This is a genomic window from Bacillus sp. LH1 (assembly GCF_057924895.1).
In genome coordinates, this window is sequence record NZ_CM175007.1 from 32501 (window position 1) to 80000 (window position 47500).

49 protein-coding genes, 2 tRNA genes and 2 rRNA genes (1 of these 53 only partly in view) are annotated in these 47500 nt (G+C 36.3%); 52 read left to right on the forward strand and 1 reads right to left on the reverse strand.

Annotation, left to right across the window (positions count from 1 at the left end; genetic code table 11):
* The 11 genes from ACX9TM_RS00165 to rsmI form a co-directional block, all read left to right on the forward strand.
* Window positions 1–993, forward strand: a 23S ribosomal RNA gene (locus tag ACX9TM_RS00165) (it extends 1929 nt beyond the left edge of the window).
* A gap of 49 nt (window positions 994–1042) precedes the next feature.
* Window positions 1043–1158: ribosomal RNA gene (gene rrf, locus ACX9TM_RS00170) — 5S ribosomal RNA — on the forward strand.
* A 189-nt stretch (window positions 1159–1347) separates the two neighbouring features.
* The gene (locus ACX9TM_RS00175) at window positions 1348–1527 is read left to right on the forward strand and encodes a sigma factor G inhibitor Gin (RefSeq protein WP_000776278.1); all 180 of its coding nucleotides are present in this window, start codon (window positions 1348–1350) and stop codon (window positions 1525–1527) included.
* A 71-nt stretch (window positions 1528–1598) separates the two neighbouring features.
* Window positions 1599–3020, forward strand: a complete 1422-nt coding sequence (locus ACX9TM_RS00180; protein WP_001075300.1) for an aminotransferase class I/II-fold pyridoxal phosphate-dependent enzyme — start codon at window positions 1599–1601, stop codon at window positions 3018–3020.
* A 1-nt stretch (window position 3021) separates the two neighbouring features.
* A complete protein-coding gene (gene tmk, locus ACX9TM_RS00185) occupies window positions 3022–3648 on the forward strand; it encodes a dTMP kinase (protein ID WP_000677221.1) in 627 nt (208 codons plus the stop codon).
* A 35-nt stretch (window positions 3649–3683) separates the two neighbouring features.
* Complete coding sequence (gene holB / locus ACX9TM_RS00190; RefSeq protein ID WP_000169561.1) at window positions 3684–4667, forward strand: DNA polymerase III subunit delta'; 984 nt, start codon at window positions 3684–3686, stop codon at window positions 4665–4667.
* A gap of 5 nt (window positions 4668–4672) precedes the next feature.
* Window positions 4673–5500, forward strand: a complete 828-nt coding sequence (locus tag ACX9TM_RS00195; protein ID WP_000272429.1) for a PSP1 domain-containing protein — start codon at window positions 4673–4675, stop codon at window positions 5498–5500.
* A 14-nt stretch (window positions 5501–5514) separates the two neighbouring features.
* On the forward strand, window positions 5515–5865 hold the full coding sequence (gene yabA / locus ACX9TM_RS00200; protein ID WP_000412063.1) for a DNA replication initiation control protein YabA: 351 nt from the start codon (window positions 5515–5517) through the stop codon (window positions 5863–5865).
* Between the two features lie 82 nt (window positions 5866–5947).
* A complete protein-coding gene (locus ACX9TM_RS00205) occupies window positions 5948–6688 on the forward strand; it encodes a tRNA1(Val) (adenine(37)-N6)-methyltransferase (RefSeq protein ID WP_001055366.1) in 741 nt (246 codons plus the stop codon).
* Window positions 6675–6965, forward strand: a complete 291-nt coding sequence (locus ACX9TM_RS00210; protein ID WP_000414350.1) for a GIY-YIG nuclease family protein — start codon at window positions 6675–6677, stop codon at window positions 6963–6965. The genes ACX9TM_RS00205 and ACX9TM_RS00210 overlap by 14 nt, the downstream gene beginning before the upstream one ends.
* The gene (gene rsmI / locus ACX9TM_RS00215; RefSeq protein WP_000267821.1) at window positions 6934–7809 is read left to right on the forward strand and encodes a 16S rRNA (cytidine(1402)-2'-O)-methyltransferase; all 876 of its coding nucleotides are present in this window, start codon (window positions 6934–6936) and stop codon (window positions 7807–7809) included. Before ACX9TM_RS00210 ends, rsmI begins: the two co-directional genes overlap by 32 nt.
* A 20-nt stretch (window positions 7810–7829) precedes the next feature.
* Here rsmI and abrB read toward each other — a convergent pair whose 3' ends face one another.
* Window positions 7830–8114: a transition state genes transcriptional regulator AbrB gene (gene abrB, locus ACX9TM_RS00220; RefSeq protein ID WP_000843036.1), complete on the reverse strand. Its 285-nt coding sequence runs from the start codon at window positions 8112–8114 to the stop codon at window positions 7830–7832.
* Window positions 8115–8599: 485 nt separating this feature from the next.
* Here abrB and metG point away from each other — a divergent pair, with 485 nt between their 5' ends.
* The 41 genes from metG to dusB all read left to right on the forward strand — a co-directional run bounded on the left by metG (window position 8600) and on the right by dusB (window position 47402).
* Window positions 8600–10582 carry a methionine--tRNA ligase gene (gene metG, locus ACX9TM_RS00225; protein ID WP_065381945.1) on the forward strand — a complete coding sequence of 661 codons (1983 nt, stop codon included), beginning with the start codon at window positions 8600–8602 and terminating at the stop codon, window positions 10580–10582.
* A gap of 166 nt (window positions 10583–10748) precedes the next feature.
* Window positions 10749–11516 (forward strand): TatD family hydrolase, encoded by a 768-nt coding sequence (locus tag ACX9TM_RS00230; RefSeq protein ID WP_000895851.1) that lies wholly within the window; start codon window positions 10749–10751, stop codon window positions 11514–11516.
* A gap of 214 nt (window positions 11517–11730) precedes the next feature.
* Window positions 11731–12288 (forward strand): ribonuclease M5, encoded by a 558-nt coding sequence (gene rnmV / locus ACX9TM_RS00235; protein WP_000692835.1) that lies wholly within the window; start codon window positions 11731–11733, stop codon window positions 12286–12288.
* Window positions 12285–13163, forward strand: a complete 879-nt coding sequence (gene rsmA, locus ACX9TM_RS00240) for a 16S rRNA (adenine(1518)-N(6)/adenine(1519)-N(6))-dimethyltransferase RsmA (RefSeq protein WP_000651548.1) — start codon at window positions 12285–12287, stop codon at window positions 13161–13163. The genes rnmV and rsmA overlap by 4 nt, the downstream gene beginning before the upstream one ends.
* 110 nt (window positions 13164–13273) lie before the next feature.
* Window positions 13274–14137 carry a sporulation peptidase YabG gene (gene yabG, locus ACX9TM_RS00245; RefSeq protein ID WP_000242868.1) on the forward strand — a complete coding sequence of 288 codons (864 nt, stop codon included), beginning with the start codon at window positions 13274–13276 and terminating at the stop codon, window positions 14135–14137.
* Window positions 14138–14363: 226 nt separating this feature from the next.
* Window positions 14364–14624, forward strand: coding sequence for a biofilm formation stimulator Veg (veg, locus tag ACX9TM_RS00250; protein ID WP_000044347.1), 261 nt, complete (start codon window positions 14364–14366; stop codon window positions 14622–14624).
* Window positions 14625–14715: 91 nt separating this feature from the next.
* Window positions 14716–14895, forward strand: coding sequence for an acid-soluble spore protein SspF (gene sspF / locus ACX9TM_RS00255; RefSeq protein WP_002094215.1), 180 nt, complete (start codon window positions 14716–14718; stop codon window positions 14893–14895).
* Between the two features lie 196 nt (window positions 14896–15091).
* The gene (gene ispE / locus ACX9TM_RS00260) at window positions 15092–15961 is read left to right on the forward strand and encodes a 4-(cytidine 5'-diphospho)-2-C-methyl-D-erythritol kinase (protein WP_000772104.1); all 870 of its coding nucleotides are present in this window, start codon (window positions 15092–15094) and stop codon (window positions 15959–15961) included.
* A gap of 54 nt (window positions 15962–16015) precedes the next feature.
* Window positions 16016–16864 (forward strand): pur operon repressor, encoded by an 849-nt coding sequence (gene purR / locus ACX9TM_RS00265; protein WP_000702466.1) that lies wholly within the window; start codon window positions 16016–16018, stop codon window positions 16862–16864.
* Between the two features lie 120 nt (window positions 16865–16984).
* Window positions 16985–17359: a RidA family protein gene (locus ACX9TM_RS00270; protein ID WP_000869815.1), complete on the forward strand. Its 375-nt coding sequence runs from the start codon at window positions 16985–16987 to the stop codon at window positions 17357–17359.
* 152 nt (window positions 17360–17511) lie between these two features.
* Window positions 17512–17805, forward strand: coding sequence for a septation regulator SpoVG (spoVG, locus tag ACX9TM_RS00275; protein ID WP_000454041.1), 294 nt, complete (start codon window positions 17512–17514; stop codon window positions 17803–17805).
* 313 nt (window positions 17806–18118) lie between these two features.
* Window positions 18119–19498 (forward strand): bifunctional UDP-N-acetylglucosamine diphosphorylase/glucosamine-1-phosphate N-acetyltransferase GlmU, encoded by a 1380-nt coding sequence (gene glmU / locus ACX9TM_RS00280; RefSeq protein ID WP_065381946.1) that lies wholly within the window; start codon window positions 18119–18121, stop codon window positions 19496–19498.
* Window positions 19499–19516: 18 nt separating this feature from the next.
* Entirely contained in the window at window positions 19517–20470 is a 954-nt protein-coding gene (locus ACX9TM_RS00285; protein WP_000107420.1) for a ribose-phosphate diphosphokinase, read from the forward strand.
* A 72-nt stretch (window positions 20471–20542) separates the two neighbouring features.
* The gene (pth, locus tag ACX9TM_RS00290) at window positions 20543–21103 is read left to right on the forward strand and encodes an aminoacyl-tRNA hydrolase (protein WP_000767702.1); all 561 of its coding nucleotides are present in this window, start codon (window positions 20543–20545) and stop codon (window positions 21101–21103) included.
* A 70-nt stretch (window positions 21104–21173) separates the two neighbouring features.
* Complete coding sequence (locus ACX9TM_RS00295) at window positions 21174–21398, forward strand: anti-sigma-F factor Fin family protein (RefSeq protein ID WP_000399438.1); 225 nt, start codon at window positions 21174–21176, stop codon at window positions 21396–21398.
* 105 nt (window positions 21399–21503) lie between these two features.
* On the forward strand, window positions 21504–25034 hold the full coding sequence (gene mfd / locus ACX9TM_RS00300) for a transcription-repair coupling factor (RefSeq protein ID WP_000579688.1): 3531 nt from the start codon (window positions 21504–21506) through the stop codon (window positions 25032–25034).
* 136 nt (window positions 25035–25170) lie between these two features.
* Window positions 25171–25707: a stage V sporulation protein T gene (gene spoVT / locus ACX9TM_RS00305; RefSeq protein ID WP_000648302.1), complete on the forward strand. Its 537-nt coding sequence runs from the start codon at window positions 25171–25173 to the stop codon at window positions 25705–25707.
* A 230-nt stretch (window positions 25708–25937) separates the two neighbouring features.
* The gene (locus ACX9TM_RS00310) at window positions 25938–27539 is read left to right on the forward strand and encodes a putative polysaccharide biosynthesis protein (protein WP_000387586.1); all 1602 of its coding nucleotides are present in this window, start codon (window positions 25938–25940) and stop codon (window positions 27537–27539) included.
* A gap of 12 nt (window positions 27540–27551) precedes the next feature.
* Window positions 27552–29012 (forward strand): bifunctional methyltransferase/pyrophosphohydrolase YabN, encoded by a 1461-nt coding sequence (gene yabN / locus ACX9TM_RS00315; RefSeq protein WP_000014239.1) that lies wholly within the window; start codon window positions 27552–27554, stop codon window positions 29010–29012.
* A gap of 14 nt (window positions 29013–29026) precedes the next feature.
* On the forward strand, window positions 29027–29302 hold the full coding sequence (locus ACX9TM_RS00320) for an RNA-binding S4 domain-containing protein (protein ID WP_001234876.1): 276 nt from the start codon (window positions 29027–29029) through the stop codon (window positions 29300–29302).
* Between the two features lie 58 nt (window positions 29303–29360).
* Complete coding sequence (yabP, locus tag ACX9TM_RS00325; protein ID WP_001059104.1) at window positions 29361–29669, forward strand: sporulation protein YabP; 309 nt, start codon at window positions 29361–29363, stop codon at window positions 29667–29669.
* The gene (gene yabQ / locus ACX9TM_RS00330) at window positions 29666–30319 is read left to right on the forward strand and encodes a spore cortex biosynthesis protein YabQ (protein WP_000059772.1); all 654 of its coding nucleotides are present in this window, start codon (window positions 29666–29668) and stop codon (window positions 30317–30319) included. Before yabP ends, yabQ begins: the two co-directional genes overlap by 4 nt.
* Window positions 30316–30675 carry a cell division protein DivIC gene (gene divIC / locus ACX9TM_RS00335; RefSeq protein ID WP_001208739.1) on the forward strand — a complete coding sequence of 120 codons (360 nt, stop codon included), beginning with the start codon at window positions 30316–30318 and terminating at the stop codon, window positions 30673–30675. Before yabQ ends, divIC begins: the two co-directional genes overlap by 4 nt.
* 87 nt (window positions 30676–30762) lie before the next feature.
* Window positions 30763–31248: a S1 domain-containing RNA-binding protein gene (locus tag ACX9TM_RS00340; RefSeq protein WP_000021451.1), complete on the forward strand. Its 486-nt coding sequence runs from the start codon at window positions 30763–30765 to the stop codon at window positions 31246–31248.
* 159 nt (window positions 31249–31407) lie between these two features.
* Window positions 31408–31481 (forward strand) — tRNA-Met (locus ACX9TM_RS00345).
* A 13-nt stretch (window positions 31482–31494) separates the two neighbouring features.
* Window positions 31495–31566: transfer RNA gene (locus ACX9TM_RS00350), tRNA-Glu, on the forward strand.
* A 259-nt stretch (window positions 31567–31825) separates the two neighbouring features.
* Window positions 31826–34297: a stage II sporulation protein E gene (spoIIE, locus tag ACX9TM_RS00355; RefSeq protein ID WP_001123541.1), complete on the forward strand. Its 2472-nt coding sequence runs from the start codon at window positions 31826–31828 to the stop codon at window positions 34295–34297.
* 230 nt (window positions 34298–34527) lie between these two features.
* Window positions 34528–35958, forward strand: a complete 1431-nt coding sequence (tilS, locus tag ACX9TM_RS00360; protein WP_000655463.1) for a tRNA lysidine(34) synthetase TilS — start codon at window positions 34528–34530, stop codon at window positions 35956–35958.
* Window positions 35955–36497, forward strand: coding sequence for a hypoxanthine phosphoribosyltransferase (gene hpt, locus ACX9TM_RS00365; RefSeq protein ID WP_000981842.1), 543 nt, complete (start codon window positions 35955–35957; stop codon window positions 36495–36497). The genes tilS and hpt overlap by 4 nt, the downstream gene beginning before the upstream one ends.
* Window positions 36498–36582: 85 nt before the next feature.
* Window positions 36583–38484: an ATP-dependent zinc metalloprotease FtsH gene (gene ftsH, locus ACX9TM_RS00370; RefSeq protein WP_001079674.1), complete on the forward strand. Its 1902-nt coding sequence runs from the start codon at window positions 36583–36585 to the stop codon at window positions 38482–38484.
* A gap of 244 nt (window positions 38485–38728) precedes the next feature.
* Window positions 38729–39517 carry a type III pantothenate kinase gene (locus ACX9TM_RS00375; protein ID WP_000578368.1) on the forward strand — a complete coding sequence of 263 codons (789 nt, stop codon included), beginning with the start codon at window positions 38729–38731 and terminating at the stop codon, window positions 39515–39517.
* A gap of 6 nt (window positions 39518–39523) precedes the next feature.
* Entirely contained in the window at window positions 39524–40399 is an 876-nt protein-coding gene (gene hslO / locus ACX9TM_RS00380) for a redox-regulated molecular chaperone HslO (protein WP_000656372.1), read from the forward strand.
* A 113-nt stretch (window positions 40400–40512) separates the two neighbouring features.
* A complete protein-coding gene (gene cysK, locus ACX9TM_RS00385) occupies window positions 40513–41436 on the forward strand; it encodes a cysteine synthase A (protein ID WP_001261712.1) in 924 nt (307 codons plus the stop codon).
* A gap of 222 nt (window positions 41437–41658) precedes the next feature.
* Window positions 41659–43056 carry an aminodeoxychorismate synthase component I gene (pabB, locus tag ACX9TM_RS00390; RefSeq protein WP_001189726.1) on the forward strand — a complete coding sequence of 466 codons (1398 nt, stop codon included), beginning with the start codon at window positions 41659–41661 and terminating at the stop codon, window positions 43054–43056.
* A 5-nt stretch (window positions 43057–43061) separates the two neighbouring features.
* Complete coding sequence (pabA, locus tag ACX9TM_RS00395; RefSeq protein ID WP_000602293.1) at window positions 43062–43649, forward strand: aminodeoxychorismate/anthranilate synthase component II; 588 nt, start codon at window positions 43062–43064, stop codon at window positions 43647–43649.
* Entirely contained in the window at window positions 43643–44515 is an 873-nt protein-coding gene (pabC, locus tag ACX9TM_RS00400; protein WP_000909884.1) for an aminodeoxychorismate lyase, read from the forward strand. Before pabA ends, pabC begins: the two co-directional genes overlap by 7 nt.
* Window positions 44490–45350: a dihydropteroate synthase gene (gene folP / locus ACX9TM_RS00405; RefSeq protein WP_065381947.1), complete on the forward strand. Its 861-nt coding sequence runs from the start codon at window positions 44490–44492 to the stop codon at window positions 45348–45350. The genes pabC and folP overlap by 26 nt, the downstream gene beginning before the upstream one ends.
* Window positions 45351–45713: a dihydroneopterin aldolase gene (folB, locus tag ACX9TM_RS00410; RefSeq protein WP_000358062.1), complete on the forward strand. Its 363-nt coding sequence runs from the start codon at window positions 45351–45353 to the stop codon at window positions 45711–45713. It abuts the gene before it with no gap.
* Window positions 45710–46225: a 2-amino-4-hydroxy-6-hydroxymethyldihydropteridine diphosphokinase gene (gene folK, locus ACX9TM_RS00415; protein WP_001059450.1), complete on the forward strand. Its 516-nt coding sequence runs from the start codon at window positions 45710–45712 to the stop codon at window positions 46223–46225. Before folB ends, folK begins: the two co-directional genes overlap by 4 nt.
* Window positions 46177–46380, forward strand: a complete 204-nt coding sequence (locus tag ACX9TM_RS00420; protein WP_000387031.1) for a helix-turn-helix domain-containing protein — start codon at window positions 46177–46179, stop codon at window positions 46378–46380. The genes folK and ACX9TM_RS00420 overlap by 49 nt, the downstream gene beginning before the upstream one ends.
* Before the next feature lie 23 nt (window positions 46381–46403).
* Window positions 46404–47402: a tRNA dihydrouridine synthase DusB gene (gene dusB / locus ACX9TM_RS00425; protein ID WP_000912251.1), complete on the forward strand. Its 999-nt coding sequence runs from the start codon at window positions 46404–46406 to the stop codon at window positions 47400–47402.
* Window positions 47403–47500: the final 98 nt, after the last annotated feature.

Below are 47500 nucleotides of genomic sequence, written 5' to 3' on the forward strand. Positions count from 1 at the left end.
GCCGTAACTATAACGGTCCTAAGGTAGCGAAATTCCTTGTCGGGTAAGTTCCGACCCGCACGAAAGGTGTAACGATTTGGGCACTGTCTCAACCAGAGACTCGGTGAAATTATAGTACCTGTGAAGATGCAGGTTACCCGCGACAGGACGGAAAGACCCCGTGGAGCTTTACTGTAGCCTGATATTGAATTTTGGTACAGTTTGTACAGGATAGGCGGGAGCCATTGAAACCGGAGCGCTAGCTTCGGTGGAGGCGCTGGTGGGATACCGCCCTGACTGTATTGAAATTCTAACCTACGGGTCTTATCGACCCGGGAGACAGTGTCAGGTGGGCAGTTTGACTGGGGCGGTCGCCTCCTAAAGTGTAACGGAGGCGCCCAAAGGTTCCCTCAGAATGGTTGGAAATCATTCGTAGAGTGCAAAGGCATAAGGGAGCTTGACTGCGAGACCTACAAGTCGAGCAGGGACGAAAGTCGGGCTTAGTGATCCGGTGGTTCCGCATGGAAGGGCCATCGCTCAACGGATAAAAGCTACCCCGGGGATAACAGGCTTATCTCCCCCAAGAGTCCACATCGACGGGGAGGTTTGGCACCTCGATGTCGGCTCATCGCATCCTGGGGCTGTAGTCGGTCCCAAGGGTTGGGCTGTTCGCCCATTAAAGCGGTACGCGAGCTGGGTTCAGAACGTCGTGAGACAGTTCGGTCCCTATCCGTCGTGGGCGTAGGAAATTTGAGAGGAGCTGTCCTTAGTACGAGAGGACCGGGATGGACGCACCGCTGGTGTACCAGTTGTTCTGCCAAGGGCATAGCTGGGTAGCTATGTGCGGAAGGGATAAGTGCTGAAAGCATCTAAGCATGAAGCCCCCCTCAAGATGAGATTTCCCATAGCGTAAGCTAGTAAGATCCCTGAAAGATGATCAGGTTGATAGGTTCGAGGTGGAAGCATGGTGACATGTGGAGCTGACGAATACTAATAGATCGAGGACTTAACCATATAATATGTAGCAAATGTTATCTAGTTTTGAAGGAATATGCCTTCATAGTTTGGTGATGATGGCAGAGAGGTCACACCCGTTCCCATACCGAACACGGAAGTTAAGCTCTCTAGCGCCGATGGTAGTTGGGACCTTGTCCCTGTGAGAGTAGGACGTCGCCAAGCAACTAAAAACACAAGTCATTTGACTTGTGTTTTTTTGTATTGTTAAAAAGAATGGGAAAGAAGTAATGGAAATACAAACACGTTGCCCAAGAGTTAATCATATTATATAAAAGATGGGTGTATATTTTTCTGTAAATTGTTAAGGATTAGAAGTATAAAATAGGTTCACTTAAATAGGGAGGGAAGATTATGAAATTACAAAGTGAAGTTTGTATTGTTTGTGAGACAAAAAGAAAAGAAGGTATATATGTTTATAATAATTTAATATGCCATGAATGTGAAAAGGATATGGTGAATACAGAGACAGATGATCCGAAATATATATATTATTTAAAGCAGCTTCGAAAATTAGAAGTATCATATTTTTAAATAGGCATATGCCTATTATTTTTTTTGTTCTGTATAATAGATAGAGAATGAATAATAAGGAAGAGATGTAGATGAATCAAAATCGTATGCCTTTATATGAGGCGTTAATAGAGTTTAAAGAAAGAGGGCCGTTATCCTTTCATGTTCCTGGTCATAAGAATGGTTTAAACTTCCCTCAGGAGGCAATAAGAGAGTTTAAAGGTATTCTATCTATTGATGTAACTGAATTAGCAGGACTAGATGATTTGCATAGTCCGTTTGAATGTATAGATGAGGCACAACAATTATTGGCTGAAGTTTATAATACAAAGAGAAGTTATTTTTTAATTAATGGTTCAACAGTCGGGAACTTAGCAATGATTTTGTCTTGTTGCGGGGAACATGATATTGTTCTTGTACAAAGAAATTGTCATAAATCAATTATTAATGGTTTAAAACTTGCAGGAGCAAATCCCATTTTTTTAGATCCATGGATTGATGAAGCTTATAACGTACCAGTGGGAGTTCGTAATGAAATTATTAAGAACGCAATTGGAAAGTATCCAAATGCGAAAGCACTTATTTTAACGCATCCTAATTATTATGGTATGGGGATGGATCTAGAGGCAAGCATTGCTTTTGCACATGCACATAAAATCCCTGTTTTGGTAGATGAGGCACATGGGGCACATCTATGTTTGGGAGAACCATTTCCGAAGTCAGCATTAACATATGGTGCAGATATTGTAGTTCATTCTGCACATAAAACATTACCCGCAATGACAATGGGTTCCTATTTACATATAAATAGTCATTTAGTAGACGAAGATAAGGTTACTACTTATTTAAGTATGCTACAATCTAGTAGTCCATCGTATCCAATTATGGCTTCCTTGGATATAGCACGCTTTACAATGGCGCGTATAAAAGAAGAAGGTCACAGTGAAATTGTTGAGTTTTTACGAAGATTTAAGGAACAATTACGTTCTATTCCCCAAATCGCCATTTTAGAATATCCGTTGCAAGATGAGTTAAAGGTCACCGTACAAACTCGTTGTCAGTTATCAGGGTACGAATTACAGTCTGTATTTGAAAAGGTCGGTATATATACAGAGATGGCTGATCCATACAATGTCCTATTTATTTTACCCTTACAAGTAAATGAGGGATATATGAAGGTTATAGAGATGATCCGAGTAGCATTGCAACATTATGAGGTGAAAGACAAGAGGGAATCTATTCGTTATACTTATAATGGTGAATTCTCTCTTTTACCGTATACGTATAAACAACTAGACGGATATGAAACAAAGATAGTATCTATAGAAGAGGCTGTTGGAATGATAGCGGCGGAAATGGTGATTCCGTATCCACCTGGAATTCCATTAATTATGTATGGAGAGAGAATTACTTCAGAGCATAAAGAGCAAATTATGTATTTAGAAAGAGCAGGAGCTCGTTTTCAAGGTAATACGAAATATATGAAAGTGTATGATATAGAAAGTAGGTTTTAGGATGAAGGGATTATTTGTAACAATTGAGGGCCCAGAAGGTTCAGGTAAAACAACGTTAATTAAAAGCTTATTGCCATATTTTGAACAAAAAGCACAGAAGGTAATGGCGACAAGGGAACCAGGCGGTATTGCAATTTCTGAGGACATTAGGACGATTTTACATAAACAAGAATATACGATGATGGAAGCACGTACAGAAGCGCTTCTTTATGCTGCTGCGCGCAGACAACATTTAGTAGAAAAAGTTATGCCAGCACTTAATGAGAACTACCTCGTGTTATGTGATCGTTTTATAGATAGCTCTTTAGCATACCAAGGCTATGCAAGAGGATTGGGTATGGATAAGGTATTTGAAATAAATCGTTTCGCAACAGAGGACTGTATGCCTAGTTTAACAATTTATCTAGACATTGAGCCTGAGGTTGGTTTGGCTCGGATTGAAAAAGATGCAGGACGTGAAGTAAATCGACTAGATATGGAAGATATCTCTTTCCATAAAAGTGTGCGCGAAGGGTATTTACAAGTTGTAGAACGTTTCTCGGATCGTATTGTATTGGTAAATGCTGATCAACCGATGGAAAAACTTATAGAAGAAGTTGTTCAGATTATAGAAGATAAATTGTTATAATAGAAGGAAAGAATGAAATAAGTGAGGTATGCATTATGACGAAGACGTGGGAGCAGCTTTCTGCTATACAACCCATCGGTGTAAAAATGTTGATGAATAGCATTGCAAAAGAGCGTATATCCCACGCTTACTTGTTAGAGGGAGGGAAAGGGACAGGAAAGTTTGCGACAGCAATTCAAATGGCAAAGAGTTTCCTCTGTTCTGAGCGGAATGGAGTAGAGCCCTGCCATGTATGTACAAACTGTAAGCGAATTGATTCAGGTAACCACCCTAACTTACATATTGTAAAACCAGACGGATTATCTATTAAGAAGCAGCAAATTCATGATTTACAAGAAGAGTTTTCCAAAACAGGATTAGAGGCAAATAAAAAAATATATATTATTGAGCACGCAGATCGTATGACAGCAAATGCGGCAAATACACTTTTGAAATTTTTAGAAGAACCAAGTAGTGATACAACTGCTATTTTACTTACTGAACAAAGTCATCAAATTTTAAATACGATTTTATCTCGCTGCCAAGTTGTTACGTTTAGACCGTTACCTACGGAATCTTTAATTAGAAGATTACAGGATGAAGGGATTACAGCATCTTTATCGACACTTGCTGCTCAACTTACAAATAGTTTTGATGAAGCTTTAGCTTTATGTAGTGATGAATGGTTTGCACAAGCACGAGCTTTAGTGATAAAATTATGTGAAGCGCTCGAAAAAGATAAAACCTCTATTTTTTTTGTACAAGAAAAATGGGGAAAACACTTTGGAGAGAAAGAACAATTACAGCAAGGTTTAGATATGTTACTCCTTATTTATAAGGATTTATTATATGTTCAACTTGGAGAAGAAGATCGTCTTGTTTTTCATGAGCAGAAAGAGATGTTTGAATCGTTTTCCTATGCTCAGAAGCGCATTGTATCAGCTCTCTTTAATATATTAGAGGCAAAAAATAGAATCAACGCTAATGTAAATGCGCAGCTTGTGTTCGAACAGTTAGTGTTGCGGTTGCAGGAGGGATGACCGTTTTGTATGATGTAGTAGGTGTTCGCTTTAAGAAGGCCGGAAAGGTATATTACTTTGATCCAAACCAGTTCGATATCTCTGAAAATGAGTTTGTCATTGTAGAAACGGTAAGAGGTATTGAATACGGAAAAGTAGTTATTACCAAAAAACAAGTTGATGAAAACGACGTTGTATTACCGCTAAAAAAGGTTATTCGTATTGCAAATGAAAATGATCGTACCATTGTTGAAGAGAACAAACATGCTGCCAAAGAAGCATATCAAGTCTGTCAACAAAAGGTAGTAGAGCATAATCTTGATATGAAACTTGTAGATGTAGAGTATACATTCGATCGTAATAAGATTATTTTCTATTTTACTGCGGATGGTCGGATCGATTTCCGCGAACTAGTGAAGGACTTAGCCGCAATTTTTAGAACAAGAATTGAACTAAGACAAATTGGTGTTCGTGATGAAGCGAAGATGCTAGGTGGTATTGGTCCATGTGGTCGTATGCTTTGTTGTTCTACTTTTTTAGGGGATTTTGAACCTGTATCCATTAAAATGGCAAAGGATCAAAATTTATCATTAAATCCTGCAAAAATCTCTGGTTTATGTGGTCGCTTAATGTGTTGCTTAAAATATGAGAATGATGAATATGAGGCAGCAAAGGAACAACTTCCTGATTTAGATCAACGTATACAAACCCCGCATGGTACTGGCCGTGTTATCGGATTAAATATTTTAGAAAGATTAATTCAAGTGGAACTAGTAGACAAGGAACGGATAGTAGAATATACGTTAGATGAGTTAGTGAATAAAGGGGTCGTTTCGAGTCAAACCACAGATTAATGAGGTGGGTGCTTGTGGAGAAAAAAGATATTTTTGAATCGGTTTCTAGTATGGAAGAGCAAATTGGACATTTATATAAACAGTTGGGAGAGTTAAAACAGCATCTTGCAGAGTTGTTGGAAGAAAACCAGCATATAAAAATGGAAAATAACAATTTGCGACACCGTTTTGAAGAAGTGCAGAATAAAGAAAAACAAAAAACTCAAAAACGTAAAGAAGTAAAGCCGAAAACAGATATTGGTGAAGGCTATGACAATTTAGCGAGACTATATCAAGAAGGTTTTCATATTTGCAATCTACATTATGGAAGTGTACGTAAAGAGGGAGATTGTTTGTTCTGTCTTTCATTCTTAAATAAAAAGTAAAATTACCTTTCCAATTATAATTGGAAAGGTAATTTTTTATACATGAAATAGGGTAGGTTAAGGGTAAGAAAAGGAGCAGTATATGAATTTATATGAAGATGAACGTTTAGATTACTTATTAGCACAAGACATGAAGATTATACAAAGCCCATCAGTATTTAATTTTTCTTTAGATGCCGTTTTACTCGCAGATTTTGCATGGGTACCAATTCAAAAGGGGAATTTACTTGATTTGTGTACAGGTAACGCGGTTGTTCCCCTTCTATTAAGTACAAGAACAAAAGGAAATATTACTGGTGTGGAAATTCAAGAACGCTTATATGATATGGGAGTAAGAAGTGTTCAATACAATGGGTTGGAAGAAAGAATTCACCTCATACATGGAGATTTGAAAGATATGCCAGAGAAACTTGGACGTCATCAATATGATGTTGTTACATGTAATCCACCATATTTTCAAACACCTCAAACTTCAGAGAAAAATATGAATGAACATTTAGCGATAGCTCGTCATGAAATTATGTGTACATTAGAAGATGTTGTATCTGCAAGTAGTCAGTTAGTAAAACAAGGTGGGAAAGTAGCGTTTGTACATCGTCCAGGGCGATTACTAGACATTGTCACATTAATGCGTAAATATAAAATTGAACCAAAGCGTGTGCAATTTGTTTATCCTAAGGTTGGAAAAGAAGCAAATACATTGTTAATTGAAGGAATTAAGGATGGAAATGCAGATTTGAAAATTTTACCGCCTCTCGTTGTATATGAGAACAATAACGAATATACAAAGGAGCTACGTTCAATTTTATATGGAGAAGAATAAGCACTTTTTTTATGTGGTAGAGTGCTCTGATGGAAGTTATTATGCTGGATATACAAACCATATAGAAAAGAGAATTCAGACTCATAATAGCGGCAAAGGGGCTAAGTATACACGCGTCAGGCTTCCTGTCGTTTTAAAATATGTAGAGACCCACGATGATAAGCGTACAGCTATGCAAGCGGAGTATTACTTTAAGCAATTAACGAGAAAACAAAAAGAGGCATATATGCAAAAAGGAGAACGCTATGTGGCAACAAAAAAGCTTTCAACAAAATGAAAAGGGAGTTTTATATTTAGTACCAACTCCTATTGGAAATCTAGAAGATATGACATTTCGTGCAATCCGAATTTTAAAAGAAGTTGATTTAATTGCTGCTGAAGATACGAGACAAACGAAAAAACTTTGTAATTATTTTGAAATTGAAACACCTGTCACGAGTTATCATGAGCACAATAAAGAAGTAAGTGGGAAGAAACTATTAGAGAAATTAGAGGATGGAAAGAATGTAGCACTTGTTAGTGACGCTGGTATGCCGTGTATTTCTGATCCAGGTTACGATATTGTCGTTGAGGCAGTAGCTGAGCAATATCATGTAATTCCGCTTCCTGGAGCAAATGCAGCCCTTACAGCATTAATTGCATCCGGTCTTGAAACAAAGCAGTTTTATTTCTATGGTTTCTTGCAGAGAAACAAAAAGGAACGGAAGATGGAGTTAGAAAAGCTTCGTTATGTACAAACTACAATGATGTTTTATGAAGCACCTCATCGTTTAGATGATACTTTAATTTCGATGCAGGAAGTGTTGGGAAATAGAGAGATTGTATTATGTCGAGAGTTAACGAAAAAATTTGAGGAATTTATTCGAGGAACAATCGAAGAAGCAATTGAGTGGACGAAGCAAAATGAAGTACGTGGTGAGTTTTGTATTTTAGTAGCTGGTTCAACAGAAGAACCTGCTCCAGAAGAACAATGGTGGGAATCTCTTTCGGTATATGATCATATTGAATATTATATAAATGAAAAAAGTATGAATTCAAAAGAAGCGATTAAAACAGTCGCTAAAGATCGAGATTTGTCGAAAAGAGATGTATATCAAATCTATCATGTCGATAAAAAATAAGCTTCTCATAATTGAGAAGCTTATTTTGCTGTTTCGATATAATCTTGAAGTTCGTTTAAGATTTGCTCAGCGCCTTCTTTGCTTAAGATGATTTTACCTTCAGCTAAAGAAAGGTTACCGTCAGATACTTCACCAGTTACTTGGCAAGTCATGTTTGGTTTATATTTCTTTAAGATGATTTTTTCGTCATCAACATAGATTTCAAGAGCGTCCTTTTCTGCAATACCTAAAGTACGGCGTAATTCGATTGGAATTACTACACGACCTAATTCATCAACTTTACGAACAATACCAGTAGATTTCATAATTTTTTTCCTCCTAAATAAATAGTTTATAAGTTTCGAGTCTATTTTTAGATTCTTCATTTTTCGACAAAATACCCTATGGACATATGATACCAATCATTTACATTTCCGTCAATTCTTAAATTCTATATTTTTTAAAAAGATTTATAGATTTCTTATTTCTTATATATAATAGATTGAGAGGAAATTCCACAATTATTTACATTATTTTCTGAAAAAATAATAAATTAAAAGTGGATATTGTATATTTTTTTGAAATATGAGCAATAGATGATAAAGATATTGAGCATTAAGATCTAAATTGAAAATTAGGTTGGCGTAAAGAAGATAAGTTAGATTTGGGCTGCTCGTAAAAGCCCAATTAACGTAGGCTAATAATTAGTGGGGAGGAACAAAAACCCTACTGATTAAAGTTTCACTTTATATATGAGTTTTTGATATACTGTTTATAAATACATATGAGGTTATTCGGGAGGTCCAAAACAATGACAGAGGAAAATAAGTCCTTTTATATTACTACCCCAATTTATTATCCAAGTGGAAAATTACACATTGGACATGCTTATACGACAGTAGCAGGAGATGCGATGGCACGATATAAGCGTATGCAAGGTTATAATGTGCATTATTTAACAGGAACTGATGAACATGGACAGAAGATCCAAAAGAAAGCAGAAGAGTTAAATATTACGCCACAGGCATATGTTGATAACATTGTTGCAGGAATTAAAGAGCTTTGGGAGAAGATGGATATTTCTTATGATGATTTTATTCGTACAACTGAAGATCGTCATAAAGATGTTGTCGAAAAAATCTTTAAACAATTAGTAGATCAAGGTGACATTTATCTTGATGAATATGAAGGTTGGTATTCTGTACAAGATGAGACGTTCTATACAGAGCATCAATTAGTAGAGCCAATTATGGAAGGCGACAAAGTAGTTGGAGGAAAAAGCCCAGATAGTGGTCATGATGTAGAACTTGTTCGTGAAGAATCTTATTTCTTTAGAATGGGTAAATATGTCGACAGACTATTAAAGTTCTATGAAGATAATCCACATTTCATTCAGCCGGAGTCTCGTAAAAATGAAATGATTAATAATTTTATTAAACCGGGATTAGAAGATTTAGCAGTTTCTCGTACTTCATTTGACTGGGGAGTTCGTGTTCCTGGTAACCCAAAACACGTTATTTACGTATGGGTTGACGCATTATCTAACTATATTACGGCGTTAGGTTATGGAACAGCAAATGAAGAGAAATATAAAAAATTCTGGCCTGCAGATGTGCATTTAGTTGGGAAAGAAATTGTTCGTTTCCATACAATTTATTGGCCGATAATTTTAATGGCATTAGATTTACCTCTTCCGAAGAAAGTCTTTGCTCATGGCTGGATTTTAATGAAGGATGGAAAGATGAGTAAGTCAAAAGGAAACGTAGTAGATCCAGTTACATTAATCGATCGTTACGGATTAGATGCATTACGTTATTACCTACTTCGTGAAGTTCCATTTGGATCTGATGGCGTATTTACACCAGAAGGATTTGTGGAGCGTATTAATTTCGACTTAGCAAATGACTTAGGTAATTTATTAAATCGTACAGTAGCTATGATTGATAAGTACTTTAACGGAGAAATCCCTGCATTTAAAGCAAATGTGACGGAATTTGATGAAACGTTAGTAGCGTTTGCACAAGATACTTTGAAAAAAGTAGAAGAAGCAATGGAGAATATGGAGTTCTCTGTAGCGTTAGGATCTATTTGGCAACTAGTTAGTCGTACGAATAAATATATTGATGAAACACAACCATGGGTATTAGCAAAAGATGAGAATGATCGTGAAAAGTTAGCCTCTGTAATGGCTCATTTAGCAGAAGTACTTCGTCAAACAGGTATTATGCTTATGCCATTCTTAACAGTAGCACCAAGCAAGATGTTTGCTCAGCTTGGCCTTACTGATGAAGCTCATAAATCTTGGGAAAGTCTATCTACAATTGGCTGCATTCCAGCTGGAACAAAAGTAGAAAAAGGAAACCCAATTTTCCCTCGTTTAGAAATGGAAGTGGAAGTAGAGTACATTAAAGAACAAATGAAAAGCTCTGCTCCTAAAGTAGAAGAGAAAAAAGAAGAAGAACCGAAGGTAGAAGAAATTACAATTGATGATTTCTTTAAAGTAGAATTACGCGTAGCTGAAGTACTATCTGCTGAACCTGTGAAAAAAGCAGACAAGCTGTTAAAAATTCAACTAGACTTAGGTACAGAAAAGCGTCAAGTTGTTTCTGGAATTGCAAAATTCTATTCGCCGGAAGACTTAAAAGGTAAAAAGGTTATTTGTGTAACAAACTTAAAACCTGTAAAATTACGCGGTGAATTATCGCAAGGTATGATTTTAGCGGGTGAAGAGAATGGCGTATTGTCATTAGCATCAATTGACCAAAATCTACCAAATGGTACAAAAATCAAGTAATTAAGACAAGAAAAGAGATGTTTCACGTGTAACATGTGTGAAGCGTCTTTTTTCTTTTTACACTCTCTATTTTTGCATTAAGATTGTAGTATTGTTATCGTTAAGTTATTAAAGAACTTATTTTTGTAGAATAAACTTGATTTCAATATAAAAGGAGTTATGTATTATGTTGTTTGATACACATTCACATTTGAATGCAGAGCAATTCGAAGGAGATTTGCAAGAGGTTATTGCCCGAATGAAAGAAGCGGGAGTTACTTATACAGTTGTTGTTGGTTTTGATGAAGTAACGATAAAAAAGGCGATGGAATTAGCTGAAGCCTATGATTTTATTTACGCTGCGGTTGGGTGGCACCCAGTTGATGCAATCGACATGACAGAAGAACATTTAGCTTGGTTAGAAGAACTTGCTTCTCATCCTAAAGTCGTTGCACTTGGAGAAATGGGCTTAGATTATCACTGGGATAAGTCTCCAAAAGAAATACAGAAAGAAGTATTCCGTAAACAAATTGCATTAGCGAAAAAAGTAAAATTGCCGATTATTATACATAACCGCGATGCGACTCAAGATATTGTTGATATTCTAGAAGAAGAGAATGCAGCTGAAGTAGGAGGCATTATGCATTGCTTTAGCGGCAGCGTAGAGGTAGCAGAGCGATGTGTTGATATGAACTTTTTAATTTCGTTAGGTGGACCAGTTACATTTAAAAACGCTAAGAAGCCGAAAGAGGTTGCTACGGAGATTCCATTAGAGAAATTGTTAATAGAGACGGATTGTCCGTATTTAACACCGCATCCATTTCGAGGGAAACGAAATGAACCGAGTTATGTAAAACTCGTGGCAGAAGAAATTGCGAATTTAAAAGGAATTTCTTATGAGGAAGTAGCAGAAATGACAACTAAAAATGCAAAAGTTTTATTTGGTGTTGAATAAAAAAGAATGGGGAAACCTGTTCTTTTTTATTTTGAGAAAAACTAGTAGAAGTGATGAAGAAAATAAATGTGAATGATGAAGTGTTACAATAAGGACAGAGAACAAAGATTTTTCTATTCTATTTTTTAAAATATAAGAATGGGGAAAATAATAATGGAAAAGTCGTCATTTTTTTGTTTTACTAAGTAGAGACGAAATGAGTGTGGAGGCAAGCATGAAAATAAAAGAGATTATCGTTGTAGAAGGTAAAGATGATACAGTTGCGATTAAGCGTGCTGTTGATGCGGATACAATTGAAACGAACGGTTCAGCAATCGGTGATCATGTTATTGAGCAAGTTAAATTAGCGCAGCAAAAAAGGGGCGTTATTATTTTCACAGATCCGGATTATCCTGGAGAGCGTATTCGAAAAATTATTTCTGACAAGGTTCCTGGCTGTAAGCATGCCTTTTTACCGAAGGAAGAAGCGCTTGCTAAAAGGAAAAAGGGTGTTGGGATCGAACACGCTTCTAATGAGTCGATTCGCCGCGCTCTAGAGAATATACATGAAGAAATGGAAGCTTACACAAGTGAAATTAGTTGGAGTGATTTAGTCGATGCAGGCTTAGTGGGCGGAGAAATGGCAAAGAGCCGCAGAGAAAGAATGGGTAAGCTATTAAAGATTGGTTATACAAATGCAAAACAGTTACATAAACGATTACAGATGTTTCAAGTTTCAAAGGAATCATTTGCAGAAGCTTATAAGCAAGTAATACAGGAGGAAAAAAAATGAAGGATATCGCAACGCCAAATCGTACAAAAGACATTGTTGAAAAGTATGGATTTTCATTCAAAAAAAGTTTAGGACAAAACTTTTTAATTGATACAAATGTATTAAATCGTATTGTCGATCATGCAGAAATTGGTTCAGAAAGTGGTGCAATTGAAATTGGACCAGGTATTGGTGCATTAACAGAGCAATTAGCAAAGCGTGCTAAAAAAGTAGTGGCTTTTGAAATTGATCAAAGACTATTACCAATTTTAGATGAGACGTTAGCGCCATATGGTAACGTTACAGTTATTAATAAAGACGTACTAAAAGCAGATGTACATGAAGTATTTAATGAGCAATTTGAAGAAGGGCAAGATGTAATGGTAGTAGCTAACTTACCATACTATATTACAACGCCAATTTTATTTAAATTGCTTGAAGAAAAGTTACCAGTTCGTGGATTTGTTGTTATGATGCAAAAAGAAGTTGGAGATCGTTTAGCTGCTAAACCTGGAACGAAAGAGTATGGTTCTTTATCGATTGCTATTCAGTATTATACAGAAGTTGAAACAGTTATGACTGTACCGCGTACAGTGTTTGTACCACAGCCAAATGTTGATTCTGCAATTATTCGCCTTCTAAAGCGTCCGAAACCGGTTGTAGAGGTGACAGATGAAACATTCTTCTTTGAAGTAGTACGAGCAAGTTTCGCACAGCGCCGTAAAACTTTGATGAATAATTTATCAAATAATTTAAATGGTTTCCCGAAAGATAAGGAATTATTGGATCGAATTTTAACAGAAGTAGGAATTGATCCAAAGCGAAGAGGCGAAACGCTATCTATTGAAGAGTTTGCAACATTAAGTAATGCATTAGTTCTTCATAAATTATCATAAGAATATGAAAGGGACAGTTCAAGTTGAACTGTCCCTTTTGTCACCTTTCTCTCTTTAAATTCATACTTTAAAAACAGGTAAGATGGCCTAATGAGTTTGGAGGTAGGAGAATGGTTTTACATGTTGGAGAATTAGTGGAACGATATTCTCATAAGAGGGATATTCTTTTTCGTATTATAGAAATAAAAGGCGAGATAGCTATATTGTTTGGAGAGGAAATTAGACTGGTGGCGGATGCGCCACTTGAAGATTTAATTAGTATAGATCAAAGAGAACATAAAAAAAGGGTGAAGCGTGAGAAAGAAACAATGGAGCGCACGTATCGTTTGTTTCAACAAGATTATGTACTGATGAAACAAAGGCATGAACATACTTCAACTGGTGGATACACAAGTGAGGTGAATTATTTTCAAATGCCGGGACGTGTATTGCATATAGATGGAGACCCTTTATATTTGCGCAAGTGCTTAGATTTATATAATAAAATTGGCGTTCCTGTTCAAGGTATTCATTGTAAAGAAACGGAGATGCATGAAAAAGTAGTAGACTTAATAGATCACTTTCGCCCAGACATTCTCGTTATTACAGGGCATGATGCATATACAAAATCAAAAGGAGTGAAGGGAGATTTAGCGGCATATAGGCATTCAAGACATTTTGTACAGGCTGTTCGTGAAGTGCGAAAAAAATATCCATCATTGGATCAACTTGTTATTTTTGCTGGGGCATGTCAATCACATTTTGAGGCACTAATTCGTGCAGGGGCCAATTTCGCTAGTTCACCATCTAGAATTAATATTCATGCACTAGATCCTGTATATGTAGTTGGTAAAATTAGTTTTACTTCATTTATGGAGAGAGTCAATGTATGGGATGTCGTACGTAATACAATTACTGGTGAAAAGGGACTAGGTGGAATTGAAACGAGAGGGATTTTACGAACGGGATTACCTTTTCAACATTACGAAGAGTAAGCAGGATACATATGTATCTTGCTTTTTTGTATGGAAGGATTTAAATGAATTTGGATAAAAAGAGGTAAGAACGTGCAGACTACGTAATGATACTTTTACAATATAGTATTTCTTCTATCTATTCAAACGCAGGATGATATTAGCTGTGAATCGCGGTTAATAATTAGGATAGATATATCGTGCTTTAAGTGTTCAATCTAAATTACAGCGAGGTGTAGCGAAGTATATGTCAAAACGTTTAGATGAAATTAAAAGCGAATTAGATCACCATCTTGGACAGCGACTTATGTTAAAAGCAAATAGTGGAAGAAGAAAAACTGTGGAGCAATCAGGTGTACTAGCAGAAACATACCGTTCCGTTTTTGTTGTACAATTAGATCAACAAGAAGATGCGTTGCAACGTGTATCTTATAGTTATGCAGATGTTTTAACAGAGACAGTAGAGTTAACATTTTATGGAGACCCTCATAATGAGGTCATTTTATAATCCGTATATCATTACATATATTCCCATAAATGAAAAGCTATATTATTTTGCATACTAACTATACCGTAGCAAAATAAGGAGGGACTCTGCATTGAGTAGACGAAGAGGTGTCATGTCAAACCAATTTAAAGAAGAGCTAGCAAAAGAGCTTGGCTTTTATGATGTTGTTCAGAAAGAAGGATGGGGCGGAATTCGTGCGAAAGATGCTGGTAACATGGTGAAACGTGCTATAGAAATTGCAGAACAGCAATTAATGAAACGAAACCAGTAGTTGTAAGATACTTTCTATGCTACGGTAGCCGAGGAGACATTCCTCGGCTTTTTGTACTCTAAAAGGTGCCATCATTTTACATAAGTAGTTTCATTCTGAATGCTTTTCGTTATAATTAGGGAAGTGTCATCGTCTTACTATAAATTTATGGTAAAATAAACGATAAAAGATTGAGTACATAGAGTGGGTGAATAGATTGAAGCTACTAGTGAAAGCACCAGCAAAGATTAATCTGTCGTTAGATGTACTGGGAAAAAGACAAGACGGATATCATGAAGTGAAAATGATTATGACAACCATTGATTTAGCAGATCGTCTAGAACTAACGGAATTAGCAGAAGACCGTATTGAAATTTTATCCCATAATCGGTATGTCCCAGACGACCAACGAAATTTAGCTTATCAGGCAGCGAAATTATTAAAAGAGAAGTTTAATGTAAAAAAAGGTGTATCTATTACTATTGAAAAAACGATTCCAGTAGCAGCTGGATTAGCAGGTGGAAGTAGTGATGCAGCAGCCACATTACGTGGTCTTAATAAATTATGGAATTTAGGGCTTACAATTGATGAGTTAGCAGAGCTTGGCGCAGAAATTGGATCAGATGTATCGTTCTGTGTATACGGAGGCACAGCAATTGCCACTGGAAGAGGAGAGAAAATTGAGCATATAAAGACTCCGCCTTCTTGTTGGGTTATTTTAGCGAAACCACATATAGGTGTATCTACTGCTGATGTGTATGGAAATTTAAAGTTAAATCGAGTTACACATCCGAATGTAGATAAAATGGTTGATGTCATAAATTCTGGTGATTATAAAGGAATTTGTGATACTGTTGGTAACGTTTTAGAAGATGTAACATTTGGAATGCATCCTGAAGTTGCCCGTATTAAATCACAGATGAAGCGATTTGGAGCGGATGCTGTATTAATGAGTGGAAGTGGTCCAACTGTATTTGGACTTGTACACCATGATTCACGAATGCATCGCATTTATAACGGATTAAAAGGATTTTGTGAACAAGTCTATGCGGTACGTTTATTAGGAGAGCGAGAAACGCTTGAATAAAGACGTATAATACGTTATGATTTGTTTAGAATATTCGTGATTTGAGGTGAGAGTATGAAAATTAGAAGAAGTACAAGATTAGTCGATATGACTTATTACTTGCTACAAAACCCTCGTCAGCTAGTATCTCTCACTTTTTTTGCTGAAAGGTATCAATCGGCTAAGTCTTCCATTAGTGAAGATTTAGTTATTATTAAGCAAACGTTTGAACAACAAGGGGTCGGCACATTGCAAACGATACCAGGAGCAGCAGGAGGAGTGAAATATATACCGTATATAAGTGAAGAAGAGGCAGATCTAATTATTGATGAGCTTTGTGGCTTATTTGAAAACCCAGATCGTATTTTGCCTGGCGGTTACTTATACATGACAGATTTATTGAGTAATCCTCGCCATATTAATGGCGCAGGTCGTTTGTTTGCTTCTGTTTTTGCTAGGCAACCAATTGATGCAGTTATGACGGTGGCAACGAAGGGGATTCCACTTGCTTATGCAGTGGCAAATTACTTAGATGTACCAGTTGTAATTGCAAGGAAAGATAATAAGGTAACAGAAGGTCCGACTGTTAGTATTAACTATGTGTCGGGTTCTTCTAAACGAATTCAAACGATGACGTTAGCAAAACGCAGTCTTCCAGAAGGGTCGAATGTTTTAATTATTGATGACTTCATGAAAGCTGGCGGAACAATTCAAGGTATGATGAGTATGTTAGAAGAGTTCAAGGCTAATGTTGTTGGTATTGGTGTATTAGTAGAATCCACAGATATTGAAGAACGACTAATTAATAATTTTGTATCATTAATTCGTCTATCGGAAGTTGATGTGAAAGAAAAAACGATTCAAGTGGAAAAAGGGAATTATTCTCTTGCGCCATTTGATGAAGGGCTTGTAGAGGCGGAATAAAAGATAGAGCAGATAGCTCTATCTTTTTTTATTTTATTTATAGATTATAAAATAGATGGACAAACTGCCTTTCGTACACTATTTTTAAAGAGTAAAATAAATAATAAAAGGGTGAAAAGTATGAAAGTTGTTCAAACAAGCAAGGCACCACAAGCAATTGGACCTTATTCACAGGGGATTATTGTAAATAACATGTTCTATAGCTCAGGACAAATTCCATTGACGGCAAATGGGGAGCTTGTAACAGGAGATGTAACAGTACAAACAGAACAAGTATTTCAAAATTTACAAGCGGTATTAGAGGAAGCAGGTGCTTCATTTGATACAGTCGTAAAAACAACAGTATTTTTAAAGGACATGGATGATTTTAATGCTGTGAATGAAGTGTATAGCTCTTATTTCTCTACTCATAAACCAGCTCGATCTTGTGTGCAAGTAGCAAAATTACCGAAAGATGTTTCCGTTGAAATTGAAGTAATCGCCCTAGTTAAGTAACCTTTTGTAAGCGATAACCTCCACTAATCTCTATATTCAACTACTTTAAAAATTTTTATCTTAAAAATTTTTAAAAAATTAAAGGGAAAATAGAAAATTTGTGGAATTTATACAAATATATCGCTTATTTAGAAAAGGGTGGTGAACACAAGATGGAAGTGACTGACGTAAGATTACGCCGCGTAAACACAGAAGGCCGCATGAGAGCAATTGCCTCTATTACTCTAGACCATGAATTTGTTGTTCATGATATTCGTGTAATTGATGGTAATAATGGATTATTTGTAGCAATGCCAAGTAAACGTACTCCAGATGGAGAGTTCCGTGACATTGCACATCCAATTAATTCTGGTACACGCTCTAAAATTCAAGATGCGGTTTTAACAGAGTATCATCGTTTAGGCGAGTTAGAAGAGGTTGAGTTTGAAGAAGCGGGTGCTTCGTAAAATTCGAATGAAAAGGGCTTTTGACAAAAAGCCTTATAATTTTGTAGCAAACTCCTGTAAGCATTTACAGGGGTTTGTTTTTTTTTGCTTTATATTTGGAAACTGCATAATTTATTAACATAAAAAGAAGAAACTACTAATTTTTTCAAAATCATTTTAAATAGTATAGCTTATTTCTTAAAAAAGATACTAAAGAGTAAAACATCTTATAAGAATTATGGTAAAATTTAATAGTTAAAATGTGTTTCTTGAAATATATGATGATTTAGGATAATATCTTTAATGGATAAATAGGTTGCGATGGAGGGTCTATATGTCAAACAGATTTGCAGTGATTCTAGCTGCAGGTAAAGGCACACGTATGAAGTCTAAGCTATACAAAGTGCTGCATCCTGTATGTGGAAAACCTATGGTACAACACGTAGTCGATCAAGTATCTCAATTAGGATTGCAGAAACTTGTAACGGTTGTTGGACATGGTGCTGAAATGGTACAAGAACAGCTAGGGAACGTAAGTGAATTTGCATTACAAGCAGAACAACTTGGTACAGCACATGCTGTAGATCAAGCTGCAAGTGTACTTGCAAATGAAGAAGGAACAACTTTAGTTATTTGTGGTGATACGCCTCTAATAACTGCTGAAACAATGGAAGCATTACTTCAGCAACATAAAGAAGCAGGAGCAATGGCGACGGTGCTAACAGCATACATAGAAGAGCCTGCTGGATATGGCCGTATTGTTCGTAATGAGAATGGTCATGTTGAAAAGATTGTTGAGCATAAAGATGCAAATGAGAAAGAATTAGCTATTAAAGAAATCAATACAGGTACGTATTGTTTTGATAATAAGGCTTTATTTGCTTCACTTTCTAAAGTTTCAAATGATAACGTGCAAGGTGAATATTACCTTCCAGATGTTATTGAGATTTTAAAAAATGAAGGTCATATCGTATCAGCTTATCAAACAGAGCAGTTCGACGAAACGTTAGGTGTTAACGACAGAGTCGCTCTATCGCAAGCGGAAATTATTATGAAAAACCGTATCAACCGAAAGAACATGGTAAACGGTGTTACAATTATTGATCCAAGTAACACTTATATTTCTGCTGATGCAGTTATCGGTAGTGATACAGTTCTTCATCCAGGAACAATTATTGAGGGGGACACTGTAATTGGCTCTGATTGTGAAATTGGACCGCATACAGTAATTCGCGATAGTGAAATTGGAGATCGTACGACAATTCGACAATCTACTGTACATGATAGTAAGCTTGGTACAGAAGTATCGGTTGGTCCATTTGCACATATTCGCCCAGATTCAGTTATTGGAGACGAAGTACGCGTTGGAAACTTCGTGGAAATCAAAAAAACTGTCTTTGGTAATAGAAGTAAAGCTTCACACTTGAGTTATATCGGGGATGCACAAGTTGGAGAAGACGTGAATCTTGGTTGTGGTTCAATTACGGTGAACTATGACGGTAAGAATAAATTCAAAACTGTGATTGGTAATGGGGTATTTATTGGATGTAATTCAAACCTTGTTGCTCCAGTAACAGTTGAAGATGGTGCTTATGTGGCAGCAGGCTCTACAATTACAGAGAATGTTCCATCAAAAGCATTATCGGTAGCACGTGCACGTCAAGTTAACAAAGAAGACTATGTTGATCAATTGCTGAATAAGAAAAAATCATAATGTGGAGGGTTAATCTAGATGTCGACTCAATATCTAAATTCTAATTTGAAAGTATTCTCTTTAAACTCTAATAAGGAACTTGCTGAGCAGATTGCAAAGCATATTGGAGTAGGGCTAGGAAAATGTTCTGTTGATCGTTTTAGTGATGGAGAAGTTCAAATTAACATTGAAGAAAGTATCCGTGGTTGCGATGTATTCATTATTCAATCTACAAGCTTCCCAGTAAACGAACATATCATGGAATTACTTATTATGATTGATGCATTAAAACGTGCATCTGCGAAAACAATTAATATTGTTATTCCTTACTATGGTTATGCGCGTCAAGACCGTAAAGCGCGTTCTCGTGAACCAATTACATCGAAACTTGTAGCAAACTTGCTTGAAACAGCAGGTGCAACTCGTGTAATCACTCTAGATTTACATGCTCCACAAATTCAAGGATTCTTTGATATCCCAATCGACCACTTAATGGGTGTACCGATTCTTTCAGATTACTTTGAAACAAAAGGTCTTAAAGATATCGTAATCGTGTCTCCTGACCATGGTGGTGTAACTCGTGCAAGAAAAATGGCAGATCGTCTAAAAGCGCCAATCGCTATTATTGATAAGCGTCGTCCTCGCCCGAACGTATCAGAGGTAATGAACATTATCGGTAATATTGAAGGTAAAACAGCGATTTTAATTGATGACATCATTGATACAGCTGGTACAATTACATTAGCAGCAAACGCTCTTGTTGAGAACGGTGCTTCTGAAGTATATGCTTGCTGTACACACCCAGTATTATCTGGTCCAGCAATTGAGCGTATTCAAAATTCAAATATTAAAGAGTTAGTTGTAACGAACTCTATCGTATTACCAGAAGAGAAGAAAATCGACAAAGTACATGAACTTTCAGTTGCTCCATTAATCGGAGAAGCAATCATTCGTGTATACGAAGAAGAATCTGTGAGTGTATTATTCAATTAATTGGATAGAATGAGACGTAACCAAAATTGGTTACGTCTTTTCGTATCGAAAAAAGAAAGTAGTGGTACAAGAATGAAATTGATAGTAGGACTTGGGAACCCAGGTAGAGAATATGAATTAACAAGGCATAATATTGGATTTATGGCCATTGATGAACTTGCGAAGCGTTGGAACATTTCTTTGAATGAACAAAAATTTAAAGGTGTATTTGGTGCAGGGTTTGTTAATGGAGAAAAGGTAATCTTATTAAAGCCGCTAACATACATGAACTTATCTGGGGAAAGTATTCGTCCACTCATGGATTATTATAAAATTGATGTTGAGGACTTCGTTGTTATGTACGACGATTTGGACATTCCTGTAGGTAAATTGCGTCTTCGCATGAAAGGTAGTGCTGGTGGACATAATGGTGTAAAGTCAACGATTTCGCACCTAGGAACACAAGAATTTCAACGTATCCGTATGGGAATCGATCGCCCGAAAAATGGAATGAAGGTAGTCGATTATGTATTAGGACGCTTTACATCTGAAGAGATTCCGGATGTTAACCATTCTATTGAAAAAGCAGCGGATGCATGTGAAGAGTGGCTAAATAAGCCTTTTCTCCAAATCATGAATACTTTCAATAGTTAAAAATGAGATTGGGAATATTTCTCTTTTGTTTTACCCATACTAGTAGTAATTGAATTTTTAGGAGGCTAGTATGGAAGGGTATTATTATTGCAGACACTGCGGAGGTAATGTAGGCTCCATTAACGCAGAAAAAGTATATAGCGACGTTTTATTTCAACTAACAGAGCAAGAAGTAGTAGAAATGATTCATTTTCATGAGAATGGAAATATATATATAAAAACGATTTGTGAATCGTGTCAAGAAACGCTCGCATCTTATCCTGAGTATTATGAGTATGAAAAATTTCTGCAATAAAATGTTGTCGCTTTGGCATGTCCAAAGCATTTTTCTGTTTTCCTTTTCCAAAATATTTGCATAAAATAGAATGACTTGCTCTTTATGTTGAGAGGAGTTTTAAAAATGATAGGTTTATTAGAGCAATTTTATAAAAATGAAGAGATACAATCAGTTATTAATGGATTAGAAGATGGGTTAAAAGAACAACTTATATCAGGGATGGCAACGTCTTCTCGTTCGTTATTAATGGCGGCTTTATATAAAAAAACAAAAAAATCACAATTAATCGTGACACATAACTTATACCAAGCACAAAAAGTACATGAAGATTTAGTGGCATTACTTGGTGAAAAAGATGTGTGGCTATATCCAGTGAATGAACTGATAGCATCGGAAATTGGGGTTGCAAGTCCAGAATTGAAGGCGCAACGTATAGAAGTGTTAAATCGCTTGGCTGCGGGAGAGAATGGAATCATTGTAGCGCCAGTGGCAGGATTGCGTAGATTTTTACCAATAAAAGAATTGTGGAAGCAAAAGCAAGTTGAAATCAATCTAGGGCAAGAGATTGATTTAGATGCGCTCTTGCATACTTTACATCATATTGGCTATGAACGTAAGTCGATGGTAGAAGCTCCAGGGGAGTTCAGTTTGCGTGGGGGAATATTAGATATTTATCCTTTAACTGAAGAACTACCATTTCGTATTGAATTCTTTGATACAGAAGTCGATTCTATTCGATTATTTGATGTGGATGAACAGCGTTCTCAAGGTAAAAAAGAAAGCGTTAGGTTTGGTCCGGCAACAGAGTTTTTATTTTCACAGGAAGAATTAAAATCAGGAATTCAGCATCTTGAAGAAGGTTTAACTAAGACGATGCAAAAACTTTCTGATGATAAACTAAAGACTACAGTGCTTGAGACGGTAAGTCATGAAATTGAGATGTTGAAAAACGGGCAAAGTATAGAACAGATGTTTAAATACTTATCTATTTTCTATAAAGAACCTGCTAGTCTGATAGATTATTTACCAGAAGACGGTGTTGTAATTTTAGACGAGATTTCCCGTATTCAAGAAACAGCATCGCATCTTGAAACAGAAGAGGCGGAATGGTATATATCGCTTCTTGGTGAAGGAACAATTATTCAAGATTTATCTTTCTCTCACCCATTCGAGGGGTTTCTTCATCATAAAAAAAGAAGTTTTGTATATTTAACGTTATTCTTGCGTCATATCGCACACACACATCCGCAAAATATTGTTAATGTAACATGTAAAACAATGCAAGATTTCCATGGACAGATGAATTTGTTAAAAACAGAAATTGATAGATGGAATGAAGGGCATTTTACGACTGTTGTACTTGGAACAGATGATGAACGTGTGAAAAAATTACAACATATTTTAAGTGATTATGATATTGAGGCAGATATTGTAGAAGGTACAGATATCTTATTGCCTGGAAGGTTACAAATTGCTGTAGGTGATTTACATGCAGGATTTGAAATGCCGATGCAAAAGCTTGTTGTCATTACTGAAAAGGAGCTTTTTCATAAGAAAGTTAAAAAATCACAACGTAAACAAAAGTTATCGAATGCTGAACGTATTAAAAGTTATTCGGAATTAAAAGTTGGAGATTATGTAGTTCACGTAAATCATGGTATAGGTAAATTTTTAGGTATTGAGACATTAGAGATTAATGGTGTTCACAAAGATTATTTAAATATTAAATATCAAGGTAATGATAAGCTATACGTTCCAATTGAACAAATTGATCAAGTCCAAAAATATGTAGGATCTGAAGGTAAGGATCCGAAAGTTTATAAATTAGGCGGTAATGATTGGAAAAAGGTTAAAACGAAAGTTGAAAAATCTGTACAAGACATTGCGGATGACCTAATTAAACTATATGCTGAGCGCGAAGCTTCAAAAGGCTATGCATATACGCCAGATACGGCAGAACAACAAGAGTTCGAATCCTCTTTCCCATATCAAGAGACAGAGGATCAGTTACGTTCTATTGACGAGATTAAAAAAGATATGGAACGCGGACGCCCGATGGATAGGCTCCTTTGTGGTGACGTAGGGTATGGAAAGACTGAAGTGGCTATTCGTGCGGCATTTAAAGCAATTATGGATGAAAAACAAGTTGCAATTTTAGTACCGACAACGATTCTTGCGCAGCAACACTATGAAACAATTCGAGAGCGTTTTCAAGATTATCCGATCAATATAGGCTTATTAAGTAGATTCCGTACGAGAAAACAACAAAATGAAACAATTAAGGGCTTAAAGGATGGAACAGTAGATATCGTAATCGGAACACATCGTATTTTATCTAAAGATGTTACGTATAAAGATTTAGGGCTTCTTATTATTGATGAAGAACAAAGATTTGGTGTAACACATAAAGAAAAAATTAAACAATTGAAGGCAAATGTTGACGTATTAACATTAACGGCAACTCCGATTCCGCGGACGCTTCATATGTCTATGCTTGGTGTGCGCGACTTATCTGTTATTGAGACACCACCAGAAAATCGTTTCCCAGTCCAAACGTATGTAGTCGAGTATAATCCAGCGTTAATGCGAGAGGCAATAGAGCGAGAGCTTGCAAGAGGTGGTCAAGTTTACTTCCTATATAACCGTGTAGAGGATATTGAAAGAAAAGCAGATGAAATTTCGATGTTAGTTCCAGATGCCCGCGTAACGTACGCACATGGGAAAATGAACGAAAGCGAATTAGAGTCTGTTATGCTATCATTTTTAGAAGGACAGCATGATGTTCTTGTAAGTACAACAATTATTGAGACGGGTGTAGATATTCCGAATGTAAATACGTTAATTGTATTTGATGCAGATCGTATGGGATTATCACAGTTGTATCAGCTTCGTGGGCGTGTTGGACGTTCTAATCGTGTTGCGTATGCATACTTTGCGTATAAACGTGACAAAGTGCTGTCAGAGGTTGCAGAGAAGCGTCTACAAGCAATTAAAGAGTTCACGGAACTTGGATCTGGTTTCAAAATTGCGATGAGAGATTTATCTATTCGTGGAGCAGGTAATTTGTTAGGGGCAGAACAGCATGGATTTATTGATTCTGTCGGATTTGATCTATATTCGCAAATGTTAAAAGATGCAATTGAACAGCGTAGAGGAACAGATGGGGCTGAAAATATAGTTAATGTTGAAATTGACTTAGAGGTAGATGCATATTTACCAGATGCTTATATTTCAGATAGTAAGCAAAAAATTATGATGTATAAACAATTTAGAGGTGTTTCTGCAATTGAGGATATTGAAGAATTGCAGGAAGAAATGATCGATAGATTTGGCGATTATCCACAAGAAGTTGGTTATTTATTACAAATTGCAAATATTAAAGTGTTGGCAATGAAAGAACAAATTGAATTAATTAAGCAGAATAAATTTGAAGTAACATTCCTGTTTTCTGAACAAGCAAGTCAAAATATTGATGGTGGAAAATTATTCATGCTCGGAAATAGTTTTGGACGTATGATCGGTTTAGGAATGGAAGGATCACAATTGAAAATTGTTATGAAAACAAATGGCTTAGAGACATCGAAGTGGTTAACAATTGCTGAAAATTTATTAAAAGGCTTACCAGATGTAAAAAAAGAAGTAATAAATGCCTAAAATAAGATAAAAAAATACAATTCGACGTGCATAGAAGAACTAATGTGTAAAATACTATGTCTAACAGTTGGTGATTTTTACATGAACAGGTAAATTCACCACTTTGATCATCAGTAGAAAGTGAGGCAGCATTAGAATGAAAGCAACTGGAATCGTACGTCGAATTGATGATTTAGGCAGGGTAGTAATCCCGAAGGAAATTCGTAGAACTTTACGTATTCGAGAAGGAGACCCACTAGAAATATTTGTTGATCGCGATGGAGAGGTAATTTTAAAGAAATATTCTCCAATTAGTGAGCTAGGTGATTTTGCAAAAGAATATGCTGATGCTTTATATGACAGCTTAGGACATAATGTGCTTGTGTGTGATCGAGATTCTATCATCGCAGTATCAGGCGTATCGAAAAAAGAATACTTAAATAAAAGTGTTGGCGATCTAATTGAAAAAACGATGGAAGAACGAAAGTCTGTTATTATGACGGATGAAAGTGATATTTCCATTATTGATGGTGTAACAGAAAAGGTTCATTCTTATACAGTTGGACCGATTGTTGCAAACGGAGATCCGATTGGAGCCGTCATTATTTTTTCAAAAGAAGCCATTATAAGCGAGATCGAGCATAAAGCGGTTAATACTGCTGCCAGTTTCTTAGCGAAACAAATGGAACAGTAAGGGTATATTGATTTTAGAAGTAGCAATCTTTCCTAATTATGATCTTTCTTTTTGAGAAATCAATTATTTGGAGATATATGTATATTGAATGAAGGTAGCACTTTGCTACCTTTTTTCGTTGAATATTTTTAACATTTAGGAACTCATTATTACCCGTGTTGGTAAGGGAGTTTGTTCTTTTCTTTATGATATAATACGAGAGGTGAGAATAGAAAAAGGAGTTTTCTTGTATGGAAGCGAAGAAGTATCAAGCCTTTTGGCGTGGGGCTATTATATTAACGATTGCAAGTTTCGTTACAAAAGTATTAAGCGCTTTTTACCGTATTCCATATCAAAATATAGCGGGGGATATTGGGTTTTATATTTACCAACAAATTTACCCGTTTTATGGATTTTGTTTAATTTTAGCTACTTATGGATTTCCTGTTATCATTTCGAAAATGGTTGCAGAACGACTAGAGCGGGGAAAACAAAAAGAAGCAGAAGAAATTATTTGTGTATCTTTTTGGTTCTTATTAGGGATTGGTTTTATAGGCTTCTTTACATTGTTTTTTGGGGCCGAAACAATTGCGGTAGCTATGGGCGATATACACTTAGATAAGTTACTACGTGTTATTTCATTTTCATTCTTATTGATGCCATTTTTGTCTGTAGCAAGAGGGTATTTTCAAGGATTCAATAATATGATGCCAACGGCTGTTTCGCAAGTAATAGAACAAACAATTCGAGTTTCTATTATTGTATTTTTATCGCTATTCCTAATTGCTCACGGATTTGATTTATATACAGTTGGTGCAGGGGCTATGTTAGGCTCAATTGCGGGTGGACTTATTGGGATTATTGTACTTATATTGTATATGCGTCAAGATTTTCGTTCTATATTCTTCAAAAGTGCAGCGAGAATTAAGGGTAAAAGGAAGATAGTTAAAATCCTTTTTTGGCAGGGGTTAGCGATTTGTGTTAGTAATTTAGTGCTTATTTTTATACAGATGGCTGATTCAGTGTCCTTTTACAGCTTACTTATTGGTGCGGGAGAACAGGCTGAAAATGCAAAGGTATTAAAGGGTGTTTATGATAGAAGTATTCCGCTAATGCAATTAGGTACTGTTGTGACGACTTCTTTCTCGTTGTCACTTATTCCGATTATTACAGCGGCGAAGGAAAGAGGAGATCTTTCCTTTATTCAAGAAAAGGTAAAGTTAGCAATGAAAATAACATTTGTTATTGGACTTGCAGCAGCTATTGGACTAACTTGTATTATTCAACCTACCAATATTATGTTGTTTGAAAACAGTGATGGATCAGATGTTTTATCTATTTTATCGTTATCTATTTTATTTAGTTCATTGTCAATTACGACAGCTTCTATTTTACAAGGATTAGGGCAAACGTTTAAGCCAGCGTTATTTGTTGTATTTGGAGGTTGCTTAAAGTTAGCGTTAAATTATATATTCATGCCTTATTTTGGTGTGAAAGGTGCAGCTTTTGCGACTTTATGTGCGTTAATTATAATCTCTGGATTAAATAGTTTGTTGCTTACGAGAGCTGTATCAGGGTCACTTATCAATAAGCGAAATATGTTAGGGATAGTAATTAGTGGTATCTGTATGGGGTTTGTATTAATGATGTTCACACGTGTGTTACAGATGTCTGGATTAGTAATTAATACGGAACATAGAGGAAGCGCGACGCTTGAAGCGTTGTTAGGTGTAGCCATCGGCGGATTGACATATATGTTTTTTATTTTGAAATTACGTGTATTTACAAAAAAAGAATTAGGAACCGTTATGAAACAAGAGAAAAAAGAAGGTTCATTGAAGAAGAGTGGATAGAGGTGACTGGTTGTGAGTGGAATCATTACTATTTTAGGTTTAGGAGCTGGTGAATTAGATCAGCTAACGATGGGTGTATATCGAAAAATAAAAGAAGCAGACCATCTGTTTGTTAGAACGAAGGAACATCCAGTTATAGAAGAATTGGAGAAAGAAGGCGTACAATATACGTCTTTTGATGCTGTATATGAAGCGCATGATACGTTTGAAATTGTATATGAAACAATTGCGAATAAATTGCTAGAACAAGCTGAAGGTACAGAAATTATCTATGCTGTTCCCGGGCATCCACTTGTAGCAGAAAGAACAGTTCAGCTACTGTTAGAAAAAGGAGAAGTTTCAAATGTTGAAGTGCGAATTGAGGGTGGACAAAGTTTCCTTGATCCTATGTTTGCAAGTCTAAAGATTGATCCGATTGAAGGATTCCAATTACTTGATGCTACATCATTTGAAAGAGGGCAATTAGAACTGCGTCAACATTTAATCTTTTGCCAAGTATATGATGCATTCGTTGCATCTGATGTGAAATTAACATTAATGGAGATGTTACCAGATGATTATGAAGTGTATATCGTAACAGCTGCAGGAACTTCATTTGAACAAGTAAAGAAGGTACCGTTGTACATGTTAGATCATGAAACGGAATTGAATAATTTAACGAGTGTGTACGTGCCGCCAGTTCAGGAGCGTGCGTCCTTGTATCAACAGTTTGATGTTCTTAGAGAAATTATTGCGGAACTTCGTGGTCCAAATGGTTGTCCGTGGGATAAAAAGCAAACACATCAATCATTAAAGAAATATTTAATTGAGGAAGCTTATGAAGTGTTGGAAGCAATCGATGAAGAGGATGATGATCACTTAGTAGAAGAATTAGGTGATATATTATTACAAGTTATGCTTCATGCTCAAATCGGAGAAGATGAAGGTTGGTTCTCTATAGATGATATCATTCGAACTCTATCTGAGAAAATGGTTCGTCGTCATCCGCATGTGTTTGGAAATACAGATGTAAACAGCGCTGATGAAGTGATTGCAAATTGGGAAGAAATTAAAAAACAAGAAAAAGGATTCGTGAAAGAATCTGTTTTAAATGGCGTTCCAAAAAGTTTGCCGCAGTTACTACGCGCCTATGAAATTCAGAAGAAAGCTGGTAAGGTTGGATTTGATTGGGTTGATGTGCAACCGATGATAGAGAAAGCTTTGGAAGAATGGCAAGAGTTCCAACAAGAGGTTACAAATATGGATGAGGAAAAGATGCTGGGTGAGTTTGGTGATTTACTATTTGCATTTGTTAATATAGCTCGTCATTACAAAATAGATCCAGAAGAGGCGTTACGTTCAACTAATGAGAAATTTACTGGTCGTTTTTTATACATGGAGGCAAAAGTAGCTGAAATGAATAAAGAGATGAAAGATTTATCATTAGAACAGTTAGATGTTTTATGGGAAGAAGCGAAACAAACAGAGCGTTAATAGGGGGATTTGATATGCGTCTAGATAAGTTTTTAAAAGTATCACGTTTAATTAAAAGAAGAACATTAGCGAAAGAAGTAGCTGATCAAGGAAGAATATCTATTAATGGCCAAGTGGCAAAAGCGAGTTCTGATGTGAAAGTAGCTGATGAATTAACAATTCGTTTTGGTCAAAAAATAGTGACTGTGAAAATAAATGAATTAAAAGAAACAACTAAAAAAGAAGATGCAGCAAATATGTATAGCTTAGTTCGTGAAGAAAAAGTAAAAGCGGAAGAAGGCTTGTTCTAAAATCATGTATCCCCTCATACATTACTATTAGCTAGTAAAAACCTATGGGGGGATTTACGTGAATAATGGTTACTCACCTACGTCTTCTAATCAACAAAATGTTTCTGTAGAGCATGACATTATTATGCGTGGCAGGCGTATAATTGATATTACCGGTGTGAAGCAGGTAGAGAGTTTTGATAGCGAAGAGTTTTTACTAGAGACCGTAATGGGTTTTTTAACGATTCGTGGTCAAAATTTACAAATGAAAAATTTAGATGTGGAAAAAGGTATTGTGTCGATTAAAGGGAAAGTTAATGAGATGCTGTATATTGATGAAAATCAAGGGGAAAAAACTAAAGGTTTCTTTAGTAAGTTGTTTAAATGAGCTTAACAATTCAGTTGTATACAATGCTTTCAATGATTGGAATGGGTGCTTGGATTGGAGCGTCTTTAGATACATATCAACGTTTTTTAAAGCGCCAAGAACGTAAACGTTGGCTTGTATTTATACATGATATATTATTTTGGATTGTCCAAGCATTATTCGTCTTTTATGTATTGCTTCTCGTAAATGAAGCTGAGCTACGTATATATGTGTTTTTGGCATTATTATGTGGTTTTGCGGCATATCAAAGCTTATTGAAGGCACTATACATGAAGCTGTTAAATTTTCTCATCTATATTTTTATGCAAACAACATATTTTTTTGTTCGAATTATACAGCTACTCATGATAAAACCTGTTATTATTATAGCGCAGCTATTTATTGCATTTATATTATTCTTATTTCGTATACTGCTTTCAATTGGACATGTGTTATGGAAAATGGTGATTTGGATATTACTTTTCATATGGAAAGTTTTTTTCTGGCCTGTTCGATTTATTGCTTCGCTCATATGGAAACTTCTCCCTAATCGTGTTAAACTTTTTATAGTGAAACATATAGGGTTCCTGCAATATATAGCAAAATTGAAGGGACATATCTTCCAACTATGGGAGCATATAAAAAAGAAGTTAGGGGGACCTCGGAAATGAGGGAACTGAGACAAAGAACAATCGAAAAACAGAGTCCAAATCCTGTTAAAGAGCATATAATACAAACGGATGAGAACAGGAAGCGACTTTATCGCCGTTTAGCGGTTTTTCTTGTCTTTACTTTTACAATTATTGCGAGTATTAGTGTAACGTTTTATCAACAAAACAGTTCCATTAAAGCAAAAGAAGCAAAAGTTAAGGACATGAAAAAAGAACTGGATTCATTAACGAATAAAGAAAAAAGTCTAAAAGACGAAGTTCAAAAGTTAAATGATGAAGAGTACGTATTAAAGATTGCTAGAAGGGATTATTTCTTCTCTGGTAAAGGGGAGATAATTTTTCCTGTTTCTAAGTAGAGTATGTCTTATTGACACTATATTTTAGGATTATATATAATAAAGTAAAATTTGACTTTTTAACCACTAAGGAGGAGCATTTTTTTTATGTCAATCGAGGTAGGCAGCAAGTTACAGGGTAAAGTAACAGGTATTACAAATTTTGGGGCTTTTGTGGAGCTGCCAGAGGGCTTAACGGGTCTTGTTCATATTAGTGAAGTTGCTGATAACTATGTAAAAGATATTAACGATCACTTAAAAGTGGGCGACCAAGTAGAAGTAAAAGTTATTAATGTTGAAAAAGATGGAAAGATTGGTTTATCTATCAAAAAAGCGAAAGAACGTGAAAAAACAGAAGGAGATCGTCCACGTGGTGAATACCAACGCGGTGGTGATCAACAACGTTCTGGACGTCCACAACGTAATAATCGCTCTTTCAACAGAGATAATCGCGGTGGCGGTAACGACCGAGCTCCGAAAGAAACATTTGAGCAAAAGATGGCACGCTTCTTAAAAGATAGCGAAGATCGTTTAACTTCTTTAAAGCGTAACACAGAGTCTAAACGTGGTGGCCGTGGCGCGCGTCGCGGATAATAAGGACGTTTAGTTTTTAACATATAGAGAGGTACCCAGAGTAATGTCTCAGGGTGCTTTTTTATATGTAAAAAATATTTTCAAAAAAGTTTTTGAGATGTGTTGACTTTAATTAGTATCTGATGTAAGATACTAATTGTCCGTTAAATAAGACGACATGGCGGTGTAGCTCAGCTGGCTAGAGCGTACGGTTCATACCCGTGAGGTCGGGGGTTCGATCCCCTCCGCCGCTATATTTAATTTAACGGCCCGTTGGTCAAGTGGTTAAGACACCGCCCTTTCACGGCGGTAACACGGGTTCGAATCCCGTACGGGTCATCTAAAAAGATCATGCAAATTTGCATGATCTTTTTTTGTTAAATAAATTAAGATATACAACACTTCTACAAAATCACCCTATATTTTCTGAATGTTTAATTAAAATCTCGAAAATAACTTACATACCCTGTATATCTGTAGAGTTATTTCGAATAAAAAGTCGAACGATTATAAAAGTGAAAACTGTTGTTTTGACAAAAAAACCAACAATCATCTTTTATAATGACAGTAATTAAACTATGCAGGTGGTGTTAAAAATATGCCTAAAGCAGGAAGGAATACTATGAATACAAGTGCATTGGCAATGAATGAGAGTCAGCTTGATGGAATAAAGTGGACGAGTAAGTTGCGAATGAAATTTGAGCAAGTTTTCTTTAGATGGGGATTTATTATTGTTGTTATTGGTTTTCTTTTGGGACGAGCATATATATTAACAAATATTTTACCGTTTGCACTGCCATTTTTTGCTGCTGTTTATGTTATGAAGCGGGATAAGATGCCGCTAGCATTTTTAGCTCTAATGGGAGGAGCTCTTTCAGTATCGATAGATAATTTGTTTTTTACCTTTGCATCTATCTTTACCTTCTTCATTTATAATATCTTCTTTAGTCGATTTACACGTAAAACTGTTGGACTTGTTCCATTTCAAGTATTTATCTCCGCATTAACCGCACACTTAGTTGTTGTATATTTTGCACAACAAACTGTCACCATGTACGATTTACTCGTTAGTACCATTGAGGCTGGGCTTAGTTTTGTATTAACTATGATATTTTTACAAAGTGTCCCACTTTTAGTGGAAAGGAAAGGAAAACAACAGGCATTAGAGACGGAAGAAATTGTTTGTTTGATTATATTACTAGCATCTGTTTTAACGGGTACAACAGATTGGTTTGTATATGATGCTTCTATTCAACATATTTTTACAAGGTATTTAGTGCTAGTATTTGCATTTATTGCGGGTGCTGCCACAGGGTCTACAGTGGGGGTTGTAACAGGACTAATATTAAGTTTAGCAAATGTGTCTAGCTTGTCTCAGCTTAGCCTTCTTGCTTTTTCTGGATTGCTTGGTGGATTGTTAAAAGAAGGAAAGCGTTTAGGTGTTAGTTTAGGTTTATTAATTGGGACAAGCTTAATTACATTATATGTAGACAAACAGACAAATATTGTAACAACTTTAATTGAGTCAGGTGTAGCGATTGTTATCTTCTTATTAACACCGAAGCTTGTTTTGGATCGTATTGCTAAATTTATGCCAGGTACACAAGAGCATTCGCAAGATCAACAACAATATTTAAGAAGGATGCGTGATGTTACAGCAAATAAAATCAACCAATTTGCAAATGTATTTGCTGCTTTATCTAATAGCTTTTCTGTATATGGGTATGTAGAGGAAGAAGATAAAGAGACAGAAGCAGATTTGTTTTTGAGTACAATTACTGCGAAAACATGTCAAACATGCTTTAAAAAGGATCAATGCTGGGTAGTGAATTTTGATAAAACGTACGATTATATGAAACAAATAATGAATGAAACGGAAGAAGGAACCCTGCAACATAATCGTAAATTAGTTCGTGAGTGGGACAAGCATTGTGTGAGAGGGAAAAAAGTGACGGATTTAGTAGCCGGTGAATTAGATCACTTCTATGAGGGACAAAAATTACGAAAACAAATGAAGGAAAATCGTAGAATAGTAGCGGAGCAACTATTAGGTGTATCAAAGGTTATGGAGGATTTTGCTAAGGAGATACAACGAGAGCGTGAAAATCATCAAGTGCAGGAAGAACAGATTATGCAAGCGTTCCGAGATTTTGGTGTCGAAGTAGAGCATGTTGATATTTATTGTTTAGATAGAGGAAGTATTGATATTGAAATGTTAATTCCAGTTGCATCTAATGAACATGGTGAGTGTGAAAAGTTAGTTGCACCGATGCTTTCAGATATCCTTAAAGAAAATATTGTCGTTAAACATGAAGAAAAGTCTTCTTATCCAAATGGCCATAGTTTAATATCATTTGGTTCGGCGAAGACGTATTCTCTTGATACAGGATTGGCTACAGCTGCAAAAGGCGGTGGATTTGTGTCGGGTGACTCTTATGCGATGATGGATTTAAGTGTTGGTAAATATGCACTTGCGATTAGTGATGGTATGGGTAATGGACAAAGAGCTCATATGGAAAGTAAGGAAACGGTGAAATTATTACAAAAAATACTCCAATCAGGCATTGATGAAGAAATAGCAATTAAGTCTATCAATTCAATTCTTTCTTTGAGAACGACAGAAGAAATGTTTACGACATTAGATTTAGCTATGGTAGATTTGCGGGATGCGAGTGCAAGGTTTTTAAAGATTGGATCAACGCCGAGTTTTGTTAAACGCGCAAATAATATTTTGAAAATTGAAGCAAGTAATTTGCCGATGGGAATCATCGAAGATGTTGAAGTTGATGTGGTGGGTGAACAATTAAAAACGGGCGATATTCTTATTATGATGAGCGATGGGATTTTTGAAGGAGCACAGCATGTGGAGAATCATGAATTGTGGATGAAACGAAAAATTAAAGAATTGCAAACCGAAGACCCGCAAGAAATTGCTGATATCATTATGGAAGAAGTGATTCGCTCTTGTGATGGTTATATAAATGATGATATGACTATTGTAGTGGCAAAAGTGAAGAAAAATATGCCGAAGTGGGCTACGATTCCGATTGTAGGAATGCAGGCGCAGTAAAATATAAGTGGAATGTTTATCTATAATTTGATTTTAAAAACCTAGGTGAATACCTAGGTTTTTTTGTGGGAAAAGGTAATGTTATTAATTTTGTGAATATACACGGAGGATGTAAGATAAAAATGTAATTTTTGTATATCTTTTTTTTGCACAATGTTTGTAAAAGTTGTACCATTGTAGACAAGGTGACTAAGGTTGCTGTTCTTGTTTAATGAAAGGTGATTGCGAAGTTGAAAGATACATTTGTTGAAAAAGTAGATGACTTTGTAAAGCAGCATGATGTATTAAAGAATGATTCAACAATTGTTGTGGGAGTTTCTGGTGGTCCTGACTCGTTAGCGCTTTTATATTATTTATTAGAAAAAAGAGCGGAAAAACAGTTGGAAATTGTAGTTGCTCATGTGGATCATATGTTTAGAGGTGATGAATCTTATGAGGATTTACAGTTTGTGCAGGGCCTTTGTGAAGAACTGGGAATTATTTGTGAAACGATAAGGATTAATGTATCACAATATCAACAGCAATACGGAATGAATGCACAGGTTGCTGCGAGAGAATGCAGATATGCATTTTTGGAAAGAATAATGAAGAAATATGATGCGAGATATGTTGCTCTTGGACATCATGGAGATGATCAAGTCGAGACAATTTTAATGCGTCTTGTAAGAGGGAGTACTCCGAAAGGATATGCAGGAATTGCAGTGAAGCGTCCTTTTCATAATGGATATTTAATTAGGCCGTTACTTGGCGTAACGAAGGAAGAAATTGTTGATTACTGTAATAAGCTAAATTTAATGCCACGTATAGATCCGAGTAATAAAAAGGAAGTATATACAAGGAATCGATTACGTAAATATGTCCTTCCTCATTTGAAAGAAGAAAATCCACAAATGCATGAGAAATTCCAAAAATTTAGCGTGCAGATGCAAGAGGATGAGGCTTATTTGCAGGAATTAGCTTTTGAGAAAATGAATAAAGTAATTACAAAAAAAAGTGATAAACAAATTAGCTTATCAATTCCTGCCTTTGAATCCATGTCTATGCCTTTACAAAGAAGAGGGATTCAACTAATATTAAACTATCTTTATGAATATAAGATTCCATCTTCTCTTTCTTCTATACATATTGACAAGTTGATTGAGTTTTTTAAGCGGACACAACCTTCAGGTTCACTTGATTTTCCGGGTGATTTGAAAATTGTTCGTTCATACGAGGAGTGTAGCTTTAGATTTAAACAAGAAATTGTCTCTCCTTTTTCACAAGATTTATTAGTACCCGGGACCATTACGCTATTGAACGGGGATGAATTTGTAACAGAGGTGAGCGAAGATATACCAAGTAACATGAATGAAACAGTATTTGTTGCTAAGTATAATGATATATCATATCCACTTCGTATTCGTTCTAGAGAAAATGGAGATCGCATGTCAATACAAGGTATGAATGGCACGAAAAAGATAAAAGCTATTTTTATCGAAGCGAAAGTACCGAAAGAAAAAAGAGAAGAATGGCCGGTCGTTTGTGATGCAAGTGGGACTATTATTTGGGTACCCTTGTTGAAACGATCTGCATTTGCAATTTCGAAAGAGATGGCAAAGAAGGATAAATATATGATTATTCACTACAAAAGCAAGGAGTCTTCCGGGAGGATAATGAAATGATGAATCAAGATATCGAAAAAGTATTAATTTCTGAAGAGCAAATACAAGAAAAGGTGCGCGAACTAGGTGCAATTATTGCAGAGGATTATAAAAACACAGTACCTCTTGCAATTGGTGTATTAAAAGGCGCAATGCCATTCATGGCAGATTTATTAAAGAGAACAGATACATATCTTGAAATGGATTTTATGGCTGTATCTAGTTACGGTCACTCTACAGTTTCAACAGGCGAAGTGAAAATTTTAAAAGATCTTGATACTTCTGTAGAAGGTCGCGATATTTTAATCGTCGAAGATATTATTGATAGTGGTCTTACACTAAGCTACTTAGTAGACTTATTCAAATATCGTAAAGCGAAGTCTGTAAAAATTGTTACATTATTAGATAAGCCAACAGGCCGTAAGGTTGATCTGAAAGCGGATTATGTTGGATTTACTGTTCCACATGAATTTGTAGTAGGATATGGATTAGATTATAAAGAGCAATACCGTAATCTTCCTTATGTAGGCGTATTAAAACCAAGCGTTTACTCAAATTAATTAAATATAGGCTTCACAATTGTATAGGAAAGTTTTTCTATGTTACGATTTACTATAGTGTTTATGCCGTGAGAGGAGGTTAGGAATGAATCGTATCTTCCGTAATACCATCTTTTATTTACTGATATTCTTAGTAGTAATTGGAATCGTGAGCTATTTTAATGGTTCGACACAAAAAACGACATCAGTTAGCTACGACAAATTCATTACTAAACTAGAAAGCGGTGAAGTGCGTAATGTGCAACTTCAACCGAAAAATGGTGTATTTGAGGTAAAAGGACAATTTAATAACTCTAGCCAAGGAGAACAATTTGTTACTTATGCACCAAATACTGAGGAATTACAAAAGAAAATTAATGATAAAGCGAAAGGTGCTGAAGTTAAGTATCAACCAGCAGAAGAAACAAGTGCTTGGGTAACATTCTTTACTTCAATCATTCCATTTGTCATCATCTTCATTTTATTCTTCTTCTTATTAAACCAAGCTCAAGGCGGCGGTAGCCGTGTTATGAACTTCGGGAAAAGTAAGGCGAAGTTATATAATGATGAAAAGAAAAAAGTTCGTTTCAGAGATGTTGCTGGTGCGGATGAAGAGAAACAAGAACTTGTTGAGGTAGTTGAATTCTTGAAAGACCCTCGTAAGTTCTCTGAAGTTGGTGCTCGTATTCCAAAGGGTGTCCTATTAGTTGGACCTCCAGGTACAGGTAAAACTTTATTAGCACGTGCTGTTGCAGGTGAGGCTGGCGTTCCATTCTTCTCTATCAGTGGTTCTGACTTCGTAGAGATGTTTGTCGGTGTCGGTGCATCACGTGTACGTGATTTATTTGAAAATGCAAAGAAAAATGCTCCTTGTATCATTTTCATTGATGAAATTGATGCAGTAGGTCGTCAACGTGGCGCAGGTCTTGGTGGTGGTCATGATGAGCGTGAGCAAACATTGAACCAATTACTTGTTGAAATGGATGGATTCGGTGCAAACGAAGGTATTATTATCGTTGCTGCGACAAACCGTCCAGACATTCTTGACCCAGCGTTATTACGTCCAGGTCGTTTTGACCGTCAAATTACAGTAGATCGTCCAGATGTAAATGGCCGTGAAGCTGTACTGAAAGTACATGCGCGTAATAAACCACTTGATGAGCATATTAATTTAAGAGCAATTGCGACTCGTACACCAGGATTCTCTGGTGCGGATCTTGAAAACTTATTAAACGAAGCTGCTTTAGTAGCTGCACGTCAAGATAAGAAGAAAATTGATATGAGTGATATCGATGAAGCGACGGATCGTGTTATTGCAGGTCCAGCTAAGAAAAGTCGTGTTATCTCTGAAAAAGAACGTAATATCGTTGCTTTCCATGAAGCAGGTCATACTGTAATTGGTGTTGTTCTTGATGAAGCAGATGTCGTTCATAAAGTAACAATTGTCCCTCGTGGTCAGGCTGGTGGATATGCGGTAATGCTTCCGAAAGAAGATCGTTACTTCATGACGAAACCAGAGTTACTTGATAAAATCACTGGTTTACTTGGTGGCCGAGTAGCTGAGGAGATTGTATTTGGTGAAGTGAGTACAGGTGCTCATAATGACTTCCAACGTGCGACTGGTATTGCAAGACGTATGGTTACGGAATTTGGTATGAGTGACAAACTTGGACCGATGCAATTTGGTAGCTCGCAAGGTGGTCAAGTGTTCTTAGGAAGAGACTTCCACTCAGAACAAAACTATAGTGATGCGATTGCACATGAAATCGATATGGAAATGCAATCAATTATGAAAGAATGTTATGCTCGTGCAAAACAAATTCTTACTGAAAACCGTGATAAACTAGATATTATCGCACAAACGTTACTTGAAGTAGAAACGTTAGATGCAGAGCAAATCAATCATTTATGTGATTACGGCAGATTGCCAGAACGTCCAACATCTTCAGATGATGTGAAAGTAAACATCAACATGAAGAAAGACGATGAAGATAAAGAAGATAAGTAAGAAGTGAAGGAGTGACTATCGTCACTCCTTTTTTGTTTGTTAAAATCTTTGTTAATTACTATTGAGAACTTAGTGGATAAAGTAATTTAAGTAAAACTAGTATTAAAAATTGAAATAGAGAGCAATCTTTTTGTAAAATGATGAGGATAGGAAAGCTGATTATATAAGTATGTGTGATATGATGTTTTTATAAGTTTTATACATACTGCACAAATATAGATTAAATAAGATAAGTGGTGAGAATATGATTTTTGTATTGGATGTAGGGAACACAAATGCTGTACTAGGTGTGTTTGAAGAGGGGGAACTTCGTCAGCATTGGCGCATGGAAACAGATCGTCATAAGACAGAAGATGAATATGGAATGCTTGTAAAGCAATTGCTTGAGCATGAGGGTCTTTCGTTTGAAGATGTGAAAGGTATTATTGTGTCTTCAGTCGTACCACCAATTATGTTTGCTTTAGAGCGCATGTGTGAAAAATATTTTAAAATTAAACCGCTTGTAGTAGGGCCTGGGATAAAAACAGGACTAAATATTAAATATGAAAATCCGCGTGAAGTAGGCGCAGACCGAATTGTAAATGCAGTAGCAGGAATCCACTTATATGGAAGTCCGCTCATTATTGTTGATTTTGGTACGGCTACTACATATTGTTATATTAACGAAGAAAAACATTATATGGGTGGAGTTATTACGCCAGGAATTATGATTTCAGCAGAGGCTTTATATAGCAGAGCAGCAAAACTTCCTCGTATCGAAATTACAAAACCAAGCAGTGTTGTTGGGAAAAATACAGTAAGTGCGATGCAATCTGGTATTCTTTATGGTTATGTTGGACAAGTGGAAGGTATTGTTAAGCGTATGAAAGAAGAAGCTAGACAAGAACCTAAAGTTATTGCAACAGGTGGATTGGCAAAATTAATTTCCGAAGAATCGAATGTAATTGATATTGTAGATCCGTTTTTAACGTTAAAAGGTTTGTATATGTTATATGAACGTAATGCAAATTTACAGCATGAGAAAGGTGAATAAATACGTATGAAAGATTATTTAGTAAAAGCGTTAGCATTTGATGGAGAAGTGCGTGCGTATAGTGTGCGTACAACAAATACAGTAAGTGAGGCGCAAAGACGTCATGATACATGGAGAACAGCTTCAGCGGCACTAGGGCGTTCTTTGACTGCGGGTACAATGATGGGCGCAATGTTAAAGGGTGAGCAAAAGTTAACGATTAAGGTAGAAGGTAATGGTCCAATTGGCCCTATCTTAGTAGATGCTCATGCAAATGGAGATGTACGTGGTTATGTAACGAATCCGCATGTTGATTTTGAAGGAACAGAACAAGGGAAGTTACGTGTATATCAAGCAGTAGGTACAGAGGGGTTTGTAACTGTAATTAAAGATATTGGAATGCGTGAGCCGTTTATTGGTCAATCTCCAATCGTTTCAGGAGAATTAGGAGAAGACTTTACGTATTATTTTGCAGTTTCTGAACAAACGCCTTCTTCCGTAGGTGTTGGTGTTCTTGTAAATGGAGATGATAGCATATTAGCGGCAGGTGGATTCATCCTTCAAATTATGCCGGGTGCGCAAGATGAAACGATTTCATTTATTGAAGACCGTTTACAAAAGATTCCACCTGTATCAACGTTGATTGAACAAGGTCTTTCTCCGGAAGAGCTACTATATGCAGTTCTTGGAGAAGATAAAGTAAAAGTATTAGAAACAATGGATGTTCAATTTAATTGCACATGCTCACGCGAGCGTATTGAGAGTGTATTAATTAGTTTAGGTAAAACAGAGTTAGAGCAAGTTCGTGAAGAAGAGGAAGAGACAGAAGTTCACTGTCATTTCTGTAATGAACGATACAAGTTCTCTAAAGAAGATATTACAAATTTAATCGAGAATTTGTAATAAGGGAATTAAGAGGAGCAATCCTCCAAATGAATTGACAAACAGGGAATTTTCTGACAAAATCTAAATATAGATAAAACCAATAAAAATACTCGGTGTTAGGAGTGACAGGAATGCGAGTGGCACAATCAGTTTCAGAATTAATCGGGAAAACGCCGATCGTTAAGTTGAACCGCATCGTAGAATCAGACAGCGCAGATATATACTTAAAATTAGAATTTATGAATCCGGGGAGTAGTGTTAAAGATCGTATCGCATTAGCTATGATTGAAGATGCTGAAAAAAAGGGATTATTAAAAGAGGGCGATACAATCATTGAGCCGACAAGTGGTAACACAGGAATTGGTTTAGCGATGGTAGCGGCTGCTAAAGGATATAATGCAATCTTAGTAATGCCAGAAACAATGAGTATTGAGCGTCGTAATTTATTACGTGCTTACGGTGCGGAATTAGTATTGACTCCAGGGCCTGAAGGAATGGGTGGAGCAATTCGTAAAGCGACTGAATTAGCAAAAGAACATGGCTACTTTATACCACAACAGTTCAAAAACCAATCGAATCCAGAAATTCACCGTTTAACAACAGGTCCAGAAATTATTGAACAAATGGGCGACCAATTAGATGCGTTTATTGCAGGTATTGGTACAGGTGGAACGATTACTGGTGCTGGTGAAGTACTGAAGGAAGCGTATAAAGATATTAAAATTTATGCAGTAGAACCTGCAGATTCACCAGTATTATCTGGTGGGAAGCCAGGTCCACATAAAATCCAAGGAATTGGGGCGGGATTTGTTCCGGAGACGTTGGATGTAGAAGTATATGATGAAATTATTCAAGTGAAAACAGAGCAAGCATTTGAATATGCGAGAAGAGTGGCTAAAGAGGAAGGTATTTTAGTTGGTATCTCTTCAGGCGCAGTTATTTATGCAGCAACAGAGGTTGCGAAAAAGTTAGGTAAAGGGAAAAAGGTACTTGTTATTATCCCGAGTAACGGTGAACGTTATTTAAGTACACCACTTTATCAATTTGAATCCTAATTAAACGCGATTGAAAAAGCATCCTTGAAAAAGGGTGCTTTTTCTTTTGGGATTGGAAATAGGAAAAGAGTGAATGACTAGAAAACTTCATGTAAAATAAGAGGTAGTATAATTAAATTATTTTCACTAGCCTTCGAGTATAATCAATCTCTATATAAATAACTTATGTAGTTTGAGCTGGTTTATCTAAGAGGGTGGGATAAAAGAAGACGGGGTGTTGATATGCAACGAAGAAAATCTTTAGCGCTTTCTATTCCATATCAGTTAGATTTCTTTAAGCAATATAAATTTCTTTCTCAGGGTAAATCGCAACATATTTTGTTAGAAAGCGGCCGTGGCGGTCGTTATAACATTGTAGGGCTGAACCCAGTAGCGGTAATCCGAGGGAAGGGTGAAATGTTACATATAAGTGAAAGTGGTAAGGAAACAATAAAACGAGGGAATCCGTTAGATTTAATGCAAGAATATATGGAACAATGGAAGACGGACTATAACCCAGAGTATCCGCCTTTTCAAGGTGGTGCAATTGGCTATTTCAGTTATGACTGTATCCGTTATATTGAAAAGCTGCCTTCTCTTGCGGAAGATGATATTGATATACCTGACATCTTCTTTTTATTATTTGATGACGTATTTGTCTATGATCAAAAAGAACAAGTGTTATGGGTTATTACGCATTATGTAGATAAATATGAAGAGGCGAAAGAACGGCTAAATGAGTGGAAGAGTCTTTGGATGACAGAAGCGCCTGAAGTGACCGTGCCCTTTGAAAGTCCTGAAAAGAAAAGTGAAGCAGTTGCTTTTACTGAAGCTGGCTTTATGAAGGCAGTTGAATGTATTCAAGAATATATTGGAGCGGGTGATGTGTTCCAAGTAAACTTGTCGACGAGACAAGAAAGAACGTTACAGACACACCCACTAGAAATTTATACAAGTCTTCGTGAAATTAATCCATCTCCATATATGGGTTACCTGGAGCTTGGGGATTTTCAAATCGTTAGTGGATCGCCAGAGTTGTTAATTAAGAAACAAGGAACTGAAGTAAGTACAAGACCAATTGCTGGAACGAGATCTAGAGGCGCGGATGAGCAAGAGGATGAAGAATTAGCAAGAGAATTAATTGAGAACGAAAAAGAAAGAGCAGAGCATGTAATGCTTGTGGATTTAGAAAGAAATGATTTAGGACGTGTTTGTAAATATGGCACTGTAGAAGTAGATGAATTTATGGTAATTGAGAAATACTCACATGTTATGCATATTGTTTCTAATGTGCGTGGTGAGGTGGAAGAAGATAAAGATGCTTTTGATTTAGTGAAGGCTGTATTCCCTGGGGGAACAATTACTGGTGCCCCAAAAATACGTACGATGGAAATTATTGAGGAATTAGAACCTGTTCGAAGAGGGATTTATACAGGTTCAATCGGTTGGATTGGTTATTCTGGAGATACAGAATTGAATATTGTAATTAGAACACTTCTTGCTAAAGATGGAAAAGCTCATGTACAAGCAGGGGCGGGAATTGTAATTGATTCAAATCCGGAAAATGAATATAAAGAGTCGTTAAAAAAGGCGATTGCTTTATGGCGTGCAAAAGAACGTAGTGAAGAAACGGTTAGGTGAGAGAAATGATATTAATGATTGATAATTATGATTCTTTTACATTTAATTTAGTGCAGTTTCTTGGAGAACTTGGACAAGAGCTCGTTGTTAAACGTAACGATGAAGTGACTATTTCAGATATTGAGAATATGAAACCAGATTTTCTAATGATTTCTCCAGGCCCATGTAGTCCTAATGAAGCTGGGATTAGTATGGAAGTTATTAAATACTTTGCTGGAAAGATTCCGATTTTTGGTGTTTGTCTAGGGCATCAATCCATTGCACAAGTGTTTGGTGGAGAGGTTGTCCGTGCAGACCGATTAATGCATGGAAAAACGTCGCTTATGCATCATGATGGAAAGACGATTTTTTCGGATATTCCTAATCCGTTTACTGCGACGCGCTATCATTCCCTTATTGTTAAGAAAGAGACGTTACCCGATTGCTTAGAGGTAACATCTTGGACAGAGGAAGGGGAAATTATGGCACTTCGTCATAAGACATTACCGATAGAGGGTGTGCAATTCCATCCAGAATCTATTATGACTTCTCATGGGAAAGAGCTGTTGCAGAATTTCATTCGTAAATACAGTCCAAGTGCGACATTATGTTAATTTACGTAAATGGTCAGTATGTAGAAGCAAGTGAAGCGAGAATTTCTCCTTATGATCATGGTTATTTATATGGTCTTGGAGTTTTTGAAACGTTTCGTATTTATAATGGTCATCCTTTCTTATTGGATGATCATTATAACCGTTTAATAGAGGCGCTGGATACATTGCAAATTAAATGGACAATGACAAAAAATGATGTGATGCTTATTTTGAAAGATTTACTCGCTAAGAATGAATTGAAGCATGCATATGTACGTTTTAATGTATCGGCGGGTATAGATGAAATAGGATTACAAACGGAAATGTATGAAGAGCCTTCTGTTATTGTTTTTATAAAACCTTTAACAGCTCCAGGGGATGTAGTGGAAAAAGAAGGTGTTATTCTAAAACAAGTGCGAAATACACCGGAAGGGACATTTCGCCTGAAGTCTCATCACTATTTAAATAATATTTTAGGGAAGCGTGAAATTGGAAATGTTGTGAGTAAGGAAGGTATTTTCCTCACTGAAGCAGGTTATGTTGCAGAGGGCATTGTTTCGAATCTATTTTTTGTGAAAGGTGATGTTTTATATACACCTTCGTTAGAGACAGGGATTTTAAATGGTATCACTCGTGCGTTTATTATAAAGAGTGCTGAAGAATTAAATATAGAAGTAAAGGAAGGTTTCTTTACAAAAGATGAGCTACTTTCAGCGGATGAAGTCTTCGTAACAAACTCCATTCAAGAAATTGTTCCGCTTTATCGTATAGAAGCGCAGGATTTCCCGGGTAAAGTAGGAGTGGTTACAAAAAGTTTAATGTACCTTTATGGAATGCAAAGAGAGAAATTATGGAGCAGAAATGAATTACGAAGAGGAGATGTGTAGTTTGAAGTGGGATTATGATTTGCGCTGCGGCGAATATACATTGAATTTAAATGAAAAAACATTAATTATGGGGATTTTAAATGTAACACCAGATTCGTTTTCTGATGGTGGGAGTTACAACGAGGTAGATGCTGCGGTACGTCACGCAAAAGAAATGCAAGGTCAAGGTGCTCATATTATTGATATTGGTGGCGAATCTACTCGCCCAGGTTTTGCTAAAGTATCAGTAGAAAAAGAAATAAAGCGAGTTGTCCCGATAATTCAAGCAGTTTCAAAAGAAGTAAAATTGCCTATATCTATCGATACATATAAAGCTGAAGTTGCAAAGCAAGCAATTGAGGCTGGTGCTCATATTATTAATGATATTTGGGGAGCGAAGGCGGAGCCAAAAATTGCTGAAGTCGCAGCTCATTATGATGTACCCATCATTTTAATGCATAACCGCGATAATATGAATTATCGTAATTTAATGGCGGATATGATTGCTGATTTGTATGACAGTATTAAAATTGCTAAAAATGCTGGTGTGCCAGATGAGAATATTATTTTAGATCCAGGTATCGGTTTTGCTAAAACACCTGAGCAGAACTTAGAGGCGATGCGTAATTTAGAACAGTTAAATGTGCTAGGTTATCCAGTTCTCTTAGGTACTTCGAGAAAGTCCTTTATTGGGCACGTATTAGATTTGCCAGTGGAGGAACGCCTTGAGGGAACAGGAGCTACCGTTTGTCTTGGTATTGAAAAGGGCTGTGAGTTTGTTCGTGTCCATGATGTGAAAGAAATGGCGCGTATGGCTAAAATGATGGATGCGATGATTGGTAAGGGGGTAAGGTAATTGGATAAAATTTATATCCATGATATGGAGTTTTATGGTTATCATGGTGTGTTCCCAGAGGAGAATAAATTAGGTCAGAGATTTAAAGTTGACTTAACGGTGGAGTTAGATTTAAAGCGTGCAGGGGAAAGTGATGACTTAGAGCATTCGGTCAATTATGGAGAGCTTTTCGAATTATGTAGAAAAGTTGTTGAGGATAGAAAGTATAAGCTTGTGGAGAGTATCGCTGAAAATATTGCTGCAGATATATTAAAACAATATGAAAGTATTTCACGCTGTACAATTAAGGTAATTAAGCCGGATCCACCGATACCGGGTCATTATCGTGCTGTAGCAGTAGAAATTACGAGAGAACGTCCATGAACAATATAGCTTACATTGCATTAGGGTCAAATATTGGAGAGCGTTATACGTATCTAACTGAAGCGATTCAGTTTTTAAATAAAAATCCTTATATTCAGGTTGATGATATTTCATCTGTATATGAAACTGAGCCAGTTGGCTATACTGACCAAAGTTGCTTTTTAAATTTAGTTATAAAAATTTCTACCAATTTATCACCACAAGAGTTATTGAAAGTAACACAAAAAGTAGAAAATGACCTAGGAAGAAAAAGGGAAATTAGGTGGGGGCCGAGGACTATCGACCTTGACATTTTACTTTATAATCAAGAGAATATTGAAGCAGAGAATCTTATTGTTCCGCATCCGCGGATGTTTGAAAGAGCTTTTGTTATCGTTCCGTTGTTAGAGATTAATCAAGACATAAAACAAAATATTTCACGTTCACAAGTAGAAGAAATGAAAAGGCGAGAGGGAGTAACGGTATGGAAGCAGAAAAATGGGGAAGACGCATTCGTGCTTTTCGAAAGCTAAAAGGCTATACACAAGAAGGTTTTGCTAAAGAACTAGGGGTATCTGTATCTGTTTTAGGTGAGGTTGAGAGAGGGAATAGATCGCCTTCTCAAGATTTTGTAGTAGAAGTTGCTAAGGCATTAAATGTTTCGATAGAGGAATTAATGCCAAAGTGATTGTACAGGAAGGAGTAGGTTGATTGTTAAAGATTGCAAATATCGAGATGAAAAATCCGGTTGTACTAGCACCGATGGCGGGAGTGTGTAACTCTGCATTCCGTTTAACAGTAAAAGAATTTGGTGCCGGCTTAGTTTGTGCTGAAATGGTAAGTGATAAGGCAATATTACTTAATAATAAAAGAACATTAGATATGTTATATATCGACGAGAGAGAAAAGCCATTAAGTTTACAAATTTTTGGTGGAGAGAAAGAAACTCTTGTAGATGCTGCGAAATATGTAGATAAATATACGACAGCAGACATAATTGATATTAATATGGGTTGTCCAGTGCCGAAAATCGTTAAATGTGATGCGGGGGCAAGGTGGCTTTTAGATCCGAATAAAATATATGAAATGGTAGCAGCGGTTGTAGATGCTGTAGAAAAGCCGGTTACAGTTAAAATGCGTATCGGTTGGGATGAAGAACATATTTTCGCAATAGAAAATGCTAGGGCTGTTGAGCGTGCTGGTGGCCAAGCTGTGGCGGTTCACGGACGTACACGAGTGCAAATGTATGAAGGAAAAGCGGATTGGGATATTATTAAACAAGTAAAACAATCTGTAAATATCCCGGTTATCGGAAATGGTGATGTCGCAACGCCGCAAGATGCAAAGCGTATGCTTGATGAAATTGGTGTAGATGGTGTTATGATTGGTCGTGCGGCTCTTGGAGATCCGTGGATGATTTATCGTACGGTAAAGTATTTGGAGACAGGTGAATTAATGCCGGAACCAACAGTGCGCGAGAAAATTGATGTATGTATGTTACATCTAGATCGTCTTATTGACTTAAAGAACGAAAGTGTCGCTGTAAGAGAGATGAGAAAACATGCAGCTTGGTATTTAAAAGGTGTTCGTGGTAATGCGAGTGTACGTAATGGTATTAATGCTTGTAACACACGGGAAGACCTTGCGAATGTGTTAGGTACATTTGTAGAAGAAGTGGAAGCGAAACAACAAACAATTTACGTTGGTTAATAATGGACATAGGAGATTGACATTCTTCTATACACTTCCTATAATTACGTGAAAGAAAGAAGAGCTGCCAGTTAGTTGCTGGCAGTTTTTCTAGTTGA

Bases quoted from the DNA above. Each gene is read 5' to 3' on its own strand.
- rsmI (WP_000267821.1), top strand. From the start codon at position 6,934: ATGTGGCAACAAAAAAGCTTTCAACAAAATGAAAAGGGAGTTTTATAT.
- pabC (WP_000909884.1), top strand. From the start codon at position 43,643: ATGTTAATTTACGTAAATGGTCAGTATGTAGAAGCAAGTGAAGCGAGA.
- divIC (WP_001208739.1), top strand. From the start codon at position 30,316: ATGAGGGAACTGAGACAAAGAACAATCGAAAAACAGAGTCCAAATCCT.
- veg (WP_000044347.1), top strand. From the start codon at position 14,364: ATGTCAAAACGTTTAGATGAAATTAAAAGCGAATTAGATCACCATCTT.
- ACX9TM_RS00175 (WP_000776278.1), top strand. From the start codon at position 1,348: ATGAAATTACAAAGTGAAGTTTGTATTGTTTGTGAGACAAAAAGAAAA.
- mfd (WP_000579688.1), top strand. From the start codon at position 21,504: ATGATAGGTTTATTAGAGCAATTTTATAAAAATGAAGAGATACAATCA.
- ACX9TM_RS00210 (WP_000414350.1), top strand. From the start codon at position 6,675: ATGGAGAAGAATAAGCACTTTTTTTATGTGGTAGAGTGCTCTGATGGA.
- yabQ (WP_000059772.1), top strand. From the start codon at position 29,666: ATGAGCTTAACAATTCAGTTGTATACAATGCTTTCAATGATTGGAATG.
- ACX9TM_RS00310 (WP_000387586.1), top strand. From the start codon at position 25,938: ATGGAAGCGAAGAAGTATCAAGCCTTTTGGCGTGGGGCTATTATATTA.
- ACX9TM_RS00340 (WP_000021451.1), top strand. From the start codon at position 30,763: ATGTCAATCGAGGTAGGCAGCAAGTTACAGGGTAAAGTAACAGGTATT.
- pabB (WP_001189726.1), top strand. From the start codon at position 41,659: ATGCAACGAAGAAAATCTTTAGCGCTTTCTATTCCATATCAGTTAGAT.
- folP (WP_065381947.1), top strand. From the start codon at position 44,490: ATGAATTACGAAGAGGAGATGTGTAGTTTGAAGTGGGATTATGATTTG.
- ftsH (WP_001079674.1), top strand. From the start codon at position 36,583: ATGAATCGTATCTTCCGTAATACCATCTTTTATTTACTGATATTCTTA.
- ACX9TM_RS00270 (WP_000869815.1), top strand. From the start codon at position 16,985: ATGAAAGTTGTTCAAACAAGCAAGGCACCACAAGCAATTGGACCTTAT.
- spoVT (WP_000648302.1), top strand. From the start codon at position 25,171: ATGAAAGCAACTGGAATCGTACGTCGAATTGATGATTTAGGCAGGGTA.
- yabG (WP_000242868.1), top strand. From the start codon at position 13,274: ATGGTTTTACATGTTGGAGAATTAGTGGAACGATATTCTCATAAGAGG.
- hslO (WP_000656372.1), top strand. From the start codon at position 39,524: ATGAAAGATTATTTAGTAAAAGCGTTAGCATTTGATGGAGAAGTGCGT.
- abrB (WP_000843036.1), bottom strand. From the start codon at position 8,114: ATGAAATCTACTGGTATTGTTCGTAAAGTTGATGAATTAGGTCGTGTA.
- pth (WP_000767702.1), top strand. From the start codon at position 20,543: ATGAAATTGATAGTAGGACTTGGGAACCCAGGTAGAGAATATGAATTA.
- spoIIE (WP_001123541.1), top strand. From the start codon at position 31,826: ATGCCTAAAGCAGGAAGGAATACTATGAATACAAGTGCATTGGCAATG.
- metG (WP_065381945.1), top strand. From the start codon at position 8,600: ATGACAGAGGAAAATAAGTCCTTTTATATTACTACCCCAATTTATTAT.
- rsmA (WP_000651548.1), top strand. From the start codon at position 12,285: ATGAAGGATATCGCAACGCCAAATCGTACAAAAGACATTGTTGAAAAG.
- spoVG (WP_000454041.1), top strand. From the start codon at position 17,512: ATGGAAGTGACTGACGTAAGATTACGCCGCGTAAACACAGAAGGCCGC.
- purR (WP_000702466.1), top strand. From the start codon at position 16,016: ATGAAAATTAGAAGAAGTACAAGATTAGTCGATATGACTTATTACTTG.
- cysK (WP_001261712.1), top strand. From the start codon at position 40,513: ATGCGAGTGGCACAATCAGTTTCAGAATTAATCGGGAAAACGCCGATC.
- ACX9TM_RS00420 (WP_000387031.1), top strand. From the start codon at position 46,177: ATGGAAGCAGAAAAATGGGGAAGACGCATTCGTGCTTTTCGAAAGCTA.
- ACX9TM_RS00230 (WP_000895851.1), top strand. From the start codon at position 10,749: ATGTTGTTTGATACACATTCACATTTGAATGCAGAGCAATTCGAAGGA.
- ACX9TM_RS00205 (WP_001055366.1), top strand. From the start codon at position 5,948: ATGAATTTATATGAAGATGAACGTTTAGATTACTTATTAGCACAAGAC.
- pabA (WP_000602293.1), top strand. From the start codon at position 43,062: ATGATATTAATGATTGATAATTATGATTCTTTTACATTTAATTTAGTG.
- hpt (WP_000981842.1), top strand. From the start codon at position 35,955: ATGATGAATCAAGATATCGAAAAAGTATTAATTTCTGAAGAGCAAATA.
- tmk (WP_000677221.1), top strand. From the start codon at position 3,022: ATGAAGGGATTATTTGTAACAATTGAGGGCCCAGAAGGTTCAGGTAAA.
- ACX9TM_RS00180 (WP_001075300.1), top strand. From the start codon at position 1,599: ATGAATCAAAATCGTATGCCTTTATATGAGGCGTTAATAGAGTTTAAA.
- holB (WP_000169561.1), top strand. From the start codon at position 3,684: ATGACGAAGACGTGGGAGCAGCTTTCTGCTATACAACCCATCGGTGTA.
- ACX9TM_RS00375 (WP_000578368.1), top strand. From the start codon at position 38,729: ATGATTTTTGTATTGGATGTAGGGAACACAAATGCTGTACTAGGTGTG.
- ACX9TM_RS00295 (WP_000399438.1), top strand. From the start codon at position 21,174: ATGGAAGGGTATTATTATTGCAGACACTGCGGAGGTAATGTAGGCTCC.
- glmU (WP_065381946.1), top strand. From the start codon at position 18,119: ATGTCAAACAGATTTGCAGTGATTCTAGCTGCAGGTAAAGGCACACGT.
- rnmV (WP_000692835.1), top strand. From the start codon at position 11,731: ATGAAAATAAAAGAGATTATCGTTGTAGAAGGTAAAGATGATACAGTT.
- ACX9TM_RS00320 (WP_001234876.1), top strand. From the start codon at position 29,027: ATGCGTCTAGATAAGTTTTTAAAAGTATCACGTTTAATTAAAAGAAGA.
- folK (WP_001059450.1), top strand. From the start codon at position 45,710: ATGAACAATATAGCTTACATTGCATTAGGGTCAAATATTGGAGAGCGT.
- ACX9TM_RS00285 (WP_000107420.1), top strand. From the start codon at position 19,517: ATGTCGACTCAATATCTAAATTCTAATTTGAAAGTATTCTCTTTAAAC.